The organism is Halogeometricum sp. S1BR25-6, from assembly GCF_031624495.1.
GTDB lineage: Archaea > Halobacteriota > Halobacteria > Halobacteriales > Haloferacaceae > Halogeometricum > Halogeometricum salsisoli.
On record NZ_JAMQOP010000001.1, the window covers coordinates 330,724 to 385,405 of the forward strand.

58 protein-coding genes and 1 tRNA gene (2 of these 59 running past the window's edge) are annotated in these 54,682 nt (G+C 68.6%); 28 read left to right on the forward strand and 31 right to left on the reverse strand.

What is annotated here, in order from left to right:
- Positions 1-385, reverse strand: the 5' portion of a protein-coding gene (locus NDI76_RS01705; protein ID WP_310922252.1) for a cupin domain-containing protein. 98 nt of this gene lie to the left of the window's left edge; the window shows 385 of its 483 coding nt (coding positions 1-385); it begins with the start codon at positions 383-385; its stop codon lies off the left edge, out of view.
- A 145-nt stretch (positions 386-530) separates the two neighbouring features.
- Here NDI76_RS01705 and NDI76_RS01710 point away from each other — a divergent pair, with 145 nt between their 5' ends.
- Positions 531-902, forward strand: coding sequence for a VOC family protein (locus NDI76_RS01710; protein WP_310922253.1), 372 nt, complete (start codon positions 531-533; stop codon positions 900-902).
- A 49-nt stretch (positions 903-951) separates the two neighbouring features.
- Positions 952-1,428, forward strand: coding sequence for a ferritin-like domain-containing protein (locus NDI76_RS01715; RefSeq protein WP_310922254.1), 477 nt, complete (start codon positions 952-954; stop codon positions 1,426-1,428).
- Between the two features lie 191 nt (positions 1,429-1,619).
- Here the strand turns inward: NDI76_RS01715 and NDI76_RS01720 are convergent, their stop codons facing one another.
- The 4 genes from NDI76_RS01720 to NDI76_RS01735 form a co-directional block, all read right to left on the reverse strand.
- Positions 1,620-3,749 carry a (Fe-S)-binding protein gene (locus NDI76_RS01720; RefSeq protein ID WP_310922255.1) on the reverse strand — a complete coding sequence of 710 codons (2,130 nt, stop codon included), beginning with the start codon at positions 3,747-3,749 and terminating at the stop codon, positions 1,620-1,622.
- Between the two features lie 78 nt (positions 3,750-3,827).
- On the reverse strand, positions 3,828-4,550 hold the full coding sequence (locus NDI76_RS01725) for an energy-coupling factor transporter transmembrane component T family protein (protein WP_310922256.1): 723 nt from the start codon (positions 4,548-4,550) through the stop codon (positions 3,828-3,830).
- Complete coding sequence (locus tag NDI76_RS01730) at positions 4,541-5,269, reverse strand: energy-coupling factor ABC transporter ATP-binding protein (RefSeq protein WP_310922257.1); 729 nt, start codon at positions 5,267-5,269, stop codon at positions 4,541-4,543. Before NDI76_RS01730 ends, NDI76_RS01725 begins: the two co-directional genes overlap by 10 nt.
- 19 nt (positions 5,270-5,288) lie before the next feature.
- Complete coding sequence (locus NDI76_RS01735) at positions 5,289-5,894, reverse strand: biotin transporter BioY (RefSeq protein ID WP_310922258.1); 606 nt, start codon at positions 5,892-5,894, stop codon at positions 5,289-5,291.
- Positions 5,895-6,044: 150 nt separating this feature from the next.
- Here NDI76_RS01735 and NDI76_RS01740 point away from each other — a divergent pair, with 150 nt between their 5' ends.
- Positions 6,045-6,656, forward strand: a complete 612-nt coding sequence (locus NDI76_RS01740; protein WP_310922259.1) for a conditioned medium-induced protein 4 — start codon at positions 6,045-6,047, stop codon at positions 6,654-6,656.
- A gap of 109 nt (positions 6,657-6,765) precedes the next feature.
- Positions 6,766-10,284, forward strand: a complete 3,519-nt coding sequence (locus tag NDI76_RS01745; protein ID WP_310922261.1) for an LAGLIDADG family homing endonuclease — start codon at positions 6,766-6,768, stop codon at positions 10,282-10,284.
- Positions 10,285-10,346: 62 nt separating this feature from the next.
- Here the strand turns inward: NDI76_RS01745 and NDI76_RS01750 are convergent, their stop codons facing one another.
- A complete protein-coding gene (locus NDI76_RS01750; RefSeq protein ID WP_310922262.1) occupies positions 10,347-11,585 on the reverse strand; it encodes a trans-sulfuration enzyme family protein in 1,239 nt (412 codons plus the stop codon).
- A 154-nt stretch (positions 11,586-11,739) separates the two neighbouring features.
- Between NDI76_RS01750 and NDI76_RS01755 the strand changes: the two genes are divergently transcribed.
- The 5 genes from NDI76_RS01755 to NDI76_RS01775 all read left to right on the forward strand — a co-directional run bounded on the left by NDI76_RS01755 (position 11,740) and on the right by NDI76_RS01775 (position 14,772).
- On the forward strand, positions 11,740-12,024 hold the full coding sequence (locus NDI76_RS01755; protein WP_310922263.1) for a DUF7854 family protein: 285 nt from the start codon (positions 11,740-11,742) through the stop codon (positions 12,022-12,024).
- Between the two features lie 66 nt (positions 12,025-12,090).
- The gene (locus tag NDI76_RS01760; protein ID WP_310922264.1) at positions 12,091-12,429 is read left to right on the forward strand and encodes a DUF7855 family protein; all 339 of its coding nucleotides are present in this window, start codon (positions 12,091-12,093) and stop codon (positions 12,427-12,429) included.
- A complete protein-coding gene (locus NDI76_RS01765) occupies positions 12,426-13,319 on the forward strand; it encodes a DUF7856 family protein (protein ID WP_310922265.1) in 894 nt (297 codons plus the stop codon). The genes NDI76_RS01760 and NDI76_RS01765 overlap by 4 nt, the downstream gene beginning before the upstream one ends.
- Before the next feature lie 47 nt (positions 13,320-13,366).
- Positions 13,367-14,104 (forward strand): DUF7857 domain-containing protein, encoded by a 738-nt coding sequence (locus NDI76_RS01770; protein WP_310922266.1) that lies wholly within the window; start codon positions 13,367-13,369, stop codon positions 14,102-14,104.
- Positions 14,101-14,772 carry a MinD/ParA family ATP-binding protein gene (locus NDI76_RS01775; protein WP_310922267.1) on the forward strand — a complete coding sequence of 224 codons (672 nt, stop codon included), beginning with the start codon at positions 14,101-14,103 and terminating at the stop codon, positions 14,770-14,772. The genes NDI76_RS01770 and NDI76_RS01775 overlap by 4 nt, the downstream gene beginning before the upstream one ends.
- Before the next feature lie 107 nt (positions 14,773-14,879).
- Here the strand turns inward: NDI76_RS01775 and NDI76_RS01780 are convergent, their stop codons facing one another.
- Positions 14,880-15,770, reverse strand: coding sequence for a transcription initiation factor IIB (locus tag NDI76_RS01780; RefSeq protein WP_310922269.1), 891 nt, complete (start codon positions 15,768-15,770; stop codon positions 14,880-14,882).
- Positions 15,771-15,931: 161 nt separating this feature from the next.
- On the opposite strand from NDI76_RS01780, the gene NDI76_RS01785 reads away from it, so the two are divergent.
- Positions 15,932-16,453 carry a DUF7858 family protein gene (locus NDI76_RS01785; protein ID WP_310922270.1) on the forward strand — a complete coding sequence of 174 codons (522 nt, stop codon included), beginning with the start codon at positions 15,932-15,934 and terminating at the stop codon, positions 16,451-16,453.
- 1 nt (position 16,454) lies between these two features.
- Here the strand turns inward: NDI76_RS01785 and NDI76_RS01790 are convergent, their stop codons facing one another.
- Positions 16,455-17,243, reverse strand: a complete 789-nt coding sequence (locus NDI76_RS01790) for a P-loop NTPase family protein (protein ID WP_310922271.1) — start codon at positions 17,241-17,243, stop codon at positions 16,455-16,457.
- Positions 17,244-17,383: 140 nt separating this feature from the next.
- On the opposite strand from NDI76_RS01790, the gene NDI76_RS01795 reads away from it, so the two are divergent.
- A complete protein-coding gene (locus tag NDI76_RS01795) occupies positions 17,384-19,630 on the forward strand; it encodes a PAS domain S-box protein (RefSeq protein WP_310922272.1) in 2,247 nt (748 codons plus the stop codon).
- Positions 19,631-19,655: 25 nt separating this feature from the next.
- Here NDI76_RS01795 and NDI76_RS01800 read toward each other — a convergent pair whose 3' ends face one another.
- The 4 genes from NDI76_RS01800 to NDI76_RS01815 all read right to left on the reverse strand — a co-directional run bounded on the left by NDI76_RS01800 (position 19,656) and on the right by NDI76_RS01815 (position 22,967).
- Positions 19,656-20,012 (reverse strand): DUF8064 family membrane protein, encoded by a 357-nt coding sequence (locus NDI76_RS01800; protein ID WP_310922273.1) that lies wholly within the window; start codon positions 20,010-20,012, stop codon positions 19,656-19,658.
- An 82-nt stretch (positions 20,013-20,094) separates the two neighbouring features.
- Complete coding sequence (locus NDI76_RS01805; protein ID WP_310922274.1) at positions 20,095-21,675, reverse strand: acetolactate synthase large subunit; 1,581 nt, start codon at positions 21,673-21,675, stop codon at positions 20,095-20,097.
- A 169-nt stretch (positions 21,676-21,844) separates the two neighbouring features.
- Complete coding sequence (locus NDI76_RS01810; protein ID WP_310922275.1) at positions 21,845-22,264, reverse strand: HIT family protein; 420 nt, start codon at positions 22,262-22,264, stop codon at positions 21,845-21,847.
- Positions 22,265-22,310: 46 nt separating this feature from the next.
- On the reverse strand, positions 22,311-22,967 hold the full coding sequence (locus tag NDI76_RS01815; RefSeq protein ID WP_310922276.1) for a uracil-DNA glycosylase: 657 nt from the start codon (positions 22,965-22,967) through the stop codon (positions 22,311-22,313).
- Between the two features lie 169 nt (positions 22,968-23,136).
- Between NDI76_RS01815 and NDI76_RS01820 the strand changes: the two genes are divergently transcribed.
- A complete protein-coding gene (locus NDI76_RS01820; RefSeq protein ID WP_310922277.1) occupies positions 23,137-23,451 on the forward strand; it encodes a HalOD1 output domain-containing protein in 315 nt (104 codons plus the stop codon).
- 35 nt (positions 23,452-23,486) lie between these two features.
- Here the strand turns inward: NDI76_RS01820 and NDI76_RS01825 are convergent, their stop codons facing one another.
- The 4 genes from NDI76_RS01825 to NDI76_RS01840 form a co-directional block, all read right to left on the reverse strand.
- On the reverse strand, positions 23,487-23,711 hold the full coding sequence (locus tag NDI76_RS01825) for a DUF7860 family protein (protein ID WP_310922278.1): 225 nt from the start codon (positions 23,709-23,711) through the stop codon (positions 23,487-23,489).
- A 60-nt stretch (positions 23,712-23,771) separates the two neighbouring features.
- Complete coding sequence (locus tag NDI76_RS01830; RefSeq protein ID WP_310922279.1) at positions 23,772-24,635, reverse strand: ribose-phosphate diphosphokinase; 864 nt, start codon at positions 24,633-24,635, stop codon at positions 23,772-23,774.
- Between the two features lie 101 nt (positions 24,636-24,736).
- Entirely contained in the window at positions 24,737-25,603 is an 867-nt protein-coding gene (locus NDI76_RS01835; protein WP_310922280.1) for an HVO_0234 family beta-propeller protein, read from the reverse strand.
- A gap of 68 nt (positions 25,604-25,671) precedes the next feature.
- A complete protein-coding gene (locus tag NDI76_RS01840; RefSeq protein ID WP_310923850.1) occupies positions 25,672-26,037 on the reverse strand; it encodes a hypothetical protein in 366 nt (121 codons plus the stop codon).
- Positions 26,038-26,363: 326 nt separating this feature from the next.
- Between NDI76_RS01840 and NDI76_RS01845 the strand changes: the two genes are divergently transcribed.
- The 3 genes from NDI76_RS01845 to NDI76_RS01855 all read left to right on the forward strand — a co-directional run bounded on the left by NDI76_RS01845 (position 26,364) and on the right by NDI76_RS01855 (position 29,819).
- The gene (locus NDI76_RS01845) at positions 26,364-27,488 is read left to right on the forward strand and encodes a tRNA (guanine(26)-N(2))-dimethyltransferase (protein WP_310922282.1); all 1,125 of its coding nucleotides are present in this window, start codon (positions 26,364-26,366) and stop codon (positions 27,486-27,488) included.
- A gap of 110 nt (positions 27,489-27,598) precedes the next feature.
- Positions 27,599-28,882, forward strand: coding sequence for a YihY/virulence factor BrkB family protein (locus tag NDI76_RS01850; RefSeq protein WP_425498312.1), 1,284 nt, complete (start codon positions 27,599-27,601; stop codon positions 28,880-28,882).
- 19 nt (positions 28,883-28,901) lie between these two features.
- A complete protein-coding gene (locus NDI76_RS01855; RefSeq protein ID WP_310922283.1) occupies positions 28,902-29,819 on the forward strand; it encodes a phosphatase PAP2 family protein in 918 nt (305 codons plus the stop codon).
- A gap of 88 nt (positions 29,820-29,907) precedes the next feature.
- On the opposite strand, the gene glnA is transcribed toward NDI76_RS01855, so the two are convergent.
- Positions 29,908-31,284 (reverse strand): type I glutamate--ammonia ligase, encoded by a 1,377-nt coding sequence (gene glnA / locus NDI76_RS01860; RefSeq protein ID WP_310922285.1) that lies wholly within the window; start codon positions 31,282-31,284, stop codon positions 29,908-29,910.
- A 126-nt stretch (positions 31,285-31,410) separates the two neighbouring features.
- On the opposite strand from glnA, the gene lrp reads away from it, so the two are divergent.
- Positions 31,411-31,869 carry an HTH-type transcriptional regulator Lrp gene (gene lrp, locus NDI76_RS01865; RefSeq protein WP_310922286.1) on the forward strand — a complete coding sequence of 153 codons (459 nt, stop codon included), beginning with the start codon at positions 31,411-31,413 and terminating at the stop codon, positions 31,867-31,869.
- A gap of 77 nt (positions 31,870-31,946) precedes the next feature.
- On the opposite strand, the gene NDI76_RS01870 is transcribed toward lrp, so the two are convergent.
- Positions 31,947-32,099, reverse strand: coding sequence for a hypothetical protein (locus NDI76_RS01870; protein WP_310922287.1), 153 nt, complete (start codon positions 32,097-32,099; stop codon positions 31,947-31,949).
- Positions 32,100-32,211: 112 nt separating this feature from the next.
- Positions 32,212-33,297, reverse strand: coding sequence for an aminopeptidase (locus NDI76_RS01875; protein ID WP_310922288.1), 1,086 nt, complete (start codon positions 33,295-33,297; stop codon positions 32,212-32,214).
- Between the two features lie 194 nt (positions 33,298-33,491).
- Between NDI76_RS01875 and NDI76_RS01880 the strand changes: the two genes are divergently transcribed.
- Together NDI76_RS01880 and NDI76_RS01885 are read left to right on the forward strand one after the other, a co-directional pair.
- Complete coding sequence (locus NDI76_RS01880; protein WP_310922290.1) at positions 33,492-34,025, forward strand: TQO small subunit DoxD; 534 nt, start codon at positions 33,492-33,494, stop codon at positions 34,023-34,025.
- 121 nt (positions 34,026-34,146) lie between these two features.
- Complete coding sequence (locus tag NDI76_RS01885; RefSeq protein WP_310922291.1) at positions 34,147-35,172, forward strand: threonine aldolase family protein; 1,026 nt, start codon at positions 34,147-34,149, stop codon at positions 35,170-35,172.
- A 19-nt stretch (positions 35,173-35,191) separates the two neighbouring features.
- Here NDI76_RS01885 and NDI76_RS01890 read toward each other — a convergent pair whose 3' ends face one another.
- Positions 35,192-36,133, reverse strand: coding sequence for a cation diffusion facilitator family transporter (locus NDI76_RS01890; RefSeq protein ID WP_310922292.1), 942 nt, complete (start codon positions 36,131-36,133; stop codon positions 35,192-35,194).
- A 112-nt stretch (positions 36,134-36,245) separates the two neighbouring features.
- Between NDI76_RS01890 and NDI76_RS01895 the strand changes: the two genes are divergently transcribed.
- Positions 36,246-36,767 (forward strand): metallophosphoesterase, encoded by a 522-nt coding sequence (locus NDI76_RS01895; RefSeq protein WP_310922293.1) that lies wholly within the window; start codon positions 36,246-36,248, stop codon positions 36,765-36,767.
- 19 nt (positions 36,768-36,786) lie between these two features.
- Here NDI76_RS01895 and NDI76_RS01900 read toward each other — a convergent pair whose 3' ends face one another.
- Positions 36,787-37,677 (reverse strand): ArsR/SmtB family transcription factor, encoded by an 891-nt coding sequence (locus NDI76_RS01900; RefSeq protein ID WP_310922294.1) that lies wholly within the window; start codon positions 37,675-37,677, stop codon positions 36,787-36,789.
- 70 nt (positions 37,678-37,747) lie between these two features.
- Here NDI76_RS01900 and NDI76_RS01905 point away from each other — a divergent pair, with 70 nt between their 5' ends.
- Together NDI76_RS01905 and NDI76_RS01910 are read left to right on the forward strand one after the other, a co-directional pair.
- On the forward strand, positions 37,748-37,927 hold the full coding sequence (locus NDI76_RS01905) for a DUF7859 family protein (RefSeq protein ID WP_310922295.1): 180 nt from the start codon (positions 37,748-37,750) through the stop codon (positions 37,925-37,927).
- Positions 37,928-37,934: 7 nt separating this feature from the next.
- Positions 37,935-39,134 (forward strand): inorganic phosphate transporter, encoded by a 1,200-nt coding sequence (locus NDI76_RS01910; protein WP_310922296.1) that lies wholly within the window; start codon positions 37,935-37,937, stop codon positions 39,132-39,134.
- A gap of 40 nt (positions 39,135-39,174) precedes the next feature.
- Here NDI76_RS01910 and NDI76_RS01915 read toward each other — a convergent pair whose 3' ends face one another.
- Entirely contained in the window at positions 39,175-40,545 is a 1,371-nt protein-coding gene (locus tag NDI76_RS01915) for a hemolysin family protein (RefSeq protein WP_310922297.1), read from the reverse strand.
- A gap of 231 nt (positions 40,546-40,776) precedes the next feature.
- Between NDI76_RS01915 and NDI76_RS01920 the strand changes: the two genes are divergently transcribed.
- From NDI76_RS01920 to NDI76_RS01930, 3 genes are read left to right on the forward strand one after another with little or no spacing between them, the layout of a single operon-like run.
- Positions 40,777-41,070, forward strand: a complete 294-nt coding sequence (locus NDI76_RS01920; protein WP_310922298.1) for a glutaredoxin family protein — start codon at positions 40,777-40,779, stop codon at positions 41,068-41,070.
- The gene (locus tag NDI76_RS01925) at positions 41,070-41,585 is read left to right on the forward strand and encodes a redoxin domain-containing protein (RefSeq protein ID WP_310922299.1); all 516 of its coding nucleotides are present in this window, start codon (positions 41,070-41,072) and stop codon (positions 41,583-41,585) included. The genes NDI76_RS01920 and NDI76_RS01925 overlap by 1 nt, the downstream gene beginning before the upstream one ends.
- 47 nt (positions 41,586-41,632) lie before the next feature.
- Positions 41,633-42,262 (forward strand): L-threonylcarbamoyladenylate synthase, encoded by a 630-nt coding sequence (locus tag NDI76_RS01930; protein ID WP_310922300.1) that lies wholly within the window; start codon positions 41,633-41,635, stop codon positions 42,260-42,262.
- 9 nt (positions 42,263-42,271) lie between these two features.
- On the opposite strand, the gene NDI76_RS01935 is transcribed toward NDI76_RS01930, so the two are convergent.
- Both NDI76_RS01935 and NDI76_RS01940 read right to left on the reverse strand, forming a co-directional pair.
- A complete protein-coding gene (locus NDI76_RS01935; protein WP_310922302.1) occupies positions 42,272-42,940 on the reverse strand; it encodes a CRISPR-associated protein Cas4 in 669 nt (222 codons plus the stop codon).
- Positions 42,941-43,026: 86 nt separating this feature from the next.
- Complete coding sequence (locus NDI76_RS01940) at positions 43,027-43,902, reverse strand: adaptin (protein ID WP_310922303.1); 876 nt, start codon at positions 43,900-43,902, stop codon at positions 43,027-43,029.
- 194 nt (positions 43,903-44,096) lie between these two features.
- Between NDI76_RS01940 and fer the strand changes: the two genes are divergently transcribed.
- Positions 44,097-44,792, forward strand: a complete 696-nt coding sequence (gene fer, locus NDI76_RS01945) for a ferredoxin Fer (RefSeq protein WP_310922304.1) — start codon at positions 44,097-44,099, stop codon at positions 44,790-44,792.
- 15 nt (positions 44,793-44,807) lie between these two features.
- Here fer and NDI76_RS01950 read toward each other — a convergent pair whose 3' ends face one another.
- Complete coding sequence (locus NDI76_RS01950) at positions 44,808-45,803, reverse strand: DUF7972 family membrane protein (RefSeq protein ID WP_310922305.1); 996 nt, start codon at positions 45,801-45,803, stop codon at positions 44,808-44,810.
- 212 nt (positions 45,804-46,015) lie between these two features.
- Here NDI76_RS01950 and NDI76_RS01955 point away from each other — a divergent pair, with 212 nt between their 5' ends.
- Together NDI76_RS01955 and NDI76_RS01960 are read left to right on the forward strand one after the other, a co-directional pair.
- A complete protein-coding gene (locus tag NDI76_RS01955; RefSeq protein WP_310922306.1) occupies positions 46,016-46,300 on the forward strand; it encodes a HalOD1 output domain-containing protein in 285 nt (94 codons plus the stop codon).
- A gap of 97 nt (positions 46,301-46,397) precedes the next feature.
- Positions 46,398-46,769: a hypothetical protein gene (locus tag NDI76_RS01960; protein WP_310922307.1), complete on the forward strand. Its 372-nt coding sequence runs from the start codon at positions 46,398-46,400 to the stop codon at positions 46,767-46,769.
- 130 nt (positions 46,770-46,899) lie between these two features.
- On the opposite strand, the gene NDI76_RS01965 is transcribed toward NDI76_RS01960, so the two are convergent.
- The 6 genes from NDI76_RS01965 to NDI76_RS01990 all read right to left on the reverse strand — a co-directional run bounded on the left by NDI76_RS01965 (position 46,900) and on the right by NDI76_RS01990 (position 54,292).
- Complete coding sequence (locus NDI76_RS01965; protein WP_310922308.1) at positions 46,900-47,073, reverse strand: hypothetical protein; 174 nt, start codon at positions 47,071-47,073, stop codon at positions 46,900-46,902.
- 189 nt (positions 47,074-47,262) lie between these two features.
- A complete protein-coding gene (locus tag NDI76_RS01970) occupies positions 47,263-49,164 on the reverse strand; it encodes a glycoside hydrolase family 127 protein (protein ID WP_310922310.1) in 1,902 nt (633 codons plus the stop codon).
- Positions 49,165-49,489: 325 nt separating this feature from the next.
- Positions 49,490-49,562, reverse strand: a tRNA-Pro gene (locus tag NDI76_RS01975).
- Between the two features lie 47 nt (positions 49,563-49,609).
- A complete protein-coding gene (locus NDI76_RS01980; protein WP_310922311.1) occupies positions 49,610-51,472 on the reverse strand; it encodes an SLC13 family permease in 1,863 nt (620 codons plus the stop codon).
- Positions 51,473-51,558: 86 nt separating this feature from the next.
- The gene (locus NDI76_RS01985; RefSeq protein ID WP_310922312.1) at positions 51,559-53,619 is read right to left on the reverse strand and encodes a DEAD/DEAH box helicase; all 2,061 of its coding nucleotides are present in this window, start codon (positions 53,617-53,619) and stop codon (positions 51,559-51,561) included.
- A 289-nt stretch (positions 53,620-53,908) separates the two neighbouring features.
- Positions 53,909-54,292 carry a cupin domain-containing protein gene (locus NDI76_RS01990; protein WP_310922313.1) on the reverse strand — a complete coding sequence of 128 codons (384 nt, stop codon included), beginning with the start codon at positions 54,290-54,292 and terminating at the stop codon, positions 53,909-53,911.
- Positions 54,293-54,447: 155 nt separating this feature from the next.
- Here NDI76_RS01990 and NDI76_RS01995 point away from each other — a divergent pair, with 155 nt between their 5' ends.
- Positions 54,448-54,682 carry the 5' portion of a M50 family metallopeptidase gene (locus NDI76_RS01995; RefSeq protein WP_310922314.1) on the forward strand. Its footprint extends 944 nt past the window's final position, so only the first 235 of its 1,179 coding nucleotides appear in the window; its start codon is at positions 54,448-54,450; the stop codon falls past the right edge of the window.

Consider the following 54,682-nt stretch of genomic DNA (forward strand, 5'->3'; position numbering starts at 1 on the left):
CGCCCACCTTCTCCGAATCCGGATAGACGGTCACGTCCGGGTCCCGCATCGTGGAGACGGCGAGGTAGCGGAGCGGTTCGTCGCCGTCGTTTCGGAGTCGGTGCGCGCCCGAGGGGTCCGCGGGGAACGCGAGGAAATCGCCCGCGCGGACCGCTTCCTCGCCGTCGGGCGTCCTGAGCGTCCCGGTCCCGGAGAGCACGTACGCCGCCTCCTCGTTACCCGTGTGGTAGTGGTACGGCCACGAGGCGGCCCCCGGCGGCAGTTCGTACAGGCTCGCGCCGAGACGCTCCGCGCCCGCCGCCGACCCGAGTTTCTTCCGTTTGAACGATGTCTCGCCGTGTGCCGTCTCCGACCACTCGAGGTCGGACTCGCTGATTCGCGGCATGGGACACGTGAGGACGGCGGCGAAGTTAACTCTCGTTCGCTGTCGACGCGCCGTTCGACCCGAATTTGGGTTCGTCGACCGTCGGACCGCGCCCGCCGAACGAGCATCCACGGTCTATTTTACCCGCGCGTCCGAGCGGACCGCTATGCGTCTGATACACACGGCGATAACCGTTTCGGACCTCGATGCGATGCTGGAGTTCTACGGCGAACTCGGCCTCTCGAAGACGGGCGAGTTCACGCTGAACGGCGTCGAGAACGTCTACGTCGGGAGCGGCGACGGACTGGAACTCCAGTTCAAACACGACCCCGACTCGGAGGAAGGGGTCGACCCCGCGGGCATCGACCACCTCGCCGTCGAAGTCGACGACGTCGACGAGGCGTTCGAGGAACTCGTCGACGCCACCGACTGCCCGGTCGTCCGCGACCCCTTCGACGTCGACCCCGCCGGCGCCCGCGCGGCGTTCGTTGAGGACCCCGACGGCTACGTCGTCGAACTGGTCGAGTACCTGGAGTAGCGTCCGCCGGCGGGTACCTATTTTTACCTTCGGGACGAACGTTCGGGCGATGCCAGAAACCGAGCAAGCGACGGACAACGACGAGGCCATCGAACTGCTGAAGAAGGCGTATCTCGACGAACTGGAGACGGTGATGAACTACCTGACGAACTCCATTGTCCTCGACGGCGTCCGCGCCGAGGAGATAAAGGGGTCGCTGCAGGAGGACATCCAGGAGGAACTCGGCCACGCCGAACAGATCGGTCAGCGCCTCAAGCAACTCGACGAGGTGCCGCCCGGGTCGGCCGACTTCCAGGCCGCTCAGACGAACCTCCAACCCCCCGAGGACAGCACCAGCGTCATCTCCGTCATCGAAGGCGTCATCGAGGCCGAGAACGACGCCATCGAGACCTACCGCGCGCTCATCGACGCCGCCGAAGAGGCCAACGACCCGGTGACCGAGGACCTCGCGGTCACCCTCCTCGCCGACGAGGAGGCCCACCGGGCCGAGTTCCGCGGCTTCCGCAAAGAGTACAAGAGCGACTGAACGACGGAACGCCGACCGGTCGCCTCGGTTCGTCGTCCCGGCTTGCCGCGCCCTCCTCTCGCCACTGCGTCGCTATAGTAGCGTCTGCAAGTCATCACACACTCGACCGCACGACTGCGGGCGGTCGGATGAGTACACAGTTGTAGACGCTACTATAGCTTCGGCGCCGAAGTTCGCGTTCGCGTTCACGTTCACGGCGCTCCGGTATCCGTTCTCTCGGCGCCGGCAGCGGTCCCGGACCCGCCGGCCCCACGCTTCGACTCCAGCGCTTCCACCAGCAACTCGGCCACGTCGATTATCTCGATGTCGTCCTCGTAGTCGCCCGTCTTTCGTCCGTCCTCGTACATCGTTGCACACATCGGACAGGCGACGACGAACTTCTCGACCGCTCCTCCGGCGGCGGTGTCTTCGAGGGCCTCCCGCAACCGCTCCTCGCTCGGTTTCGTCTCCTCTTCGTGCTCCATCCAGAGACCGCCGCCGCCCCCACCGCAACAGAAGGAGTCCGAGCGGTTGCGCGGCATCTCTGCGAGCGTCGCGCCCGTTGCGCGCACCAACTCCCTCGGGGCCTCGTACTCGTCGTTGAACCGTCCGAGGTGACAGGGGTCGTGGTAAGTGACGGCGTAGTCTATCTCGGACCCGTCGAGGCCGACGCGCCCCTCGCGGACGAGCGTCTCGACCACCTGCGTGTAGTGGTAGACCGGGTAGTCGAACTCCGGGTCCATCTCGGGGTACTCGTTCAGGAACGTGTTGTACGAGTGCGGGTCCGTGCAGACGATTTTGTCGAACTCGCAGTCGTGGACGGCCTCGCCGTTGTCCTCAACGAGCATCTCGTAGAGTCCCTCCTCGCCGACGCGGCGCACGTCGTTGCCGTCGTTCTGTTCGTCCTCGTAGAGGATGCCGTAGGAGACGCCCGCGAGTTCGAAGAGGCGAGCGAGCGACCGCGCGACGCGGCGGTTTCGCTCGTCGTAGGAGGGGTAGTCGCCGACGTACCAGAGAAACTCGACGTCCTCCTCGCGAGCGTCCGGCACCTCGAAGTCGAGGTCCTCCGTCCAGTCGGGGCGCTTTCTCGCCGGGTCGCCGAAGGCGTTGCCGTTCTGGAAGACGTTCATCATCGCCTCCTGGACGGGTTCCTGCATCTGTCCCGTCTCGGTCAGGCGGCGGTTCATCTCGGTGAAGTGGCTCAGGTGTTCGATGTCGACCGGACAGGAGTCCATGCAGGCCATGCAGGCCATGCAGGACTCCATCGTCTCCGCGTCGATGACGGAGGTTCCGCCGTCGGCGATAATGTCCACCTCTTCGGTCCGCCCCGCGTCCAACTCCTCGCGGTAGCGCTTCAGGTCGAGGATGACGTCCCGCGGGTCGAGGGGTCTCCCCGACGCTTTCGCGGGGCAGACCGCCGAACACCGGCCGCACTTCGTGCAGGCGTCGGTGTCGAGCAGTTGCTTCCACGAGAGGTCCTCGATGGACGTGTAGCCTATCTCCTCGGGGCTCTCGTCGGCGGGGACGCCCGGCAGTCGCACGCCCGCTTTCTCGTCGGCGGTGACGACGTTGGCGAACGAGGATATCATGTGGAACGGTTTCGCGGCGGGGACGAACGCGACGAACCCGAGGGCGATGATGGCGTGGGACCACCACGCGGGCCAGTAGAGCGTCTCGGCGAGGCCCGCCGACATCCCCGCGGCGTCGAAGCCGAGGGCGAGGAAGTAGCCGACGAACGACACCGTCTCCCACTCGGGGAACTCGGTGCCGACGATGCGGAGCGCTTCGAGGAGATAGCCGCCGACGCCGAGGACGAACAGCGTCCAGACGAACACGTCGTCCTCGCGGCCGGTGTGTCTGCCCCACAGACGCTCCTCGCGGACGGCGTAGCGCCGGTAGAGGGCCATGCCGACGCCGACGACGAACAGGAAGCCGAGGGCGTCCATCACGAACGAGTACGAGAGGTAGAAGTCGCCGACGAAGAACGACTCGCCCGTGATGCGGCGATAGAAGTCGATGTCGATGGCGAGGATGGTCGTCCCGATGAGCAGGGTGAGAAAGCCCCATAGGATGAACGCGTGCATGATTCCCCCGTACAGGTCGCGGTCGAACTGCTTCTCGTTCGAGAGGACGATTCGCGAGGCCCGACGGACGCGCCCCGAGAAGTCGTCGAGTCGGTCAAACGCATCGGCCTCGCCCTCCGCGTAGCGGGCGAACCGCTCGTAGACCCCGTACAGAAAGACAACCACGGCCATCGCGGCGAGGGCGTAGAATACCGCCTCACCCACCGGCGAGATGGTCCAGAACGTCTCCCGAGTCGGTTCCGACTGCAAGAGTATCATAGTTTATTAGCCGGAAACGGAGCGGTTAAATCTTGTCTCCGGACGTCCCGCGAACGCGGCGTCGTCCCCCGGAACCGGTCAGAGAACCGCCGACGCGGCGAGGGCGACGGCGAGACAGAGCGCCGGGTAGTCCCGGCGCGCGAACCGCAACTCGGGGAGCGTCGGGTTCCACGCGAAGCACCGGGCGCGGAGCGCCAGCGCCAGTCGGTCCGACCGGGCGAACGCGCGGCGGACGCCCGCGGCGGCGACGGCGCGCATCCGCGCTCGGAGGGGTCGCCGGTCGCCCAGACGCGCCGTCGACGCCTCGCGGACGCGTCGGAGGTCCGCGAGGAGGAGCGGGAAAAAGCGGAAGACGAGGCCGACGCCGACGCCGAGGAAGCGGCCGACGCGGCCCGGCACGACGCGCTCTATCGCGGCGCGGGAGTCGCGGACCGGCGTCGTCCGGAGGTACGTCGCCGAGACGAGGAGGACCAGGAGAACGCGATAGCTCGCCAGCGCGGGTTCGACGGCCGCGGACGGGTCGACGCCGACGGGGAGCGGTCCGGCCGAGGAGAGCGTCACCGTCCGCGCGAGGGGGGCGACGACGAGGAAGGGAAGCGCCGGCGCGAACCCGCGGAGGGCGTCGACAGGCGAGACGCGCCCCGCGAGGAGGATTCCGGCCGCGAGGGCGGTGCACGTGGCGAGTCCGGCCGGCTCGGTCCGCGCGAACACGGCGAGGGCGAAGGCGGCCTGCACGAACAGTTTCGTCCGCGGGTCGAGTCGGTGAGCGACGGAGTCGCCCGGGCAGTACGTCAGCGGCATCGGCCGGTGGAGCGGCGGCGCGGCGCGCGCACGTCGTACGCCTCCAACTCGTCGACGACCCGATCCGGCGTTCCGTCCGCGACGACCCGAGCGTCGGCCATCACGACGGCCCTGTCCGCGAGTCCGAGCACGTCGCGCACGTCGTGCGTGACGACGACGACGCTCGTCCCCGCGTCGTTCAGGGTTTCGAGTCTGTCGAGCACCGCCTCGCGCGCGGGCGCGTCGAGTCCGGTGAACGGTTCGTCGAGGACGAGGTGGCTCGGCCGCATCGCCAGCGCCCCCGCGATGGCGGCGCGTTCCTGCTCGCCGCCGGAAAGTTCGTCCACGCGGGCGTCCCTTCTCTCGCTCAGGTTCACGGCGTTGAGGGCGTCCGCGACGCGTTCGTCTATCTCGTCTCGGGGCAGGCCGAGGTTCTCCGGACCGAACGCCACGTCCCCGCCCACCGTCGCGGCGACGAACTGGTCGCGCGGTTCTTGAAACACCATCCCGACGGCGGTTCTGGCGGCGACGGGGTGCTCTGAGACCGAGCGACCGTCGACGAATACCTCCCCCGAATCGGGTTCGAGGAGGCCGTTGAAGTGGCGCACGAGCGTGGTCTTGCCGGACCCGTTCGCGCCGGCCAGCAGGACGAACTCGCCGTCGTCGATGTCCAGCGTCACGCCGTCGACGGCGACGCTGTCGCCGTAGTGGTGGACCAGCGACTCGGTGCGGACGGTCACCGTTCGACCCTCCGCCCCGTCATTCGGCCGTCGCGGCGTCGCTCCGGACGACGCCGACGGCGGCGGCCATCTTCACCGCCTCGAACGGGACGAACGCGAGGGCGCTGACGACGAACGCGCGGGTGAGGGCCTCCGGAGCGAACGCGCCGGCGAGACCGTTCTCGACGATGGCGTAGCCGACGGTGCCGAGGGCGTAGATGACGACGGTGCCGGCGACCATACCACCGACGAGGCGAATCAGCCCCACCTCGGATGGGTCGCGCAGGTCGCCGACTCCGTGGACGATAGCCCCGATGAGGGCCGCCGCGAGCGGGTACGACCAGAGAAAGCCGGCGGTGTAGCTCACGAACGACCCGAGACCGGCGGACCCGCCGGCGAAGACGGGGGCGCCGGCGGCGCCGGCGACGAGGTAGAGAACGAGGGACGCGCCGCCCCAGACCGGCCCCAGAAAGATGCCAGCGAGGAAGACACCGAGTACCTGCAGGCTCACCGGGACGGGCGAGACGGGGTTCGGGAACGAGACGTAGGCGAACGCGCCCGTGAGTGCCGCGAACAGCGCCGCGCGGGCGACGTTGCCAACCACGTCGTCGCCGACGAGTTCGACCGACTCCGCGTTAGTCGACATACTCCTCCGTGTCTCGTAAACCACTATCAGTCGTTCGGTTTACGAAGCTGCTGGCCCAGTCGAGCGGTCGGCGCTCGGGTCGGCGTTCGCCCCGCGGACCGGCGGCGCGCCGGCAAAGTTTTGTACGTTCGCAGCGCCTACCGGGCGGTCATGGACGAGAAGACGGCCGAACTCAGGGACATCTTCGTCGAGACGACGGGGTCGGAGTCGGTGACGGAGCGACAGGAGGAGTCGCCCGGGTCGTTGACGGACGCCCCCGACGACGAGGAGCGAAACCGCCGGGTTGCGGAACTCGTCGCGGCGATGCGGGAGCGCTACGAGTTCGAGTCGGACCTCTCGGGCGAGGACTTACGTCGGGTCGTCCGCGGGTTCTTCGACGGCGACGCCGACGCGGAACTCGCGGCGGTTCTGGAGGCGAACGCCGACAAGGCGGACGTGTTCGTCGCGCGGACGGACCTCCACCTCCTCCGGGAGTCGGACGCCGACGCGCCGTTCTCGCTCGACGCGTTGCGGTCGCTCCTCGACGACGGCGCGGACGACGAGGCGTGCGCGGCCGCACTCGACGCCGACGCCGAGACGGTGGCGCGCGCCCGCCGCGTCGTCGAGGCGCGGCGCGAGGCGACGCGCGCGAACGACCGCTTCCGCGGCGAGTTCGAGGAACTGTTGACCGACTCGGACCTCTCGGCGCGACTCGCGGAGGACGCCCGCCGCGACGGCCTGCGCGAGGCCACCGAGGACATCGAGACGGACGTTTCGTTGTAGGTCGGCGCTCCGCCGCGGCTTCTCTCCGCGGGACCCGACGGCGACCACCTCTCCACTACTTCCGCTCCGAACGAAGACTCTTACCCGATGGGGGACTTACTCCGGTTCGATGGCACAGGCCCCGCAGGACCCGGACGTGGACCTCACCGACCGGTTCGTCCAGTTCTACAGAAAGTACTACAGCGACGATATCGGCCGCCTCGCTCAGCGGTATCCGAACGAACAGCGCTCGTTGTACGTCGACTACGACGACCTGTTCCGCTTCGACGAGGACCTCGCGGAGGACTACCGCAAGAAACCCGACCAGATACGCGAGTACGCCGAGGAGGCCCTCCGCCTCTACGACCTCCCGGTCGACGTGAAACTCGGGCGCGCGCACGTCCGCCTCCACAACCTCCCGGACTCCGTCGACATCAGGAACATCCGCGTCCACGACGACCACATCGGACGGATGGTCTCGGTCAAAGGAATCGTCCGCAAGGCGACGGACGTCCGCCCGAAGATAACCGAGGCCGCCTTCGAGTGTCAGCGCTGCGGGACGATGACGTACATCCCGCAGACCGACAGCGGCTTTCAGGAACCCCACGAGTGTCAGGGCTGCGAGCGACAGGGACCGTTCCACGTCGACTTCGACCAATCGGAGTTCGTCGACTCCCAGAAACTGCGCGTCCAAGAGAGCCCCGAGGGCCTGCGGGGCGGCGAGACGCCGCAGAGCATCGACATCGACACGGAAGACGACATCACGGGTAGAGTGACCGCCGGCGACCACGTCACCGTCACGGGCGTCCTCCACATCGAACAGCAGACTTCCAACCAAGAGAAGACGCCCATCTTCGACCTCTACATGGACGGCGTCGCCATCGAGATAGAGGACGAGGAGTTCGAGGACATGGACATCTCCGAGGAGGACGTCGCGGAGATTATCGAACTCTCGAACGAGGAGAACATCTACGAGAAGATGGTCGGCTCCGTCGCTCCCTCCATCTACGGCTACGAACAGGAGAAACTCGCGATGATCCTCCAACTGTTCTCCGGCGTCACCAAACACCTCCCCGACGGGTCGCGGATTCGGGGGGACTTACACATGCTGCTGATAGGGGACCCGGGTACGGGGAAGTGCGTCGCCGGAGACACCCGGGTGACGATGGCCGACGGATCGGAGGTTCCCATCCGCGAACTCGTGGAGCGAAACCTCGACGACCCGAAACCAGTGGACGACGGCGTGTGGGACTCGGTCGACTTCGCGGTGCCGTCGATGGCGCACGACGGGTCGATATCGTCGCGGCGGGCGACGAAGGTCTGGAAGCGCGAGGCACCTGAGCGGATGTACGAGATTCGGACCGCCAGCGGGCGCGAACTCACCGTCACGCCGTCGCACCCGCTGTTCGTCGGTCGCGACGGCGGCACCGACGCCGTCGTCGCCGAGAACCTCGAACCGGGCGAGTTCGTCGCCGTCCCCCGGTCGCTCCCAGCCGAGGGCGACGACTCGCTCGACGTCTCGATACGCCGTTCGCAGTCGAACAACGCCGTGCGACTCGACGTCCCCGACCGACTGACGCCGTCGCTCGCGCGTCTCCTCGGGTACGTCGCCGCCGAAGGCTACGTCGAGCGACGCGACTCGGGAAGCGCGTTCGTCTCGCTGACGAACAACGACCGCGAGATACTCGACGACGTCGCCGACGCACTCGCCGAACTCGGCCTCTCGGCGACCGAACGCTCCCCGCACGACGGAAAGACCGCGAGGGAACTCACCTGCTCGTCGTCCGAACTGGTGAGCCTCCTCGAAGCACTCGAACCGGCGCTGCTGGAGGGGTCCGGTGAACAGCGCGTCCCCGGATCGATTCTCCGAGCGACGCGCCCCGTCAAGCGAGGGTTCCTCCGCGCCTTTGTCGACGCGGAAGGCACCGTCTCTCCGACGCAACGAGAGGCGACCATCTCTTCGACGAGCCGCGACGTTCTCGAAGGGGTTCGGAGTCTTCTCCTCGCGTTCGGCGTCGACTCACAGCTTCGACCGAAGGCGGGCGGCAGTTTCCGCCTCCGAATCAGCGGCGACGACTTCGCCCGCTACACCGAACGAGTCGGCTTCGTCGTCGAACGGAAGAGCGAGGCCGCCGCAGCGGTCGTCGACGCCGACGGAAACACGAATCGAGACGTCGTTCCCGGCGTCGGTGGAACGCTCCGCGACCTGCGCGAATCGCTCGGACTGGCGCAGGCTGACTGCGGACTCCCGCGCAGTACGTACCAACACTACGAGCGCGGCGACCGGAATCCGAGTCGGGACAGCCTCCGGACGGTCGTGCAGACGTTCGCGAAGGCCGCCGAGGACGGACTCGCCGCCGACGGCGACGGCGGCGCGAGCGTCGAACGCCGACTCGCCTCGCTCCGCGCCCTCGCGGACGGCGATATCGCGTGGGACCGAATCGAGGCCATTGAGCCGGTTGAATCCGACGAGGAGTGGGTGTACGACCTCGAAATCGAGGGGACGCACAACTTCCTCACGAACAACGTCGTCTCTCACAACTCCCAGATGCTCCAGTATATCCGGAACATCGCGCCCCGGTCGGTGTACACCTCCGGGAAGGGTTCCTCCTCAGCGGGTCTTACTGCAGCGGCTGTACGCGACGATTTCGGCGACGGGCAGCAGTGGACGCTCGAAGCAGGCGCCCTCGTCCTCGCCGACAAGGGTATCGCGGCCGTGGACGAACTGGACAAGATGCGGCCGGAAGACCGCTCTGCGATGCACGAGGGTCTCGAACAGCAGCAGATTTCGGTGTCGAAGGCCGGTATCAACGCCACGCTCAAAGCCAGATGTTCGCTGCTCGGCGCGGCGAACCCCAAGTACGGACGGTTCGACCAGTACGAACCCATCGGCGAGCAGATAGACCTCGAACCCGCGCTCATCTCGCGGTTCGACCTCATCTTCACGGTGACGGACGACCCCGACCCGGACACCGACGCCGAACTCGCGGACCACATCATCAACACGAACTACGCGGGCGAACTGCACACCCAGCGGACGAAGATAGCCAACTCCGAGTTCACCGAGGACGAGGTGAACGCGGTCACACAGGAGGTGGCCCCGGAGATAGACGCCGAACTCCTGCGGAAGTACATCGCCTACGCGAAGCGCAACTGTTACCCGACGATGACGCAGGAGGCCAAAGAGACCATCCGCGACTTCTACGTCAACTTCCGCGCGAAGGGCTCCGACGAGGACTCGCCCATCCCCGTCACCGCCCGGAAACTCGAAGCGCTCGTCCGCCTCGCGGAGGCGTCGGCGCGTGTTCGTCTCTCGGACACCGTCAGCGAGGAGGACGCCGTCCGCGTCACCAACATCGTCGAGTCCTGCCTGCGCGACATCGGGATGGACCCCGAGACGGGCGAGTTCGACGCCGACATCGTTGAGACGGGTACCTCGAAGAACCAGCGGGACCGGATCAAGAACCTGAAGGCGCTCATCAACGAACTCGAAGACGAGTACGAGGGCGGTGCGCCCGTGGACGAGGTGCTCGCCCGCGCGGAGGCGGAACTCAACCTCAGCGAGGGCAAGGCCGAACAGGAGATAGAGAGCCTGCGTCGGAAGGGCGAGGTGTACGAACCGCGGACCGACCACCTGCGGACGACGTAGTTACCGATTTCTCTTCGCGCGCCGTCGCTGTCGCCGCCGCCACCGAAGCCGACCTGACCGGCCTACAGCACCGCGTCCAACCCCCCCCGCACGTCAGCGACGAGGTCCGACTCGCGTTCGATGCCGACGCTCAGTCTGACGAGTCCGGGGTCGATGCCGGCGGCGCGGAGTTCCTCCGCCGTGAAGTCCTGATGCGTCATCGCCGCCGGCACCTCCACGAGGCTCTCGACGCCGCCGAGGCTCTCGGCGATGGTGACTGTTTCCAGCGCCGCGACGAACTCGGTGGCGTCGTCGACACCCCCCGAGAGTTCGAACGCGAGCATGCCGCCGAAGTCGGCCATCTGTCGGGCCGCAACCTCGTGGCCGGGGTGGGTGTCGAGGCCGGGGTAGTAGACGGTGTCGACGGCGGCGTGCGAGGCGAGGGCGTCCGCGACGGCCGCGGCGTTCCGGCAGTGGCGGTCCATCCGCGCCTGCAGCGTCTTCGCGCCGCGGCGGACGAGGAACGACTCGAACGGTCCGAGGACGGCGCCGCGGGTGTACTGGGTCTTCTCGAGTCGTCGCGCGAGATCCGCGTCGCGCGTGGCCACCGACCCGCCGATGGCGTCGGAGTGACCGTTGAGGTACTTCGTCAACGACTCCACGGAGAGGTCGGCGCCGAGTTCGAGCGGTCGCTGGAGGGCCGGGGAGGCGAACGTGTTGTCCACCGCCGCGACGGCGTCTACCTCGTGGGCGGCGTCCGCGACGGCGGCGATATCGACGACTCTGAGAAGCGGGTTCGTCGGCGTCTCGACGTAGACGAGGGCCGTCTCGTCGCGGACGGCCTCGCGAACGGCCGCTGAATCCGTCGCGTCGACGTGGGTGACCGAGACGCCGTAGCGCGGGTAGACGTCCGCCAACAGGTCGTACGTCTCCGCGTAGAGGCTGGACCCGGTGACGACGTGGTCGCCCGCGGAGAGCAGCGAGAAGACGGCGTCGATTGCGGCCATGCCGCTGGCGAACGCGTAGGCGTGCGTCGCGCCTTCGAGGTCCGCGACGACCGATTCGAGGTCGCCGCGCGTCGGCGCCGACATCCGGGAGTAGCGGTAGCGCCCGCCGAGCGCCGTCGACGACTCGTACTCGTACGTCGCGTTGGCGTAGATGGGCGTCACCAGGGCGTTGTCCGGTTTTTCCTCGCCGGCGTGGATGGCGCGGGTGTCGAGCGTTTCGGAGTTTCCCCCGTCAGTCCGTCCGTTCTCGACCCGTTCGTCGTTCGCCGGGTCGTTCGCGCGTCCGTCTTCCTCCGACGACTCTTCGCTGGGCATTACCCGTCGTATCTCGAAGGCGGTTGTCAATCTATCGTTGTCGGTGTATGTCCCGCTTCATCGAACGTGTGGGTCGTCCGGCGGTTCGCGGGCCTCGACGGCGAGGCGACCACGAGCCTTCTTGTACCGAGACGCGGAACGACTCGCAAGGTAGATGGACAGAATCTCCGCCCTGCGAAACGTCGAGGAGGCCCTCCGCGACTTCGAGTCCGGGGAGTCGGACCTCGCGGCGACCGAACGACGCGTCGTGGCCGTCCTGCGGACGTACGCGACCGACTTCGGGGGCGAGGCGGGCCTCGCCCCCTACCGGGCCGCCGGCGAGAACCGCGCGAACGGACTCGTCGTCGTCGCCGAGAGCGCCGACGAGGCCCGGGCCCGCGTGTACGACCTCCTGGACGAGACGCCCGGGTCGCTGACGTTCGACGTCGAACGCCTGTAACCGGGTCGGCGCCACACGAGTCAATTCGGGAGAGTTTTATCTCGGAGTGATAGTTCTCTCGTAACTGTGTTGCTCGTCGTGACCTACTCGCGCCCCGCCCGCGAGACGCTCCGGAACGTCTGTCGAACGCACGAGGAGACCGTCGTGCGGCGGTTCGGTCGCGCGGCCCTCCTCGCGGAGACGGAGTTCGGCGCCTTTCTCGCCTGCCGCCTCCGGGAGAAGCACGCCGCCGACGTGCAGGTCGAACGGACCGAACCGTTCAACGAGTTCGCCGACGCGCCCGCCTCGGTCCGGACGGCCGCCGCGGCCTACGAGGCCCGCGACTCCCCGAGCACGCCGTACGACAAGTTCGCCGCCGGCACCGACCACCCCTCGTCGGCGGCGATGCGCGACGGCGACCTGTGACCGCGGCCCTCCGCCGACCGATTCGCGTCCGCCTCCCTGACGGGAGCCTCCACGTCGGTCCGGTCGTCGACCTTCGGAGGGTCGAGGCGGCCCCCGACGCCGCGACGCTCCGCCGGGCGGTCGCGGGCGGACTCCCGGCCGAACCCGCCGCGCCGAGCGTCGTCCGCCCCCCGCCGACGCCGGTGCACCCGTTCGTCTCGCACCTCGCCGCGGGGATTGGACTCGACCGACGCGGCGCGCTGGCGGCCCTCGCGCGTCTCCGCGGTCACGACGCCGACGGGGCGCTGGCTGAACTCGACCGGGTTCGGAAGGCGATAGCCGATGCGGCGCCCGCGGAGACGGCCGACCTCGCCGCCGCGCGCCGTCGGGCGGCCGAGGCGGGCGTCGAAACCGACCGTCTCCGCGAACGCGCCGCGACGATTCGCGGTCGCGTCGAGGCTACTCGGGACACCGGCGGCGACGTCGCCGCCGCCGAAACCGACCTCGCGGAGACGATGCGGCGACTCTCGGAGGTGGCGACCGAACGCGTGGCCGCCAGACAGCGACTCGCCGCTCTGGAGGCGGAGGTGCGCCGGTCCCGTGACACCCGCGAGGCGCGTATGCGACTCGAAGACCGAGCGGCGAACCTCGAACGCGACGCGCGACGGGCACTCGCCGCCGCCGCCTACGACGCCTTCGCCGCCGCCGTGACTGCGCTCCCGCCGACGTTCGATGCCGACGCGGGGACTGGACCGGGCGAATTCGACGGCGACCCGCTCTCGGCCGCCCTCGCCGTGGCCCGGGCGGCCTCCCTCCGCGCTCCCGTCGTCGTTGACCCGACCGTCGTCGACCGGTTCGGCGGCCTCGCTCCCTCTGTCCGCTACCTCTCGGGGCCGGTCGTGGTCCGCTGACGCCGACTGATGTAGGTTAAAATACCAGCGCGCGGCCAGACCGGTCCATGGAGCACGACTGCACGACGGAATCGGTCGCCGGCGCGACGCTCGTAACGGTTCGCGTCCGCAACGAGGCGCCCGTTCCGCGCCGCGTCCGCGTCCGCAACGAACTCCCCGGTCCCGTCCTCCCGCCGCGGCGCGAAGGCGTCCCCGAACGGGGGTGGGACGAGAGCGGATTCGAGGGCGTCCTCGACGCCGGCGAGGAGCGAACGCTCGGATACGCCTGCCCGGTCGCCTCCGAGGGCGACCGCCCGGTCTCCGTGGCGTCGCTCGGCCGGGCGGAGGGGGAGAGAGAGGACGACCGGGAGAACGAAGCCATCCGCGCTCTGGGTCGGGCGCGACCGCCCGCCGACGCCGTTCCGGTTTCGGTTCCGGATTCGTCGCTCGCGTCCGAGTCGCCTTCCGACGGAGACGCTTTCGAACCTGCCGAGTCGGACGTCTCCGCGGAAAACAGCTCAGAACCGGACGTCAACGGCTCGAATCCGAAGCCCCGTCCGCCCGCGGTCGCCTCGTGGTTCGACGCGGTCGAGACGCGGGTGCGCCTCGCGGAGCGACTGACCGACGCCACGGCGGCGGATGCTGCGTCGGCGCTCGAAACCGCGGGCGACGTGTCCGGCCTGGCCTCGGCCGTCGCCGCCGACGAGGCGGCGCTCCGGGCCGTCGCGGCCCGCGCCGACGAACTCGCCGACCGGGCGGCCGAGACGGAGGCCGGTCCGGTCGTCGCCGCGTTGGAGGCGCCGTGATACTCGCCGTGACGGGCGGGAAGGGCGGCGTCGGCAAGTCGACGCTGGCCTTCGAACTCGGTGCCGCGACGAGCGCCGTCGTCGTCGACGCGGACGTCGGCATGGCCGACCTGCCCGCGGCCGCCGGCCCCGGTCCGGACCTCCACGACGTGCTCGCCGGTCGGGCGTCGGCCGTCGAGGCCGTCCGAGAGGGCGGAGCGGTGACGCTGCTCCCGTGCGGGCGGTCGCTCGCCGGTGCGCGGGCCGCCGACGTGGGCCGACTGGGCGAGGCGCTCCGCGATGTCGAACGGGCCTACGGCGACGTGGTGGTCGACTGCCCGGCGGGGATGAAGGCCGACGCGGGCGTTCCCCTCGCCGTCGTCGACGCCTGCGTCGTCGTCGCGTCGCCCCAACCGTACGCGCTGGCCGACGCCGTCCGAACGCGAGAGTTGGCGCGCGAACTCGACGCCGGACTCGTCGCCGTCGCGGTCAACCGCGCCGTCGACGACCCGCCCGAGGCCGTCTTCGAGGAGGTGCTCGGCGCCCCCGCGGTCACGGTTCCGTCGGATCCCCGCGTCGCCCGCGCCGTCGAGACCGGTCGCCCCGTCTGTCGCGTCGCCCCGTCGAGTCGCGCCGGGCGGGCGGTTCTGTCGCTCGCGCGGGCGGTCGACCGCTGTTCGAACGACTGAGCGGCCGCTTGGTTCTCCGGTCGCTCCGGTCCGCCGACTCCATCGCTCGGGAAAAATAGCCCTCGTCGCGCTCGGACCCTCGTAGTCGACCGCTTCGCCCGGTCCGTTCAGTTCTCCCGTTCCCGGAGCGCAGCGTACGTCTTCCGCAGGGTGACGGGCGTCACGTCGGCAACGGCGGCCGCCTCGGCCTGCGTCACGTCCGCGCCGACGTCGCGCGCGGCGGTGTACAGACACCCCGCGGCGACGCCGCCGGGGTTTCGTCCCGTCGAGAGGCCCGCCTCGGCCGCCTCCGCGACGTACTCGCGGGCGCGGCGTTCCGCCTCGCGCGAGAGGTCGAGGCGGGTGGCGAACCGCGGGACGTACTCCGCGGGGTCGACGGGACCCACGGGGAGTCCGAGTTCGCGGTTCAAGGCGTCGTAGGCGGCCGTCTGCTCGGCTCTCGTCGCCTTCGCCTCCGCGACGACTTCGCCGACGGTGCGCGAGACGTTCGCTGCGCGGCAGGCGGCGTAGACGCACGCGGCCGCGAACCCCTCCAGCGACCGCCCGCGAAGCAGGTCCTCCTTCTGCGCCGACCGGAACAACGAGCAGGCGTGGTCGCGGATGCGCTCGGGAAGCGACAACGCGCTCGTGAGACGGCGTATCTCGGTGAACGCGTACACCTGATTCCGCTCGCGTTTCGTGGAGATGCGAGCGCGGTTATGCTGGCGGCGGAGACGAGCCATCTGGCGGCGCTTCCGTCCCTTGAGACGCGTTGAACGACCGATTTCGGTCGAGAGGCCGCGGTCGTGGCGCGACCGGGTGAGCGGCGCGCCCGTGCGCTTGGGGTCGCCGGCGTCGTCGGCGAACGACCGCCACTCGGGACCGTGGTCGATGGCGTACTCGGAGACGACCAACCCGCAGTCGCCGCAGACCGTCTCGCGCCCGTCGGCGTGGAGTCGGCCGTCGCACTCGGGGCAGGCGTTCGTCGTCGTCGCGTCGTCGGCGCGTGCTTCAGTCATCACAATTGATTCTTGGCTCCGAATGGGTATTTAAACACTGGAATATATGCGCTTTCAGGCCTCGAAATAGCGCTCTAACCTACCGGTCACTGGTACGTACCGATATCAAATTTGAAAACAAATCGAAATCGATTACTACCGCTTCGTCGTAGACACTGCCGATGGGACTGGCGGATATCGCGGCGGAAACGGCGGTGACGACGAGCAAACAGGAGGTGCGCGGCGTCGCGACGGTGGACGACACCGACGTGGACCTCGCCGCCCGACTGCGCGACTGCGCGGACGCGCTTCCCTGCGCGCCGGCGGCCGCGGCCACGGTCGTCGAGCACTACGTCGACGGCGACGGCGTCGGCGACGCGGGACGGGCGGCCGGCGTCGCCCCCGTGACGGCAGCGAAGGTGCTCCACCGCGTCGGCGTCGAGGGCGTCACTCCGCTCGCGCCGACGGCGCGAAGGGTTCTCCGCGACTGGCTATCGGGGATGCTCTCCCGCGCAGACGCGCTCGAACTCACGGGCGCGGACGAGGCCGAGTTCGCCCTCGCGGCCTACGTCGAGACGCACGACCCGGTGCCGGAACTCGCCGAGGCGACGCGGCGGGACGCGGCGCGACCGCTCGGCGGCGACGCCCTCGTCCGCAAACGCGACGTGCTCGGGGAGACGATGAGCGCGTCGACGGATTTCTAACTCACTTCACGTACCGTTCGACGCCCGCGAGGAGGCCGCCGCTTCCCACGGCCTCGCTCACGTCGCGGCCCGTCGCGCCCGCCGCGAGGCGCGCGACGCCCTCGGCGAACGCCCCGCCCTCGTCGAGACACGAGGGCACCGACGCGGGGTCGGTCACCTCCGAGGCGGGCACCTCGCAGTCGGCCGCCTCGAACGTCCCGCGCGTCGCGACGACGAAGTCGGCTCCGCTCCCCACATGTTCGAGCCGCGTCCGCATCCGCTGGACGGCGTCCGCCCCGCGCGTCGTCCCCGGCGCGACGAGGACCACTCGGTCGGCCGCGTTCACCGCCGCGATGGCCTGATTGGCGGCGACCGGCGGCACGTCGACCAGCACGTGGTCGAACCGCTCGCTCGCCCGGTCCAACCGCGCCTCGAACCGCCGCGCGGCGTCCGGCGCCTTCGCCCGCGCGAACCGTTCGAGGGGGGCGAACGCCGGGCAGACGGAGACGCGGCCGGGAGTGTCGCAGTCGAGCGCCGTCAGCGCGTCCGACAGGGGCGCGTCGGCCGCGTCGGTCACGAGCGCCGTCAGGTCGGGTTCGATGCGGCCGTTGAGGTGGTCCGCGAGCCCCTGCGTCGCGTACGCGGCGTCGAACACGCCCACGTCCGCGCCGTCCGCGGCGAGGGCCGCGGCGGCCTCCAGCGTGCACCGCGTCGTCCCCGCGCCGCCGACGGCGCCGACGAGCGCTCCGACGTTCGCGTCGCCCGTCCGGTCACCGTCACCCGCTCCGCCCGCACTCTCTACATCGTGCATGCGTTCGATGGTCGCCTCCCCCTCCTAAAACGTCCGGTTGTGGAGAATGTATCCACCACGGTTATGTTCCGCGGCTCCCGCGACGTCGGGAATCCGACGGCTCAAAACACTTAACAGCGCTGACCCTCTCCTAAAACAACATGACTCGCGGTGCGGATGGTATCTCGATTCTCTGCGTCGACGACGACCCCCACTCCGCCGAGCGCACCGCTTCCTCGCTCGAACGCGCCGACGACCGCTTCTCCGTCACCGTCGCGACCGACGTCCCGGAGGGACTGGACGCCCTGACCGGCGGCGCGTTCGACTGCGTCGTCAGCGCCCACGACGAGTCGGGCACGGACGGACTGGCGTTCCTCGAAGCGGTCCGGGACGACCGTCCCTCACTCCCGTTCGTTCTCTTCACCGCCGACGGGGACGAGGACGTGGCGAGCGAGGCCATCTCGGCCGGCGTCACCGATTACGTGCGCATGGACGGCGCGGACTCGTACCGGACGCTCGCCGACGGTATCCGCGACGCCGTCGACTCCCACCGGGAGAACGGCGGGGAGGCGATACCCCACGCGCAGGCGGAAGCGATTCTCGACAGTTCGCCGGACGCCATCCTCGTAACCGTCGACGGACGTATCGTCTTCGCCAACTCCGCCGCGGTCGAACTGCACGAGGCCGACGACGCGACCGACCTGCTGGGACGGTCCGCCGAGGAACTAGTTCCCCCGGACAGTAGAGCGACGGCCGAGAGAGACATCTCGCGGATTCGGAGCGGCGACGAACGGATGACCCGGGCCCGCCGAACCCGACAGACGCTCGACGGGGAGACGCTCGCCGTCGAGGTGACCGCGCGGGCCATCACGTGGGACGGTGCGGACGGCATCGTCTCCGTCGTCCGCGACGTCTCCGAACGGGAGACGCGAGAGGACGAACGGACGCGCTACGCTGCCGCCTTCGCCGGGGCGATGGACGCCATCGTCGTCGCCGACAATGACGGCACGTACGTCGACGCCAACCGGAGCGCCTGCGACCTGTTCGGCGTCCCCCGGGAGGAACTGCTCGGCATGCGCATCGACGACTTCGCGGACGAGAGCTACGAGACGGACGACGCGTGGTCGGAGTTCCTGTCGGCGGGCGAAGAGAGGGGGATCTTCTCGCTCCGCAGACCCGACGGCGAGCGGCGAATCGTCGAGTACGCGGCGACGCGAGACGTCGTCCCCGGCGAGCATCTCTCGGTGCTGCGGGACGTGACCGACCGCGTCCGACTGATGCAGCGGCGACAGGCCGAGCACGACGCCTTAGAGCGGATGTATCGCGTCACCGCCGACCGGGAGGCCGCCTTCGAGGAGAAGGTGCGGCGCCTGCTCGAACTGGGGACGGAGTATCTGGACGTACCCTACGGCTTTCTGACGCGCATCGAAGACGGGACGCAGACCATCGTCCACGCCGTCGGCGACCACGAGTCGCTCAGTCCCGGCGAGTCGGCCCCGCTCTCGCGGGCGTACTGCCGGAAGGTCGTCGGCGACGAGGGACTCGTCGCGGTGCGGGACGCGGAGGCGGAGGGCTGGGGGGAGGACCCGGCCTACGAGGCGTTCGACCTCGGCTGTTACATCGGCGCGCGGGTCGTCACCGCCGACGACCTGTACGGGACGTTCTGTTTCGCGGGGACCGACCCGCGTTCCGAACCGTTCTCCGACGGCGAGCAGGCCATCGTGGAACTGATGGCGCGGTGGGTCGCCTACGAACTGGAGCGCCGAGAGCACACGCGCGAACTGCGGAGCCAGACCGACCGCTTGGACGAGTTCGCCTCGATGGTGAGCCACGACCTCAGGAACCCCCTCTCGGTCGCCAACGGCTATCTCGAACTCGTCCGGGAGGACGGCGACCCCGAGAAGTTCGACCGCATCGAGACGGCACTGGACCGGATGGACCGCATCGTCGGTGACCTGCTGTACCTCGCGCGGGAGAACGAGCAGATACGGGAACTCGAACCCGTCGACCTCGCGGGGGCGGTCCGACGGGCCTGGGAGACGGTCGACGGCGCCGACGGGGAGGCGACGCTCGCCGTCGATGGCGACCTCGGCGTGGTCACCGCCGACCCGAACCGACTGGCCCAACTGCTGGAGAACGTCTTCCGGAACAGCCTCGAACACGTCGGCCCCGCCGTCGGCGTTCGCGTCGTTCCCACGGACGACGGCTTCGCAATCGAGGACGACGGCCCCGGCATCCCGCCGGAGCGACGCGAGCAGGTGTTCGAGCAGGGGTTCACCACGCACCGCGAGGGCACCGGGTTCGGCCTCGCAATCGTCAAGCAGATAGCCGACGGCCACGGCTGGACCGTCTCCGTCGCCGAGAGCGAGGCGGGCGGCGCGCGCTTCGAGTTGGGCGACGTCAGGTGAGGCGACGGCCGCCCCTTCGCGGCGCTCACGCCTCGAACCGGAGGTACGACGTCCTGTTCCGGTAGTTGTACAGTTCGACGGCGACGCCGACGAGCGCCAGACAGGCGAGCGCGAGGAAGAACGGACCGCCGACGCCGACGTACAGCAGTCCGAACAGGAGCGCCGTCTCGACGGTCGACGCGAGGGCGTAGAGCGGGTGCGACCGCACGGCGTCGAAGGCGCTCGCGAGCGCGAACCCGAGGATGAGCGCCGCCAGCGCGACGAACTCGACTGTCAGCGGCCGGTCGAAGACGAGCACCAGCGTCGCGAGTAGCGCCGCGGCGAGGAAGAACGCACCGACCCGATACGGGCTGACCCGCTCTGGGAGAGACGCAGAAGGCACGGTACTGGCGCGATTCGCGGTGTCGAAAAAAATGTCTTCTGCCGGACCGGTGTCGGCTCCGCGTCCGGCGTTCGGCGGACGACTACCGCGGAATCGGCACCGCGACCAGCGCCATCTCGTCGCTCTCGACGGCCTCCGTCAGCGCCGCGTCGACCTCCTCCCAGGACTCGGGCCGGTGGCTCTCGATGCCGAAACTCTCCGCGAACGTCTCGAAGTCGGGGTTGGTCAACTCGGTGCCGAAGTGCTCGCCGGTGTGTTCGGCCTGCTTCTCCGAGATGAGGCCGTAGTCGTCGTCGGTGAAGACGACGACGGTGAACCCGAGGTCGAGACGGGTGGCCGTCTCCAACTCCGCGGCGTTCATCATGAACCCGCCGTCGCCGGTGGCGACGACGACGTTTCCGTCCACCGCGAGGTCCGCGGCGACGCCGCCGGGGACGCCGATGCCCATCGACGCGAGACCGTTCGAGATGATGCAGGTGTTCGGCTCGTACGTCGGATAGTTCTGCGCGATGGCCATCTTGTGGCTCCCCACGTCGGAGATGAGCACGTCCTCGTCGGCGAGGATGTCGCGGAGAAACGGCAGTGCCCCCTTCACCGACAGGGGGTCGCCCGCGTCGGGTTTCTCCGTGACGTGGTCGAGTATCGTCTCGCGGTACTCCTCGCACCAGTCGGTGTTAGGAACGTCCTCCAACCGCTCGGCCAACCCTTCGAGCGTTGCGGAGATGTCGGCGACGATTTCGACGTCGGGGTTGTAGTGTTCGTACACCTCGGCGGGTTCGTGGTCGACGTGGACGATGTCGGTGTCGAGGTGGGGGTTCCACGACTTCGGGTCGTGTTCGGCGATGTCGTAGCCGACGGCGACGACGCAGTCGGCGCGTTCGATGGCGTCGCCCGCCTCCTCGTTCGGCCCCGAGTCCAGCGTCAGAAGCGAGTTGTCGAGGCGGTCCGACACCGCGCCCTTACCCATGTAGGTGGCGACGACGGGCATCCCGGCGCGTTCGACGAGTTCGCGGAGGCCCTCCGCCGTGCGGGTGCGGACCGCGCCGTTGCCCGCGAGGACCAGGGGATTCTCCGCCTCGTCGATGCGGTCGGCCGCGCGTTCGAGCGACTGTTCGTCGGGGTCGGCGCGGCGGACGGGTTCGCGCGTCGGCAGGGGTTCGCCCTCGACGGAACCGGCGGCCACGTCCTCGGGGAACTCGACGTGCGTCGCGCCGGGCTTCTCGTACTCGGCGAGTTTGAACGCCTTCCGAACCGACTCGGCGACCGTCTCGCCCTCGGCTATCTGCGTGTTCCACTTCACCACCGGTTCGAACATGTCGACGACGTCCAGCGCCTGGTGGCTCTCCTTGTGGAGTCGCTCGCGGCCGCCCTGCCCCGTGATGGCGACGAGGGGGGACTTGTCGAGGTGGGCGTCGGCGACGCCCGTGAGGAGGTTCGTCGCGCCCGGCCCGAGCGTGGACAGGCAGACGCCCGCCTCGCCCGTGAGACGGCCGTGCACGTCGGCCATGAACGCCGCTCCCTGCTCGTGTCTGACGGGAATAAAGCGGATGTCGGAGTCCCGGAGGGCGAACAGCAGGTCCTGGAGTTCCTCGCCGGGGACGCCGAACACGTCCTCGACGCCCTCGGCCTCCAGACACTCGACGAGGAGGTCGGCGGCGCTCATCGCGACCGCGCCCCCTCGGGTTCGAGAGTCAGTAGGAGGGCGCTCGCGGCGTCGTCGCTGCGGCTACGTCGGTTCATACCTCACACCTCGCGCGGCGGCGACAAGAACGTGTTCGCCGTTCGAGCGTCGGTCCCCGCCGCCGGTCCGTTCCCCCGTCGACCCGCCCCGCTCAGCCCTCGATTCGCCCGGCGATGTCGTCCAGTTCCTCCTCCGAGAGGTCCGGCCGGGACCCGACGACCCCGTGGATGGGACCGCCGCCGTCGCCGTCGAACCGCGGCACGAGGTGGACGTGGACGTGCGGCACCTCCTGTCCGGCCGCCTCGCCGTCGTTGACGCCGACGGTGAGGGCGTCCGCGTCGACGGCGTCCTCCACGCGCGGCCCGAGTTCGTCGACGGCGGCCCACAGTTCGGTCGCCACGTCGTCGGGCAGGTCACGAAGTCGCTCGTGCGCCTCCTTCGGGACGACGAGCGTGTGGCCCGGCGCGAGGGGGTTCGCGTCGAGGAACGCGAGCACCGAGTCCGTCTCGTAGACGATTCGCGCGGGGATGTCGCCCGCGGCTATCTGCTCGAAGATGGTGGGTTCGCTCATGTGGAAGCCGTCGACCGGATTCGGCAAAGAGGTTCGGGTGGACGGGTCAGGGCAGGTGCGCTCGAATCTCGTCGACGTACTCCGACTCCGAGTAGCCGAGGCGCGAGAGCCACACCTCCTGATAGGAGGGATGTAAGAGCGGCAAAAGCGTCGCGTCGAACGCGTCGAGGTCAACCGGGTCCAAGACCGAATCGAGGAACCCGTCCACGTCGCGCCCCTCGAAGGCGAGCATCGTCGCCGTCGCGTGCTTTCCGGTCGAGACGACCACCTCGGGCGCTATCGCGTCCAGTTCGGTTTCGAGGTGCGGCCGGCAGTTCGCCCGCTCTTCGTCCGTCGGTTCGCGGTTCGACCCCTCACCGTCGCACGGAAAGCACTTCACCGCGTTCGTGTAGTAGGCGTCGGGGTGGCCGGCGTCGGCCAGTAGTCGGCGGACGCGGCCGCCCGAGTGGCGCGTCGTGTACGCCATCCCGGTGTAGTTGCCCCCGCGCCACGTCTCGGCGTCGGGGTTCCCCGCGCCGGGCGCCTCGCCGACCACCACTACCGAGGCGTCCCGCGGGCCGTTCCCCCACGAGATTCGGTTCCGGCAGGCGACGAGGTCCGGACACCGCGAACAGCCCTCCTCGACGACGAACGCCGACGCGGAGTTCGGGAGGGACGGCTCTCCGGACGCGCGCGGTCCGTCGGGTCGGTCCGAGTCGGTCATCGACCGTATCGAGGACGCCCGAGCGTCATAGGCATCCCGGCACGGTCGGACGCGGGTCGTCGGGGCGGCCGTCCGCCGAGCGGACCGGCGCGCCGAACTGCCCGTATGTAGTTTTTGGCCCACTTTCTTTACCGTCTCCGCCGGCAGTACAGACGACCCAGCCCCTCCGATGTACCGCTACCAGTTCGGTCCCCTCCTCCACACGGAACGCATCGCGGCCGACGACAGTCCGGCCACGGCGCTCCTCCGCGCGTTCGAGGCCGCGGACGTGGACGTCGAACCCGACTCGACCGACGCCCTCTACAACTACGTCGACCCCGGCGCGCTTGACCGCCTGTTCTGCGGGCCGCACTCCGCGCGGGACTCGGGGTTCGTCGTCCTCGAACTCTGGGACGTGGCGGTGCAGGTGTCGCGGCACGAAGTCGCCGTCTACGACTCTCTGGCCGTCGAGTCGCCGGCGGCGTCGGACACGACGACCGACTGACGTCGGCCCTTCGCTCTCTCCGTCCCCAACCCGCTCTACTCGATGAGCGGGAGCAATATGCCGAAGACGAACGGCGACAGCAGCGTGAGGACGACGCCGAGGGCCTCCGCGTCGAGGAGCAGCGTCCGCTCCCAGGCCGGGAGCGGTCCGACGACGGCGGGGGCGACGAGCAGTCCCACGGCGCCGATGGTGAACAGTGTGAGGCCGGAGCCGATTCCGAGTTTGGTGAGTCGCGAGTAGTCCAGATTTCCGTGTGCCATACCTCGACGAAACCTTGTCGAAGACAAGAACGTTTCTCTCCGACGAGACGGTGCGCCGTGCTACTGTGTGACTGCGTCCACCGCGGCGGCGACGTTCGGCGCGACGCTGACGGCGCTCACGTCGCGTTCGACGGTGTCGGTGCCGACGATGCGTTCGATACCGGCGCGTTCGAGTTTCGTGCGGGCGTTTCTGACCAGCAGCGGGTGGACGCAGGCGGCGAACACGCGGGCGGCGCCGTCCGACTGGAGGTGCGAGACGGCCTCGCTCATCGTCGACCCGGTGGCGACGATGTCGTCGACGATGACCACGTCGCGGCCGGCGGCGTCGGCGTCGCTCGGCGTCACCTCCACCTCCGTCCCCGAATGTCTGACCTTCTCGAAGTAGTCCGTCTCGCCGCGACCGTACGCCTCGTGGACGCTCCGGGCGAGTTCGACGGCGCCGGCGTCCGGCGAGAGAAAGAGGGGGTCCTCCAGGTCGTCCGGGAGCGGTGCGGCGAGGCGGGCGGCGGCGTCGACGACGGTGACGTGTGCGTCGAAGAACGAGGTGAGAGCCTGCTCGTGGGGGTTGACGAGCACCACACGGTCGGCGCCCGTCGAGACGGCCTTCGCCATCGCGCGGGCGGAGACGGGGTGGCCGTCCTCGAACGCGGCGTCCTGTCTGGCGTACCCCATGTACGGGAGGACCGTCACGACTTCGTCGGCGCCGGCCTCGCGGACGGCGTCCTGCAGTTGGAGCAGTTCGACCCACGCGTCGTTCGAGTCCGTCGCCGCCACGACGACGGCGCGGTCGCCGTCGAACTCTGGGACGGCCGCGAGCGTCTCGCCGTCGGGAAAGCGGTCGTACTCGACGGCCGCCAGCGGTTCGTCCATCGCCGTCGCCACCGCGGCGGCCAGCGCCTGCGAGGATGCGCCGGGTACAATCATACTCGCAACTCTCCGTCGCGCGTTAAACCCGTTTTCGTCTCGCGCGGACGGGTCAGCGGCCGGCCTCGCGGCGTCCGCCCCGTGGCCGGGGCTCCCTCGACTCAGACCGCCACCGCGGCGGCGACGTCGCGCAACCCGAGGATCTGGTGGCGCCACTCCTCGCCGGGCAGGCGGACGAGGAACGTCCCGGCGTCGGTGACGGCGTACGTCGCGTCCCTCCCGTGGGTCACGGCGGCCACGTCACCCGCCACCGGAAGGGGGACGCGCGACCACTCGCCGCCGTCGCCGCGGGCGTACAGGTCGCCGTCGCCCGCGGCGTGCGCCCGTCCGCCGTCGACGCTCACGGCGTCGAACTCGCCGGACAGCACGTCCATCCAGCCGTTTCCGAGTTTGTACAGCCCGGCCCCCGTCGCCGCGAGCGGTTCGCTCCCGGCCACGTCGCGCGCGTCGTCCAATCCGACGTGCGAGAGGCCGTCCCCGATTCGGTACACGCCGTCCGCGGCCGCGACGAGGGGGCCGTCGGCGGCCCGGACGCCCCCGACGCGTCCGAGGTCGGTCCACTCGCCGTTCTCTCCGCTCTCTCCGCCGTCGAACCGGGCCACGCGGCCCTCGTCGTCGCCCGCGAGGAGCGACCCGTCGCCGAAGCCGACGGCGGCCGCGGGACCGAAGCCGGCGGCCTCGAACGCGAGGGCCTCGGCCGCCTCCGTTCCGCCTCCGTCCGCGTCCGCGTTGACCCCGTCGTCCCCGGCGGCCGTCAGGTCCGCCCGGAACACGTCCTCGTCGGTGGCGACGGCGAGGGTTCCGCCGCCGGCGGCCACGTCACGGGCCGTACAGCGGTGGGCGATGCCGAACCCGCCCACGAGGTCGTCCGAGACGGAGACGGCGACGACGCCCGCGCCGGTGGCGACGAACACCGTCTCCGTCCCGGTGTTGTCGGTGTAGACCCGTTTCTCGTCGATAGTGGGCATCTCGTCCGAAGTTCGGCGAGGGGTCGTGAAAACGTTGCGGAGACGGCGGTCGTGGGTCGGGGGACCGGTCAGATGAACTCGCGCACGTCGGAGTACCACATGTCGTGGTGGTCGACCTCGCCGATTCGCTCGGCGACGGCGGCCGCGAGGACGTGCCAGCAGCGCTCGTCGTCCTCTGTGGGGTCGAGGTTGTACGAACTGTCCTTGCAGGTACAACCGCCGTCCTCGATGACGTACTCCTCGGCGTAGCCGACGACGACGGTGAAGTCGCGGTAGCGCTTCACCCGACCCTCGGAGACGGCCTCGACGGCCCGCACGCCGCGACCCCCGTGGAGGCCGACCAGCGCGTCGACCACCTCGGCGGTGAGTTCGCCGGTCCGAGCGAGGGTCCGCCGCCACGCCGTCCCCCGGTCGCTGTCCGTCTCGGTGGGCACGACGAACGCGGCTGATTCGCCGTCCGTCGGGGTCGAGTCCGCGTCCGGATCCGCTTCCGACGCGGCCTCCTCGGCGTCGGCGCAGTCACCGACGGCTTCTCCGTCTCTGTCTCCGTCGCCGGCGTCGGCGCCGTCGTCGTCGCTGTCGGCGGCGTCCTCTCCCCGTCCGTCGGCGTCGTCACCCACCTCTCGCACGCCCGGACGTTGGGCCGTGGCGGACAAAACGCCACCGATGGCCGGACCACCGACCGCCGTCCACGGTCATCGGCCGCCGCCCCGGCGCTCGCATCGCATCGCTTTTCGCCGCGGGGGTCGCTCCTCGGGACATGGACGTACGCGAGGGAGGCCTCACGGTCGAGGTGCCTGGCGCCCGCGACGGCGCCTCCGAGGGGGCCGGCGACGACGTGTTCTACAACCCGACGCAGGAACTCAACCGCGACGTGACGGTGGCGACGCTCCGCGCCTACCGCGAACGCGACGACCGGGCGTCGTCGTACCTCGACGCGATGGCCGCGAGCGGGATTCGGGGGGTTCGCGCCGCCGCCGAGGGGTTCGAGGTGACCTGCGCCGACTTGGACGAGGACGCGGTCGAACTCGCAAGCGAGAACCTCGCGCGCAACGGCCTCGACGGCGAGGCCGTTCACAGAAACGCCAACGCGCTCATGCACGAGTCGGTGTTCGACGTCGTCGACCTGGACCCATTCGGCACGCCCGTTCCCTTCGCGGACGCGGCGTTCGCCAACACGCGCGACCTGGTCTGCGTCACCGCCACGGACACCGCGCCGCTCTGCGGCGCGCACCAGAACTCCGGCATCCGCAAGTACTCGACGCTCCCGCAGAACACCGACTACCACCCCGAGATGGGGCTTCGCGTCCTCCTCTCGGCGATGGTCCGCACCGCCGCGCGCTACGACAAGGCGGCGGTGCCGATTCTCTCGCACGTGACGCGCCACTACGCGCGGGCGTACCTCGAACTCGACGCGCGGGCGACGAAGGCGGACGAACTCCTCGAAGACCTGGGCCACGTCTACCACTGCGAGGACTGCCTCGAACGCGACCACGAGTTCGGACTCGTCGCCCACCCGCCCGAGACCTGTCCCGCCTGCGGGAGTTCGCGCACGCTCGTCGCCGGACCGCTCTACCTCGGCCCCATCTGCGACCCGGCGTTCGCCGAGTCGGTCCGCGAGCGCGTGACTGAGGAGATGGGCGAGAAGAAGCGCGCTCGGTCGATGCTCGACACCGTCGCCGGCGAACTCGACACGCCGACGCACTACGACCAACACCGCCTGTGCAAACTGTGGAACCGCTCGGCGACGGGGATGGACGAGTTCCTCGGCGAACTCCGCGACGCCGGCTACGAGGCGACGCGGGCGCACTACTCCGGGACGGCGTTTAAGACGGACGCGACCATCGCGGAGGCGCGCGAGGCGACGACCGACGGCGACGGTTGAGGAGGGCGAGTCGCCGTCCGCTCACGAAACCGGACGACGACGGCCGAGAGCGCCGTCCGAGCGCTCTCGGAGGCAAGTAGCTTCTTGTGCGTCTCCTCCGAATGGGGAGCGTGAGCGTTCGGACCCGGAACCCTATTCCCGTGATTCGCTCGGTGGCCACGACCGTCCAAGAGCGGGAGGTGACGTTCCTGGCGGCGAGCATCTCCTACTACACGCTCGTCTCCCTCGTTCCTCTCCTCACGCTCGGCCTCCTCGTCGCGTCGTTCGTCGGCGGCGAGGCGCTCCGACAGCAGGTGATGATGCTGGCCCAGCAGTACCTCCTCCCCTCGGGTTCGGACATCGTCGGGAACGCCCTCGGCGACCCGACCGGACAGGGGGCGCTCTCGGTCGTGAGCCTCGGCGTCACCCTGTGGGGGGCGTTGAAGCTCTTCAGAGGCTTGGACATCGCCTTCTCGCGCATCTACGGCTCCGAGGCCGGCGGCATCGTCGACCAACTCAGAGACGGCATCGTCGCGCTCGGATCGCTCGGCGCGGGCACCCTCGGCGTCGGACTCCTCACCGTCGTCATCGCGATTCTCGACGTCCCGTTCGTCGACTTCCTGAGCCCGTTTCTGCTTCTCGGACTGCTCGCCGCGGCGTTCTTCCCGCTCTACTACGTCTTCCCTGACTCCGGCCTCTCGCCGCGCGAGGCGCTCCCCGGAACCGTCTTCGCGGCCGTCGGCTGGGTCGTCCTCGGCGTCGTCTTCGGCACCTACGCCGCCACCGCGAGTGGGTCCGTCGCGGGGGCTCTCGGGGCCATCCTTCTGCTCGTGACGTGGTTCTACTTCTCGGGCATTCTCGTCCTCACGGGCGCGGTGGTGAACGCCGTCCTCGCCGACCGGGTGTCCTCCGGACCGAGCGACGGCGGCGCACCGGACCGGCAGGTACAACACGGCCCCGCCCGACAGACAGACCGGACGATGAGCGTGGACGACGCAACCGTAGACGAGTCGGGCGAGGCGGACGTCGACCCCCGCGGGGCGCCCGACATCGAACAACTCGAGGACCGCGTCGAGGAACTTCGCGCGGACCTCGATTCGTTCGAGTCGGACGTACAGGAGCGGACGGTCGAACGCCCCGACGTGGAGTCCGAACTCAAGCGCTACGTGCGCAACCAGATGCGCCAGGGCAAGGCGCGCGGATGGGGGCCGTACCTCGTACTGCTGTACGGCACCGCCGTGACCATCGCGGCGTTCTTCCTCATCCAAGACGACCTGCTCGCCGTCGTCGCCATGCTCGTCACGTATCTCTCGACACTCGGTCTCTACGTCATCTTCGTCGTGTTCGGCGCCGGACTCGGGGCGCTCGGTGTCCCCGGCCGCCTCGTCGACTGGATTCGCGACCGTCGGTCCTGACTCCGACCCGCCGCGACCGATGACCGGACCACCGACCGTCGCCGCGGCCGCCGCTCTCCTTCCCCTCCCACTTACCGCCCGCGGTCTGGGCGAACTCGACGCCGCGGCGTCGCTGCCGGACGCCGTCGTGACGCTGTTCTCCGTGCTCACCCACCTCGGAAACCCGTGGGTCTGTCTGTTCGCCGTCTGCCTCGCCTACGTCGTCGGTGACCGAGCGGGCATCGCGCGCCCCTCCGCGGCGTTCCTCCTCGCCCTCGGACTCGGCGCCGTCGGACTCACTCTCGGTCTCAAGACGGCCTTCGCGCTCCCCCGTCCGCCGGGCGCGGCCGAAACGGGGTACGGCTTTCCCAGCGGCCACGCCCTCGGGACGACGGTGTTCTGGGGCGGCGCGGCGCTCCTCGCGGACGCGGGGCGCCGCCGCGTTCGCCTCGGCGTCGCCGTCGCCGTCGTCGCCGTCGTCGCCGTCTCGCGCGTCGTCCTCGGCGTCCACTACCTTGCGGACGTGGTCGCGGGCGTCGCCGTCGGCGCCCTCTTCGTCGCCGCCGCCGTCGGCGTCGGCCCCGGCCTCCGCCGCCCGTCGGTCCCCTCGAACCGCGCCGTCGTCGCCTGCTTTCTCGTCGGCGGCGTCCTCGCTGCGGCCGCCGCCGCCGCGGACCCCGTCGAACGGGAGGTGCTCCTCGCCGTCGGGACGGCGGTCGGCGGCACGGCGACGTGGGCCTGGCTCGGCGACACCCTCTCCGGACGGTCGGCGGGTGACGCCCTCTCGCTGTCTCCCCGGTCGCTCGTCGTCGGCGTTCTCGCCGTTCCGGTGCCGCTGGTCGCGATGGCCGCCGTCGCCGAACTGCCGGTCCGGTCGCTCGCCCTCGCGGGGGCGGGCGCCGTCGGCGGGGCGGCGCTGCTGTCGCTCCCCGTCGCGGCGGCGGCGCTGTTCGAGTGAGCGACGAGTGAAAAACGGAGACAGCCGGGTCGCATCCGAGGTGATTCGGTCGGCGTCGGGACCGAGGTCGCCCCGCGGTCGTCCGGCCTCAGAACGTCTCGAGGTACTGGTCGAGTTCCCACTGCGAGACGTCGACGCGGAACTCGTCGTACTCGTAGGACTTCGCCTCGTGGAACTTCTCGTAGATGTGCTCGCCGAGGGCGTCCTGGATGACCTCGTCCTCTTCGAGGGCGGTGAGCGCCTCGCCGAGGTTCGAGGGGAGCGTGTCGATGCCGTACTCCTCGCGCTTCTCCTCGTCGAACTCGTAGATGTTCTCGCGGACCGGGTCCGGCGCCTCCAGGTCCTGTTCGACGCCCTCGAGACCGGCGTGGATGAGCGCGGCGAACGCGAGGTATGGGTTGCACGACGGGTCGGGGAAGCGGGCCTCGATACGGCTGGCGACCGGGACGCGCGCGGCCGGCTTCCGGATGAGCGCCGAGCGGTTGCGGTCGGACCACGCGACGTAGACGGGCGCTTCGTAGCCGGGGACAAGGCGCTTGTAGGAGTTCACCGTCGGGTTGGTGACCGCCGAGAGGGCGGGGGCGTGTTCGAGGATGCCCGCGAGGAACGAGTGGGCCGTCTCCGAGAGGTCGAACTCGTCCTCCTCGTCGTGGAACACGTTCTCGCCGTCCTCGTCGAACAGCGAGATGTGCGTGTGCATGCCGGAGCCGTTGACGCGGGAGATGGGCTTGGGCATGAACGTCGCGTGCAGGTCGTGCTGGGCCGCGATGGCGCGGACGACCGTCCGGAACGTCCCCACGTTGTCCGCCGTCGTGAGCGCGTCGTCGTACTCGAAGTTGATCTCGTGTTGGCCCTCGGCGACCTCGTGGTGGCTGGCCTCTATCTCGAAGTCCATCTGTTCGAGGCCGTAGATGATGTCGCGCCGGACGTCGGACGCGAGGTCCTTCGGCGCGAGGTCGAAGTAGCCGCCGGCGTCGTTCGTGTTCGTCGTCGCGCGACCCTCCTCGTCCTCCTCGAAGAGGAAGAACTCGGGTTCGGGGGCGACGTTGACTGTATAGCCCATCTCCTCGGCGCGGTCGAGCGCGTCTTTCAGCACGTAGCGCGGGTCACCGACGAACGGTTCGCCCGTGCTGGTGTCGATCACGTCGCAGATGAGACGCGCGGAGCGACCGTCACGCCACGGGAGAATCGCGAACGTGTCCGGGTCGGGCTTGAGGCGCATGTCGGATTCCTGGATGCGCACGAAGCCCTCGATAGAAGAACCGTCGAAGTAGATTCCCTCGGTAAATGCCTTCTCGGCCTGCGTGGCGGGGATAGCCACGTTCTTGACCGTGCCGAGAATATCAGTAAACTGGAGGCGGAGGAAGTCCACGTCGCTGGACTCGATCTCGTCGACGACTGCCTGCGCTTTCGTCGAAAGTCCGCCGTCCGTTGCCACATTCGTGTTCGCGTTATCGTCCGTCATCTTACTGGACACGGGTTCCGTCAACGTCCATCTTTATGACGTTATCGCTTAGCGCAACTCGCGAGTGACTCCCCTAGAACTGGATATTCGTAAAATTCTAATGCCCCGAGCGAGTGGGTCGCTGTGATGACGTACGAAAACCTCGACGCAAAACTCATCAACGCTCTGCTGGGAGACGGACGCGCGAGCCTCCGAAGCCTCGCTGAGGAGCTCGACGTGTCGGTTACGACCGTCTCCAACCATCTCCGCGATTTGGAAGACGAAGGCGTCATTGAGGGATATACCCCCCGGGTGAACTACGACGCACTCGGCTACGACGTCACCGCCATCATTCAACTGAAAGTGGAGGGAAGCGCGCTCCCGCAGATAACCGACCGACTGCGCGAGCAGAAGCAGATGGTCTCGGTTTACGAAGTCACCGGCGACTACGACATCATCGCCGTCGGTAAGTTCACCGACACCGACGGCATGAACAGCCAGATTAAGGCGCTCCTGACCGACGAGGACATCCGCGAGTCCAACACGAGCGTCGTCCTCAACGCCGTCGTCGAGAACCAGCAGTTCGAACTCGACGTCGACGAGTAAGCGCGGCGTCGCCGTTCGACCGCCCGACCATTCTCCGAGACGCCCCTCCCCGAGCAACTGCGCTCCCGAGCGACTGCTCAGACGAACCGACTCGCCACCTCCTCCATGTCAGTTTGGCAGTACGGACAGCGATACCGCGTGTCGAAACCGTCTCGTCGCGTGGTCGTCTTCGCCTCCAGTTCGTGCATCCCCACGTCCCGGCCGCACTCGGTACAGAGTACCTTCGGCATAGCTAACAGTTCACGAACCAACGCCAATAAATCACCCGGTGTCTGTGAACGTTTCGCACGATATCGGAGTTCGTCCTCGCTCGCAAAAGCTGGACCAAAATGGGGAACGAAGCTACTCGAAGTCGTCCTCGAAAACGAACGTGCCGTCTCGCTGGACGACGTCCCCGTCCACCTCGATGACGGACTTTTCGGACATGTCCAGAATCATGTCGACGTGTTCGGCGCTCTGGTTCACCTCGTTCTCCTCACCCACCGTGTCCGGGTACGCGGACCCGACGGCCATGTGAACGGTGTCGCCCATCTTCTCGTCGAACAGCATGTTGTACGTGAACGTGTCGATGGCGCGGTTCATTCCGATGCCGAGTTCGCCGAGGTAGCGGGCGCCCTCGTCGGTGTCGAACACGCCGTCGAGCACTTCCTCGTTGCGTCCGGCGCTGTAGGACTCGACGCGGCCGTCCTCGAAGCGCACGCGGACGTCCTCGATTTCGCGGCCCTGCCGGTAGAGAGGCATGTCGAAGTGCACCTCGCCCTCGACGCTGTCGCGGACGGGTGCGGTGAACACCTCGCCGCCGGGGAGGTTCTTCTCGCCCTTGTCGTTGATTGCGGCGTTGCCCGCGACGCTCATCGTCACGTCCGTCTCCTCGCCGGCGGCGATGCGCACCTCGTCGGCGTCGTCCAGAATCTCGACCATCTGCTGTTGATGTTCGTACTGTTCGTCCCAGTCGAGGCTGACGGCGTCCCAGACGAAGTTCTGGTAGGCGTCGGTGCTCATGCCGGCGAGTTGGGCGTTGCCGGAGGTGGGGAACTGCGTGAGACACCACGTCTTCGAGAGGCGTTCCTGCAGAACGGGTTGCATCGCGCGGCGGTAGGCGGCGTTCGTCTCGGGGTCCACGTCCGCCGTCTCGGAGGCGTTCGCGTCGCCGCGAACCGCGATGTAGACGTCCATCTCCTCGTACATCGCGAGGAGGTGCTCCGGCGTCTCGAAGTCGCCCTCGCGGTTCCGGAGGAACGCGCGGGAGGCGCGGGAACTGCTGTTCGTGTAGACGGGGTTGGCGCCGCGTTCGGCGCACTCCTCGTGGAGGGCGACGACCAACTCCTCGGCGGCGGCGGGCGCCGCGATGACGACGTTGTCGCCGGACTCGATGCCCGTCGAGTGCTCGGCGATGGTCTGGGCGTGTTCCCGGATGCGTGGGTCCATACCACGAGGTGTCGCGTCGGGGTGAAACCGCTTTCGCACCGGTGTCGCCGTTCGTCGCTCGCAATCCGTGAGACACAGTAACCGCTGCAAATAGTTCACAGCGAGCGTGACACTCTCGTTCTGAAGAACCGAGAATCACGCTCTCTTTATATAATATCTCCGGGCGAGTTTACAACTGTAAGAGGTAATAAATTATGAACACTCCTACCACCACCACCCGAACCGCCGTCGAGGACGTCCTCGAGTTCGACCTGCAGGGGACCATCGCCGGTTACTGGCTGGTCGCCCTTCGTCTCATCACGGGCTACTGGTTCCTCCACGCCGGGTGGACCAAGTTCGCCTTCGTCTCGGGCGAGGCGTTCGACGCCAGCGGCTACCTTGCGAACAACTCGGGGCCCATCCAGGGCTTCTTCGCGTGGGTCGCGGCGACGCCTTGGCTGATGGACGTCACGAACGTCATGATTCCCGCCGGGGAGTTCCTCATCGGCCTCGGACTCATCGTCGGCGCTCTCGTCCGACTGGCCTCGTTCTTCGGGGCCCTGCTGATGGCGTTCTTCTATCTGGGGAACGCCGACTGGGCGCACGGCCTGGTCAACGGTGACCTGTTCGGCCTCGTGCTGTTCGTCACCCTCGCGACGTTCGGCGCGGGCCGCATCCTCGGCCTCGACGCCTACCTCGAAAAACTCGACCTGGCCGACAACCGCGTCGCGAAGTTCATCCTCGGGTGAACCGCGAGCGAGCGCCCTCTTTCTGCCGTCGTCCGTCGCTTCGAGACGCGCGTCTCCATACCGACGACGCACGGACCGCCGCGACCACCGCCTATAACCCCGACGCCCGATACCGTCTGGCATGGCCATCGACCTTCGCAGCGATACGGTGACGCGCCCCTCGGCGGCGATGCGGGAGGCGGCGCGGGACGCCCCCGTCGGCGACGACGTGTACGGCGACGACCCGACGGTGAACGAACTCGAAGCCGCGGCGGCCGAGCGCGTGGGGATGGAGGACGCCCTCTACGTTCCGACGGGGACGATGGGCAACCAGATAGCCGCCCGCGTCCACGCCGACCGGGGGGAGGAGATTCTGCTCGACGAACAGGCGCACATCTACAAGTGGGAGGTCGGCGGCCTCGCACAACTCTCGGGTCTGCAGGTTCGCACGTTCGACGCGGGTCCCTCGGCCGTCCCGACGCCCGAACAGGTCCGCGAGCGATACGTGGAGGAGGACCTCCACAGGGCCGGGACGGGCCTCCTCGCACTCGAAAACACGCACAACGCGCGCGGCGGCGTCGCCGTCCCGCCCGAGGCTATCGACGCCGTGGCCGAGGCGGCGCACGACCTCGGCGTGCCGGTCCATCTCGACGGCGCCCGCCTGTTCAACGCCTGCGTCGCCCTCGACGTCGACCCGACGCGGATGACGCGGAACGCCGACTCGGTGATGTTCTGCCTCTCGAAGGGTCTCGGCGCGCCCGTCGGGTCGATGCTCGCCGGCAGCGAGGACTACGTCGAACGCGCCCGCCGCGTCCGCAAACTGTTCGGCGGCGGGATGCGGCAGGCGGGAATCATCGCCGCGCCGGGCCTCCGCGCCCTCGATAACGTCGAGCGACTGGCCGAGGACCACGAGAACGCGGCGCGACTCGCCGCCGGACTTGACGACATCGACGGCCTCAGCGCGCCCGACCCCGACACGAACATCGTGCAGGTGTTCTCCGAGGAGGCGGGCCTGACCGCCGAGGAGTTCGAAAGCCGCTGCGGGGACGCGGGCGTCCTCGCGGGTGCGCACGGCGAGTACCTGACGCGCTTCTGTACCCACCTCGACGTCTCCGCCGACGACGTGGAGGAGGCTATCGACCGAATCGACGCGGCGATGCCGGCGTAGGAGGGAGCGACGAGTCCGCTCAGAGTTCGGGTTCGATGTAGACGAACTTCACCCGAGCGTCCTCGCGCTTGAGTTTCTCCTCGATTCGCGTGATATCGGTGTCGATATCGTCGGTGTCGAGGTCGGATTCGAAGCTGACGTCCGCGTTGACGAGCACCTTCTCCGGGCCGACGTGGACGGTCCGGAAGTTGTCGACGTGGACGACGCCGGGGTGGTTCCGGACGACGTCCCGTAGTCGGTCTTCTACGTCCTTCGGGAGGCTCTCGCCGAGGAGGAGGCGCTTGTTCTCCCACGCGAGGGCGAGGGCGAACCCCATGAGGAGGACGCCGATGAGTGCGGCGGAGACGGCGTCGTAGATGTAGTTGCCCGTCACCTGCGTGAGGACGACGCCGACGAGGGCGATGGCCGCGCCCGCGAGGGCGATGCCGTCCTCGGTGAACGCCGTCAGTGTCGTCACGTCGCTCGTCTTCCTGAACGCCTCCCTGACGCCGCTCCACCCGTACTCGCGTATCTGCCGCTGGAGTTCGGCGTTGGCCTTCTTCATCGCGTACGTCTCGAAGGCGATGGCCCCGAGGAGGACGACGACGTTGACGTACCAGGCGGGGAACTGATAGCCCGCGAACGACACCAGTCCGGCGGCGGCGTGACTGCCGTGCAGGATGGCGTCGTAGCCGTGTTTCAGCGACTCCCAGCCGGCGATGCCGAACAGCAGCACCGAGACGAGGAACGCGTAGAAGAACTGCGCCTTCCCGTAGCCGAACGGGTGCGCTCTGTTCGCCTCCCTGTCGCTGTAGCGGATGCCGATGAGGAGGAACACCTGATTGCCCGTATCGGAGAGGGAGTGGTACGTCTCCGACAGCATCGAGGGACTCTGCGTCAGGAGATATCCGAGGAACTTCAGGACGGCGATGGCGCCGTTCGCGACGAGGGCCGCGATGACGACGCCTCTGCTTCCTGCCATGCTTTCACCTCAAGAGTCTCCCGTAAGAGCGTTTCCACGCGAGTCTCTCGCGTCTCGCCGCCGCGGCGACCGAGCGGAACGTTCCTATCCCCCCGATTCGTAGCCCGACCCGATGCTGACCGTCGTCTCCGACACCCACAGCACGGACTCGCACCGACTCACCGGTCGGACGCTGGACGCCGTCCGCGAGGCGGAACTCGTCGTCCACCTCGGCGACTTCATGCGCGAACTCGTCCTCGACGCCTTCGAGTCGGAGTCCTCGCGGCTCCTCGGTGTGTACGGCAATAACGACGACGCGGAGATACGGGACCGACTGCCGGAGGCTCGCAACTTCACCTTCGCGGGATTGACGTTCGCGGCGACGCACACGCGCCGCGGCGGGTCGACGGCGCTCTCGATGTTCGGCCGCGAACGTGACGCCGACGTGGTTCTGTTCGGCCACAGCCACCGGCCGACGTTCGAGGCGACGGGCGAGGCGACGCTCCTGAATCCGGGGAGCCACGCGCAACCGCGCGGACACCGCGCCGCGCACGCCGAACTCGAAGCCATGACGGACGGCGGCGTCTCCGGACGACTCGTCACCGTCGAGGGCGACGCCTTCGAGACGTTCACTATCCCGCCGTCCGAGGGGTGAGGAGTGACCCGTCGCTCCGTCAGCGGGTGACCCACCAGTAGGCCGTCGCGCAGACCAACGTCGCGACGCCGCCGAGGAAGAACAGTTCCGCGGGCGCGAGCGTCGACAGCGCGCCGACGACGGAGGAGCTGCCGGCGCCGGCGCCGGTGTCGGCCCCGGATCCGACGGCCGTCTCTATCGCCGTCCGGGTCGCCTCCGCGGCCCGAGTCGCGGTTTCCGTGCTCGTTGCCTCGCCAGCGGTCGTCGAGGGCGCCTCCGCGATACCGACTCCGCCCCCCCTGGCGTCCGTCGGCGTCGCGGTCGGGGCGGGAGCGGGTGTCGACGTCGACTCCGCCCCCGTCGCCCCCGTGGCGTTCGCGCCGTCCGAGGCGCCCGGTGCGGCCCCGCCTTCGCCTCCGCCTCCGCCACCGTCTCCGGCGAGCGAGACGGTCGGCCCCGCGGCCGTCCGCGTCAGTCGGTCGACGACGACGCTGCCGAGGGCGACGACGCCGAGGCCGCCGAGCAGTCGCGAGAGCACCGACCGGAGGCCGCTCGTGTCCTCTTCTCTCCCGGCGACGACGACCAGCGCCCGGTCGGCGGGCGCGTAGACGGTCATCTCCCGCCCCTTCTCGGAGTAGACCGTCCCGCCGGGTTCGATGAGGCCGGCGTCTTCGAGGCGGCCGAGGTGGTACTGGGCGTTCTGAATCGAGGTGTCGGCCCGGTCGGCGACTTCGGAGGGTGTCGCGGGTTCCTCGTGGAGCGACGAGAGGATGCTCCGGGCCGTCTCCGAGGAGATGGCCGAGAGCAGGTCCGACACCTCTTCGCCGTCGAGTCCGACGACGCGGGGTTCCTTGTCGTCGTCGTCGCCTGCGTCGGAGCGGAACGGGAGGATGTCGGCCACGTCGTGGCCCGGTTTCCGGTGCGTCGTCATGAGTGTTCTCCTCCCTCTCGGTCGGCGGAACGGCGAAACGGCTTTACCTCCGCCCATGAAAGCCTCGCCCATGTTCTCCCGCCCCTTGCAGAGTTTCCTCGACGACGCCGTCGAGTTCGTCCTCTCGGAGCCGATTTTCGTCGGATTCGTCGTTCTCATCCTCCTGTTCGTCTTCTTCGGGTATCTCTTCGTCCGGCGGACGGTACTGGGGATGCGCGAGGGGTTCGACGAGGGATACCGGGGGAAGTAGCGGGTCGATGGCCGCTTTTGGAACGCTCGCGACGCTCGTCGTCGCGGCGCTGGCCAGTCTGTTCATGGCGTGGGCCATCGGTGCGGGTTCTTCGGGCTCCACGCCGTTCGCCCCCGCCGTCGGCGCGAACGCCATCTCGGTCATGCGCGCGGGGTTCGTCGTCGGACTTCTCGGATTCGCCGGCGCCTTCCTGCAGGGCGCGAACGTCACGCAGGCCGTCGGCAACGACCTCGTCGTCGGCGACGTGCTGACTGCGAGCGCCGCCACCGTCGCGCTCATCGTCGCCGCCGGCCTCGTCGCCCTCGGCGTGTTCGCGGGCTACCCCATCGCCACCGCGTTCACCGTCACCGGCGCCGTCGTCGGCGTCGGCCTCGCCAACGGCGGCGCGCCCGCGTGGGACAAATACCAACAGATCGTCTCGCTGTGGGTTCTCACGCCGTTCCTCGGCGGCGGCGCGGCGTACGGTACCGCGCGCCTGCTCCGCAACGAATCCGTGCCCGAACGGGTCGCCGTCCCAGTGCTCGGGGGCGTCGTCGGCGCCATCGTCGCGAACATCGACTTCGCCCTCCTCGCGGGCGACGGCGCCGACGCCGGGTCGATTGCAGGGTACGTAGCCCGCGCCCTGCCGGGCATCGACGCGGGCGGAGTGCTCGGCGTCGCCGCCGTGACACTCGGCGTCGCTCTCCTCTCCGGCGGCGCCGTCGCCCGCGAGATGCACCGCGACGAGGCGGCCGGCCAGCGTCGGTTCCTGCTCGTGCTCGGCGGTCTCGTCGCCTTCTCGGCGGGCGGGAGCCAGGTCGGCCTCGCCATCGGCCCGCTCGTCCCCCTGCTCGACGCGGTGACCATCCCGCTCCCGGCGTTGCTCGCCGGCGGCGGTATCGGCCTCCTCGTCGGGTCGTGGACCGGCGCGCCGCGGATGATAAAGGCGCTCGCGCAGGACTACTCCTCGCTCGGGCCGCGGCGCTCCATCGCGGCGATGATTCCCTCGTTCGCCATCGCGCAGGTGGCCGTCGCGCTCGGCATCCCCGTGTCGTTCAACGAGATAATCGTCAGCGCCATCGTCGGCAGCGGGTTCGCCGCCGGCGGCGCGGGCGTCAGTCGCGAGAAGATGGTGAAGACCGTGCTCGCGTGGGTCGGGTCGCTCGCCCTCGCGTTCGGACTCTCCTACGGCGTGTTCACGGCGCTGGCCGTCGCGTTCGGGCTGTGAGTTCGGAAAAAGAAGCTCCTCTCCTCGCTCCGCCGCGCTTCTACTCCGTCTCGATTTCCTCGGCCTCGGACTCCTCTTCGCCCTGCGGGTCGTAGGACTCGTCGACGGTGATGCGCGCCTTCATGATGCGCGTGTTGTCCACCTGCTCGATGCGGATGGTGATGCCCTCGAACGCGATCTCCTCGCCCTCCTCGACCAGGCGGCCGGCGCGGTTGAAGATGAAGCCGGCGAGCGTCTCGAACTCCTCTCCTTCCGGTAAGTCGAGTTCCAAGACCTCGTTCACCTCGTCGATGTTCACCTCGCCGCGGACGAGCGTTTCGCGGTCGTTGACGAACTCGAAGGCCTCCTCCTCGTCGTCTTCGAGGATGTCTCCGACGATTTCCTCGACCATGTCCTCCAGCGTGAGGAGGCCCTCGGTCGTCCCGAACTCGTCGATGACGATGACCATCTGCAGGCGGCTGTCCTGTATCTCCGCCAGCAGTTCGTCGACGTTCTTCGACTCGGGGACGTGCAGCGTCGGTTGGACGATGTCGGCGAGTTTGCCGCCGCCCTCGCCGTAGAACTGCTCGCGGACCAGGTCCCGGATGTTGACGATGCCGATGACGTTGTCGAGGTTGCCGTCGTAGACGGGGACGCGTTCGTGGTCCGACTGGATACAGGTCTCGATGGCCTCGTCGAGCGTCGCGTCCTTCGAGACGGCGGTCATGTCGAGACGCGGCGTCATCACCTCCTTGGCGATGGTGTTGTTGAAGCGGAAGATGCGGTCGAGCATCTCCCGTTCCTCCTCCTCGATGACGCCCTCGCGCTCGCCGGTCTGGATGAGGTCCTGAATCTCGTCGCGCGTGATGTAGGACGTCTCGATGGACGACCGGCCGCCGGTCACCTTGTTGATGACGCGCGTCAGGTAGTCGAAGAAGACGACCAAGGGGAACAGCACGTACTCGGAGTACTTCAGCGGGCGCGCGATGCGGAGCGACCACGACTCGGTGTTCTCGACGGCGTAGGACTTCGGCGCGCTCTCGCCGAACAGCAACACGAGCGTCGTGATGCCGAACGTCGAGATGAGGACCGCGAGGCCGGCGTCGTAGTAGATACCGACGATGGCCGTCGAGATTGACGACATCGCGATGTTGACGATGTTGTTCCCGACGAGAATGGTGATGAGCAGCCGGTGCGGGTCGGATTTGAGGTCGCTCACCGCCTTCGCCCCCGGTACGCCTCGCTCGACCAGCGAGTCGACGCGGTGCTTGGCCAGCGAGAACATGGCTATCTCCGAGGAGGAGAAGAACGCCGACAGGCCGATGAGAATCACGATGGCGACGGCGCCGCCGACGGTGATAGTGGTGTTGTCCACCGGGACCGTCGGCATCTGCAGGACGCCGGCCGCGACCGAGGAGGCCGCGTTACTCATCGAACTGGCGGGCTGAACGGAGGCTGCCGAACCCGCCGAAGGGCGGTGCTGAGCAGCGAGAGATGGTACGAGCGACGACAAACCCATGCAAATACGTCCACTTGTCCGGCCCCGGAATTAAGAGTTGCCCTCGGCCGCCGGTCCGAACGCCCGTCTCACCGGGTTTCGCCGCTCGCGGCGGGGGATTCCGGGGGCGAAGCGCTTAGGGACCGGACGGCCGTAGCGGCGAGCATGACGGGCGACGAACCGGCGATTACGCTGTATCGACTGCAGGCGTGCCCCTTCTGCGAGCGGGTCGTCCGCGTGCTGGACGACCTCGACCTCGCCTACGAGTCGCGCTTCGTCGAACCGATGCACTCCGACCGGAACGTCGTCAAGCGCATCTCGGGCAAGCGGACCGTCCCGGCCATCGTCGACGACGAAACCGGCGTGACGATGTCCGAATCCGCCAACATCGTCGACTACCTCGAAAACACCTACGGCGACGGCTCCGGGGCCGACGCCGCCGAGGGGGGTGCGGCTTGATGGTCGACTTCGAAGTCGTCGACCTGCCCGACTCGGACCACCCCGACGTCGGCGACACCGCGCCCGACTTCACCCGGCCGCTCGTCGGCCCGGAGTACTGGGAGGACGTCGCCCTCTCGGACCTCGCCGCCGAGGGGCCGGTGCTGCTCGTCTTCCACCCGATGGACGGCGCGTTCCCCTCGACGTACGTTTGGAACAACCTCCGCGACGAGGGCGTCGTCGACCGGGTGACCACCGTCGGCGTCTCCGTCTCCTCGCCGTACGAGCACAAGACGCTCCTCGACGAACGCGACATCGAGGACTCGGTCCGCCTCTACTCGGACCCCGCCGCGGGCGTCGCCGAGGGGTACGGCATCGAGAACCCCCTCGACGGCATGACCGGCATCACCGAGCACCGCCCGGCCGTCTTCCTCCTCGACGAAGAGCGCACCGTGCAGTACGCCTGGGTCGCGAGCGAGTGGCCCGACTTCCCCGACTACGAGGACGTCGCGGCCGCCGTCGAAGAGCACGCGTAACGCTCCGGCACCCTCTTACTCCCGCGCCGTCTCCCACCCGACGAGCGATGTCGAACCTCGATGACTCGATAGACGCGGCCGCGGCGGCCGTCCGCGCGGGCGAGGCCGTCGTCTATCCGACGGAGACGGTGTACGGCCTCGGCGCGGACGCGACGGACGCCAGCGCCGTCGAACGCGTGTTCGAACTGAAGGGGCGCGACCGTTCGAAGCCGCTCTCGGTCGGCGTCCCCGACGCGGCCGCCGCCCGCGAGTACGCCCGCCCGACGCCGTTCGAGACCCGGTTCATGGAGCGGTTCCTCCCCGGCCCCGTCACCGTCGTCGTCGAACGCGGCCCGGACCTCTCGGACGTACTCACCGCCGGCGGCGACCGCGTCGGCGTCCGCGTCCCCGACTACGACGTGACGCTCGACTTCTACCGGCGCGCCGACCGGCCCGTGACGGCGACCAGCGCGAACCGGAGCGGCGCTCCGAGCGTCCGGACGCCCGCCGAACTGGACCCGGAACTCCGCGACCGCGTCGGCGCCGTCGTCGACGCCGGCGAGACGCCCGGCGGCACCGAGAGCACCGTCGTCGACCCCGGACGGAACGTGATTCACCGCCGCGGCGCGATGGCCGACGAGGTGGCGTCGTGGCTCGCCGAGGAGACGGGCGACCCGCCGAGCGTCGACTCCGAGTGAGGTGCGAGATTACAACCCGAGTAGCGTCTTCAGCGACCGCGTCTTCGTTCCGCAGGTCGTCCGATACTCGCAGGCGGCGCACTTCGTCGAGTCGCGCACGCGGGGCGGGACGCCCTCCGTTCGGCGAACCGTCCACAGCGTCCGCCGGTAGGCCCCCGCGTTCCGCGTCGTGACCCGGACCGTTCGAACGACGCCGTGCGCCGGATACTCCACCAGCGCGCGCGGAATCTCCCGCTCGCGCTCCCACGCCAACGCCTTGGCGACGGCGACGGCGCGGACGCGCTGGGGTTTCCAGACGCCGCGTTCGGGCGGGTCGCCGGGGGAGACGAGCGTCGGCGTCGGCGGGTCGCCGTCGAGCACCTTGTGCGCGATTCCGTGGCAGTCGCGCCCCCGAAGAAACACCTCGCGACCCGTGGGGTCGGCCAACGCCGCCCAGTCGTCGCGTTCGGTCAGGCGTTCGAGGTTCGCGCGGTACGTCTCGGGGTCGACCGCGAGGGGAAGTCCGGCGAGTTCGGCGTCGTCGGCCGCCAGCGACTCGTCGTACCTGAACGCGAGTTCCCGAACCGCTTCGACCTCGGGCGGCGGCGCGTGGTCGTCGTACTTCTCGGCGTAGTACAGTTGCCGGGGGCAGTAGGCCGCCCGCGCGAGGTGCGAGAACGGCGTCGAGGGTCGTGACACGGGGATGTTGGCGTCGCTCCCGTACTTGAACGTTCGTCGAACGGGGAAGCGCGGGGAGCGGCGGAGAAGCGGGGACGGGGGGACCCTCAGAGGTCGAATCCGGGTTCGTACGCGAGCAGTCCCGTCAGCGCCTCCTTCGTCGACCCCTCGCGCACGCCCAGTTCCGCGTCGGAGACGGCGGCCAGTCGCTCGACGGCGCGGCGTCGCTCGGGCACCTGCGAGGGGTGTTCGCGGGCGAAGTGGACGAGCGAGACGTACGCGTACGTCCGCACGTCCCCGTCGTCGTCAGACAGCGTCTCGGGAAGCGCCGTCACCGTCCGCGGGAACCGCCGGGGGTCGGCGCCCAGCAATTTCCCGGCCGCCATCACGCCCGCGAGTCGCACCGTCGCGTCGCCGTCGCGCATCGCCGCCGTCACCTGCCTGTCGGTCCGGGCGACCGATTCGGGAAACGCCTCGCCGACTTCGCCCACGACGGCCAGGGCGGCCCGACGGGTCGGGACGTGCGGCGTCTCCAGTCGCCGAACGGCGGCGTCGAGACCCTTTTTCGCTGCTACGGGGCGGACGGCGGCGAGTTGCGCGAGGGCGCGCATGCCGACGAACGAGAGCGATTCAGCGTCGGCGGCGGCAAACGCGGCGACGTCGTCGGCCCACACCTCGAACTCGACGGGACGGAGGAGGCCGATGAGGTCCAACGCCTCTTCGGCGGCCCGTCGGGCGTCGTCCCCGCAGTCGCGGACGATGGCCAGCAGGTCCCCGACGGCGTCGCCCGCGGTTACCGGGTCGGATAGCGCCGTGTCGACGACTCGGTCGACGTACGCCGTCGGGTCGACGGTCCCGCCCGGACCGCCGTCCGCTCCGTTCGCTCGCTCTTCGCCCGCCGTTCGGTCCGGGGGCCGGTTCTCCGCGCTGTCGTCGACGGCTTCGAGTCCGGCGTCGTCGCCGTCTGGAGGGTTTCGTGACACGGTGTATCCTCGGTTGTTGCTCGCCACTGCACGGCGGGGGTGGTTATAGCTATTCCAGTAATTCCCCGTTTTGAGAATTTGAGACGCCTCGTCGCCGACCCGCCGGCCGTTCGATGCCCGCCGGCCGCCCGCCGCGCGGGCGACGAGTTTCCGGGAGGGGAGACGATTTACGTTCCCGTTCCTTAGCGCCGAGCGTGGATTCTCCGTTCGACGTTCTCGGAGTCGGGCCGGACGCGGACGACGCGGAGGTCGACCGGGCCTACCGGCGTCGGGTCATCGAAGTTCATCCGGACCAGGGAGGGTCGGCCAGCGAGTTCCATCGGGTCCGGACCGCCTACGAGCAGATCATGTCCGGCGACGTCCCGGACCCTCTCCCGGACGAAACCGCGACCGACTCCTCCGGTTCCGGCCCCGCCGCCGCGGGCGACGTCGGCGACGGAGACGAAGACGAGGAGGCCGAACAGGAGGGGGCGCGAGTCGAGTATCTCAACTACGAGGTGCTCGACGACCATGGCTGGGACCTCGGCGACGACGACCTCTTCGAGAAGGCGGCCGACGCGGGTCTCGCCCACGAGGACTACGGCCAGTTCTTGGCTCACCCGCACGAGACGCTGCTCGAAGCGGCCGAGAACCGCGGGTTCGCGTGGCCGTACGCCTGCCGCGGCGGCGCGTGCGCGAACTGCGCCGTCGCCGTCTTCGAAGGCGAGATGGACACGCCCGGCGACCACATCCTCCCCTCGACCATGCTCGACAGCGACATCCGCCTCTCCTGCATGGGCGGCCCCGTCTCCGACGAGATGAAGGTCGTCTACAACGTCAAACACCTCCCCGGTCTCGACGAACTCCGACTCCCGCCCTACCCGTTCGACAAGGCGCGCATGAACGACTGACACCGGAAGTAGAGACTACTTCTCCTGTTCCGGCGCGGTGAACGGTATCGTCGCCGCGGTGCGGCGATTGACCGTCGCCGTCCGAACGATGAACGACGCGAGGACGGCCAGCGGCGTCAGCGCGAGCGTTATCGACACCGGAACCAACAGCCTGAGGTGGTTCACCGCGGCCGGATTTCCCGACTCGACGGTCATGAACAGCAGCGACGTGATGGCGACTCCCTCCGCGGGGAGGCCGGTGACGAGGAGGACGCGCGAGAACGACGAGAGCTCCTGTTTGAAGTACACCGTCTTGAAGTACTGGCGGGCGACGTCGATGCTCTGGAGGCCGTCGATGAGGCGGTCGACGGACGCCTCGACGGAGTCGGGGAGGTCCCCCTCGTGGTCGTGTTTCGTCCGCCGGAGGTCGTTTATCTGCCGCGCGTAGTTCGTCGTCAGCATCGCCGAAAGCACGTCGATAGTGCCCGAAGAACCGCCGACGAGCAGTTCGTCGGTGCGATCCAACTCCTCCGTGAGCGTCGCTACCACGTCCAGTATCTCGTCGGCGACGGCCGTCTCCGACTCGCGGACCAACCCGCCCAGCGCCTGCGACTCCTGTCTCGTCGCTTCGAGCAGCAGGCGGAGGAACTCCAGCGGTTCCACCGGGGCGATTCGCCCCGCGGCGTCCTCGACGTCGCGCCGGTAGTCTATCACGTCCGATATCTGTCGTCGGAGTTCGCCGGGCGTGCTGAACTCGCGGGACAGGAGTAACTGGTTGACGGACACGACGACGGTGATGAGCGTGAGGTTTCCGCTTATCACGCCGCCGTACACGTAGTACACCGCCTGCAGGTCCGAGAGCGGGAACTCTCCCGAGAGCGACAGTCCGATCAAGGCGACGAGGACGGCGCCGACGATGCCGGCGCTAACGACGGTCCTGTCGCCTCGGAGGAGGACCCACTCTCGCATCGCGCGGAGGCTGTTCGCGGGCCGGGCGGACGTCGTCTCGGTGTGTTGGGTGTCGTCGGTCACGCGTCGTCACCCTCGACGGGGACGCCCGGTAGTCACGCGAGCCGTAAAAATCCGGCTCGACACCGCCGAACCGACCGACGGTCCTGTCGGAGAACTGGCGATTCAGTGGCTCTACCCTCATCTATTTGCTACTGCGTGTCATTACACAAATCACAACTGCAGTGCGGTGACGCCGACGCGGACGCCGCAGACGCTGTCGGAGAGGGGAAACAATGACTAACGATACCACGACTGCCGATTCTGACACGCTTTCGACTGACAAACCGCCTCGCGAACCGCTGCTGCACGACATCGTCTCGCGGGTCGCGGCGGCGAACGACTGCGACCCACTCGACCTCCGCCCGGTGTCGGAGGTGGTCGACCCGGAGGCCCTCGAAACGCTCCTCGTCGAGTCGGACGCGGCCGTCACGGTCAGGTTCCCTTACGAGGGCGGACTCGTCCGAGTGAGCGAGGCGAGCGTGACGTTCGAGTTCGGAGACGAGACAGCGGTCGACTGACCGCACGACTCACGTCGCGTCCGCTCTCGGAACGCGAGGCGTTTCCTCGCCGACCGAGTTCCAACAAATATTTGACAACTCCTCCCCGATTCACGGCGTGTTCGACCGCACGTCCCTCCTCGCCGGTGCCGTCGTCGGCGTCGTCCCCGTCGGAGTGCTCTCCGTCGACGGCTTCTGGGACCCGTGGCTCGCGTTCTTCGTCTGGGTATCCTGGACGGTCGTCGGACTCCTGTTCTTCCGAAGCGACCTGCGCGCCTCCCGCTCTCGGTGGAGACTCCTCCACATCCTCCTCGTCGTCGGCGGCGCGCAGTTCGGCGTCCACATGAACCTCCCCATCCCGTCGAGTCTCACCATCGCCATCTGGTTCCTCGTGCTCGGCGTCGGAACGGCGTCGCTGCTCGTCGGCGTTCAGATGGGCCGCGAAAACGCGTCGTCCGCGTCCGGTCCGACGGCTCCGACAACGGACTGAATCGCCCCCCGGCGACGTCTGCTTGCGGCCCTCCCGATACCGCCCGCCGACTCCCCCGCACGTTCCATCCTCCGCGTTTCCTCGCATTTCCCCACGTCCCCCCACATTCCCTGCAGAGAGACGAAGCGACTCAGTAGTGCGAGCAGTGCCCGTCGAGGTGGTGCCGGACGGTGGCCTCGTCGAACTCGAAGTGCGTCGCGAGCGCTTCCACCGTGTACCCCACTTCGGCGGCCAGTCGCATCTCGGTGCATTCGTCGGCGTCTACGGGTTCGAATTCGTCGTTGAGTTCTGCTTCTGTGTGCATACTTCCCCATTAGGCGGTGTGAGGATTGGGGTTGTGCGTATATACATAGCCACTCGAAAAACGGGTTACTATAGTAGCGGCATACGGCTATATAGCTGAAATTCAGCTCTGTAGGACATAAACGTGCCGATGGGTGTACGGCCCCGCGTCGCGAAGCCGCCGCGACGACCCCGTCGGTTTCGACGGCGGCTACCTCGTCGGAAGCCAGACCGCCATCCGCCCCTCCTCGCGGTTGTCCCACCCGTAGTACGGAACCGCGGTGACTCGTTTCTCCTCTCGGTGCTCCTCCCACTCCCGGTACAGACGACCGTCCCAGCCCTCGGTGCCGGCGACGCGGGTTTCACCTTCGAGCGCGACCACCCCGTCCAGCAGGTCCTCGTCCCAGCGGGCGTCGAGGGAGTTCTCGGAGTCCATCCGCAGACGCGACGGCGGGACATCGACGTCCGTCTCCTCGACGCAGTACACGAGCGGGCCGCGTTGGAGGGCGAGGCGCCCGGCGTCGTCGGGGAGGTCCGGATGGGCCATCATCCGTCGGACGGGGAGGTCGAGGGCGAGTTCGACGCTGTCGCCGTCGCGCCACGTCCGGTCGAGGGTGCGGTAGCCGTCGTCGGCCTCGCCCTCGACTCGCTCGCCGTTCACGCTGAGTCGGGCGTCGGCGCACCATTCGGGGACGCGGAGGTGTAGCGCCGCCTCGACGGGCGAATCCACTCCGACTTCGAGGTCGACGGAGCCCTCCCACGGGTAGTCGGTCCGCTGAGTCACCGACACGGTTTCACCCGCCACCGTGACCTCGGTTTCGCTGCCGACGTAGAGGTTCACGTAGACCCCGCCGTCGGTCGTCGCGTAGACGTACTCGCCGAGCGACGCCAGCAGGCGGGTCAGGTTCGGTGGACAGCACGCGCAGGCGAACCAGCCCTTCCGGTGGTGGTGGCCCAGGCTCTCGAGCGGGTTCTCGTAGAAGAACGCGGTGCCGTCGAGCGAGGTTCCGGCGAGCGCGCCGTTGTACAGCGCCCGTTCGAGGACGTCGTAGAAGCGCCCCTCGCCGGTCAGACGGAACAGCCGGCGGTTCCAGAAGACGCTGCCGACGGCCGCGCAGGTCTCGGCGTACGCCGTCCGGTTCGGGAGGTCGTAGTCCTCGGTGAAGCGCTCGCCGTCCGCCGTCGACCCGATGCCGCCGGTGACGTACATCCGCCGCTCGGTCATGTTGCGCCAGAGTCCCACCAGGGCGTCGAGCAGACCCTCGTCGTCCGTCTCGCCGGCCACGTCGGCGGCGCCGCAGAAGAGGTACATCGCGCGGACCGCGTGACCGTCGACGGTCTCCTGGTCGCGCACCGGCGCGTGCGTCTGGTAGTAGGTCGGGTCGTACTCCGACCCGGTGTGCCACTCCTCGCCGCCCGGGAGTTCCCCGGCGTGGTCGGTCTCCCACTCGAAGCGCCCGGTCGTGCCCCGCGCGTCGACGAAGTACCTCGCCAACTCGAGATAGCGCTCCTCGTCGGTCGCGCGGTGGAGTTTCACCAGCGCGAGTTCGATCTCTTCGTGCCCCGGCGCCGCGTCGAGTTCGCCCTCGCCGGTCCCGAAGACCCGGTCGACGTGGTCGGCGAACTCCGTGGCGACCGTCAGCAGCGAGCGCTCGCCGGTCGCGCGGTAGTGCGCGACGGCCGCCTCGATGAGATGCCCCGCACAGTAGAGTTCGTGGAGGTTCCGAACGTTGGTCCAGCGCTCGTCGTCGAACTCGAGTTGGTGGTACGTGTTCAGATAGCCGTTCTCGTCCTGAGCGGCCGCTATCAGGTCGACGAGTTCGTCTACCCGTTCTCTCAGGTCCGGGTCGTCGCGGTTCGCGAGGACGTAGCTCGCGGCTTCGAGCCACTTGTAGGCGTCCGAGTCCTCGAAGCACATCCCCCGGAAGCCGCCGGTCTCTCCGTCGCGGACGCGCCGGAAGTTCGGGAGGCAGCGCTCTCCGAGTCGGTCGTACTGATGTTCGATGGTCGTCTCGCGATTCGTCGCCAACCGCCCGTTCCAGAACTCGTCGTCGATGGACACGTCCGCGAGGGGGACCGGGGTCGGTCGGTCTTCCGAGGGAAGGAGTGACACGGAGCAGATTCCGGACCGGCGCACATAAAGCCCAACGCCCCGACAGTTCGGGGTCGTGGAAACGCTCGGACGGGCGAACCTCCCGCTCGGCCCCTTTTTGCTCCCGCTTTTGGCGAGGTTCGCGAGACGCGAGGCGTCTCGCGAGAGCGGTCGCGCGGGGTGCGACCCGACGAAGTAAAACGGTGGAATGGGACCGCCCGGATTCGAACGTCACTCGCTCACTGCGTTCGCTCGCTAGTTCGAATCCGCGTTCGTCCACACACCGCGGATTTCGGGCGTCGCTCGCACACGCTCCGCGGTGCTCGCTGTGAAATCCGCGTAGAAATGGGACCGCCCGGATTCGAACCGGGGTCACGGGCACCCAAGGCCCGAAGTATACCAGGCTAACCCACGGTCCCGCATCTACCGGTGGGGTCGTGCGGGGGTAAAGCGTTTCGTTCGGGGGTCACGCGGGCGGCGTGAGACCCCACCACGCGGCGATTCCGACCGTCGTCACCACCGCGAACAGCAGTTGCAGGGGGGCACCGACTCGCAGGTAGTCCGTGAAGCGGTAGCCGCCGGGGCCGTAGACGAAGAGGTTCGTCTGGTAGCCGACGGGCGTCATGAACGCCGTCGACGCCGCGAACGTCACCGCGAGGATGAACGCGAACGCGTTCGCGCCGAGCGTCTCCGCCGCCTCGACGGCGACGGGAACCATGAGGACGACGCTCGCGTTGTTCGAGACGACGTTCGTCAGCAGGGCGGTGACGAGGTAGAACACTCCGAGGACGCCGACGAGGGGGAGAAAATCACCCGTCAGCACGACGAACTCAGCGAGCAGCGCCGCCGCCCCGGAGTTCTCCATGGCGATGCCGAGGGGGATGACGCCCGCGAGGAGGAAGATGACGTCCCACTGGACGGCGTCGTACAGTTCCGGCGGGCGGAGACAGCGCGTCGCGACCATCGCCAGCGCGCCGGCGAGGGCGGAGACGACGATGGGGACGACGTTCAGCGCCGCGAGGGCGACGACCGCGGCGACGATGCCGATGGCGACGGGTATCTTCTCCTCGCGATAGTCGTGCCGGTGGACCTCCTGGGCGACGATGAAATCGCGGTTGGTGTCGAGGCGTTCGACGCTCTCGGTCGTCGCCTGCACGAGGAGCGTGTCGCCGACCCGGAGCGAGATGTTGTCCATCCGCCGACGGACGAGTTCCCCGCCGCGGCGCAGGGCGAGGACGGTGGCGTCGTATCGCTGGCGGAAACTCGCCGAGGCCAGCGACTCGCCGACGAGCGACGAACCCGGCGCGACGACGACTTCCACGAGGTTCTGTCCGGACTCGCCCGCCTCCAGTTCGGCCTCGCCGACGGTGACCGGAACGGGGTCTAACCCCTCCACGTCGAGCAGTTCGACGAGCGTGTCGCGGTCGGTTCGAAGTGCGAACACGTCGCCGGACTGGATCTCCTTCGGGCCGAGCGGTTCGAGGAACACCTCGCCGCCGCGGATGAGTTGGATGAGGTCCACGTCGAACTCCGTCTCCACGAGCGCTCGCTGGACCTGCTGGCCCACCAGCGGCGAGTCCTCGCGAACGACGACTTCGGTGAGGTAGTCGCTCATCTCGAACTCCTCGGTCAGGTCGCGTTCGGGCTTGATGCGCTCGGGCGTGAGCCACTTCCCCACGGTGAGCAGATAGACGGTACCGACGACGCTCACGGTCAACCCCAACTGCGTGAACTCGAACATCGTGAACGTTCGGCCGATGAGACGGCCCGAGAGGTCCGAGGCGAGGATGTTCGTCGAGGTGCCGATGAGCGTGAGCATCCCGCCGAACATCGAGGCGTACGAGAGCGGCAGGAGGAGTTTCGACGGCGAGGTACCGCCGCGTTCGGCGAGGTCGGTCACCATCGGCAGGAGGATGGCGACGGCGGCGGTGTTGTTGATGAACCCCGAGATGGGGCCGACGACACCGATGGTCGCGCCCAACTGTCGGGACTCGCTGTCGCCGGTGAACGACGCTATCTTCGCGCCGAGCATCTGGACGATGCCGGTTCGCTGGACTCCCTCGCTCAGGATGAACATCGCCAGCACCGTCAGCGTCGCCGTGCTGGCGAACCCGGAGAGCGCCTGCTGGGGATAGGGGTCGAAGAGGAGAACCGGTTCGGAGAGGAGGCCCCACGTCACCAGCCACTCGGAGGCCGGTTGCGCGAGCATCAGCGTCACCATCACCCCCAGCGCGGTGACGTCCACCGGGACCGGTTCGGTGGCGAAGAACACCAGCGCGAGAAGGATGACCGCGGAGACGACGACGATGCTCGGCGTTATCGTTACCACACGGTCATCGAAGCGTCCCCGTCGGAAAAGGATACAGGTTCGCGCGGCTGCCGTTTGCCGGTTTCCTGGGGGTAGACCCGCTACAACTACAACTCCTCGTCGGCCAGTTCCATCTCGGCGACGACGTCGTACGGACTCAGACCGCCGCGGATGCCGTCGAGGATGCGGAAGGCGTCCCGCGGCGCGAGGAAGTGCCGGCAGACGGCGCGGCCGAGGGGGGTCGGTTCGAAGCCGTCGATGAACTTCCACTCTAAGAGTTTCCCGACGGCGTGCTTCGTCGGCACATCGCCGAGCATCCGGTCGTTCAGGCGCTTGGCCTTCTTGCCCGCCACGGTGATGTTCGCCAGCGTCTCCTCGGCGGCGGCGGACTCGTCGTAGACGGTGATGACGTCCTCCATCTCCCCTTTCAGGAGTTTGAACGCCACCTCGTCTTCGGTCATCTCCATCGAGTTGTGGTAGGAGGCGTCGGGTTCGACGAGGAGGTACACCGTCCCCTTGTCGTGGTAGTCGGGTCGCCCCGCCCGGCCGAGCATCTGCTCGAACTCCTGAACCGAGAGCCACTCGATACCCATCGCCAGCGTGTCGAACACCACCTGCGAGGCGGGGAAGTCGACGCCGGCGGCCAGCGCTGCGGTGGTGACAACTGCAGCCAAATCCTGATTGCCGAACTGCCGTTCGACCTGCTTGCGGCGGCGGTAGTCGAGGCCGGCGTGGTACGGCGCGGCGTCGTACTCCAGCTTTCTCGAAATTTCGTGGCATCGCCGGCGGGAGTTCGTGAACACGATGGTCTGCCCCCGATACCCCTTCGAGGACTTCGTGTCGAACTCCCGTCTGACGAGTTTGTTGATGATGTCGGGCTTCTCCCGGCCGTCGGCAAACGTGACGTGGCGTTCGATGGGGACGGGTCGCTCCTCGAACTCGATGAGCGTCGACCGAAGCTTCCGCGCCAGCGTCTCGGGGTTTCCGACCGTCGCGGAGAGATAGACGTACTGCGCACCCCCGTAGTTGCTCCGTCGCTCCCGTCGCTCCTCGCAGTAGTGCTTCAGTCGGGAGATCATCCCGTCGAGACGGTGGCCGCGTTCGTCCTCTTTGAGCGTGTGCACCTCGTCGATGACGACGGTGGCGATGTCGCCGAGGTCCTTGCCCGTCCGCAGGGCGTGGTCGATGCCCTCGTAGGTACCGACGATGATGTCGGCGTTCGGGTCGAATCGGTTGCCGTCGTCGTTGATGCGGGAGGCGCCGACGCGGATGGTGACGTTCAGGTCGTCGCCGTAGCGCTCCTCGAAGTCCTCGTGCTTCTGGTTGGCGAGAGCGACGAGGGGAACCAAGAAGAGCATCTTCCCCTGTCCCTCCAGCGCGCGGTTCACGCCCGCGAGTTCGCCGACGAGCGTCTTCCCCGTCGCCGTCGCCGACACGACGAGTTGGTCGCGGCCGTCGAACAGGCCGTTGTCGACGGCGAGCGACTGCACGGGGAGCAGGGTGTCGAAGCGGCCCTCCACCATCGACTGCAGTTTCGGGTTCAGGTCGAGCGTCGAGGTGGAGACCAAGTCCACGTCGTCCGTCGTCGCGGAGACGGTGTCGAACTTCGTGAGGTCGGGGTCCAAGCCCCCTTTCAGGAGGTTCGAGATGCGGCCGAGGTCCTGCGTCTCCAGGAGCAGGGATTCGAGTCGCTCCTGCGCCGCCTGCGTCATCGTGCCCGTCCCGGAGAAGTCGAGTTCCCGTTCCAGTTCACGCTTCGCGCAGTCCGGACAGATCTGTTCGTTGTCCGCCTGGATGGCCGTCTCCTCGGTGATGGGCGAGTAGCGCCCGTTCGAGGCGCAGAACCGACAGGTGCGCACGACGAGGGCCTCCAACTGGTAGCCCTCCAGCATCTCGCGAAACTCGTCGCGACGGCGCTTGGTCGTTTGCTGTGAGATGCGGATTCGCTCGGCTCTCCGGGCCAGTTCGACGAACTGGCTCGGGTCTCGGGGTTCGTCCGACGACCCGCGCTTGACGCGGAACTTCGCGGGGCGGGGGCCGGCGCTCGTCTCCTTCAGTTCGAGCACGGCGCGGAAGACGCGCTCTCCGTCCCGTTGGACGACGACGAGGAAGTCGTCGTTCGTCTCGTGGACGAATAGCGTGTCGACGCGGCCGACCTGTTTAGACACGTTCTCGGATAGGAGGACGGGGTATTTCAGCGGTTCGTCTATCGGTCGGCTTCGCCTCCCGCGTCGAAACAGAAACCACGGGTGTCGTCACGAACGCCTCGAAAGCCCCCGGTCGCTCGGCTCAGGCGACTCGCTGTGCTCCTCGCTCCCTACGGTCGCTGCGGTGCTTGCTTCGTCGTCCTTCGCCGAGCGACCGGCCTCTTTCAGTCCCGCCCGCGGCGGTTCTCGGTTCGTCCTCGCGCGTCCGAACTCGGCCGCCGTCGCTCGCCGCGTCCCGTTTTCCGTCGCCCTACTCCTCGTCCAGCACCTGAATCGCGTCGTCGCCGTTCGGGACGGCGCAGAGGAAGCTTCCCTCCTCGTCGCCCTCGTTTCGGTACCAGTGGACGACGCCCGCCGGGATGAGAAGGGAGTCGCCTTCCGACACCTCGTACTCCTCATCGTCGATGCCGACGGTGTACGTCCCCGAGAGGACGTACTGCTCGTGTTCGACCTCGTTCGTGTGCTTCGGGACGGACGCGCCCGCGTCGAGGGCGAACCGTCGAATCGCGAAGTTCGGCGCGCCGTCGGAGGCGTCGAGGAGGACGCCCTTGGACATCCCGTCGGCGGCCCCGACGGCCTCGTACTCCACGTCTTCGGCGCGCTTGACGACCGGTTTCGGTTGGGATTCGCTCATGGGGAAGGGAAAGACGACCGATGGCCTAAACGTTCGCCCCGGAGACGCGCTTCGGTGCCCCCACCGTCCGGTCGGGTCGTCCCACCTCACCCATCATCGGCGTCCGATTCCCGCTATCGGATTGGACTTAATACCCGTCGCCGGTTAGGGCCCCCATGCGCGGAATCCGCATCGGACGCGTCTTCGGCATCCCGATTCAGCTGAATCTCACGTTCTTGCTCGTTCTCCCGCTGTTCGCGTGGCTCATCGGCTCCGACGTGGGCCAACTCGTCGAGGTTCTGAACCAGTTCGCGCGCGCGCCAATCGACGCCGCACCGCTCACCGAGGGGTCGATGCAGTGGATTCTCGGCACCGCCGCGGCGCTCGGACTGTTCGTCTGCGTTCTCCTCC

Excerpts from the sequence above, each read along its gene's own strand:
- NDI76_RS01710 (WP_310922253.1), top strand. The coding sequence starts at position 531 with ATGCGTCTGATACACACGGCGATAACCGTTTCGGACCTCGATGCGATG.
- NDI76_RS01715 (WP_310922254.1), top strand. The coding sequence starts at position 952 with ATGCCAGAAACCGAGCAAGCGACGGACAACGACGAGGCCATCGAACTG.
- NDI76_RS01720 (WP_310922255.1), bottom strand. The coding sequence starts at position 3,749 with ATGATACTCTTGCAGTCGGAACCGACTCGGGAGACGTTCTGGACCATC.
- NDI76_RS01725 (WP_310922256.1), bottom strand. The coding sequence starts at position 4,550 with ATGCCGCTGACGTACTGCCCGGGCGACTCCGTCGCTCACCGACTCGAC.
- NDI76_RS01735 (WP_310922258.1), bottom strand. The coding sequence starts at position 5,894 with ATGTCGACTAACGCGGAGTCGGTCGAACTCGTCGGCGACGACGTGGTT.
- NDI76_RS01740 (WP_310922259.1), top strand. The coding sequence starts at position 6,045 with ATGGACGAGAAGACGGCCGAACTCAGGGACATCTTCGTCGAGACGACG.
- NDI76_RS01745 (WP_310922261.1), top strand. The coding sequence starts at position 6,766 with ATGGCACAGGCCCCGCAGGACCCGGACGTGGACCTCACCGACCGGTTC.
- NDI76_RS01750 (WP_310922262.1), bottom strand. The coding sequence starts at position 11,585 with ATGCCCAGCGAAGAGTCGTCGGAGGAAGACGGACGCGCGAACGACCCG.
- NDI76_RS01755 (WP_310922263.1), top strand. The coding sequence starts at position 11,740 with ATGGACAGAATCTCCGCCCTGCGAAACGTCGAGGAGGCCCTCCGCGAC.
- NDI76_RS01770 (WP_310922266.1), top strand. The coding sequence starts at position 13,367 with ATGGAGCACGACTGCACGACGGAATCGGTCGCCGGCGCGACGCTCGTA.
- NDI76_RS01780 (WP_310922269.1), bottom strand. The coding sequence starts at position 15,770 with ATGACTGAAGCACGCGCCGACGACGCGACGACGACGAACGCCTGCCCC.
- NDI76_RS01785 (WP_310922270.1), top strand. The coding sequence starts at position 15,932 with ATGGGACTGGCGGATATCGCGGCGGAAACGGCGGTGACGACGAGCAAA.
- NDI76_RS01790 (WP_310922271.1), bottom strand. The coding sequence starts at position 17,243 with ATGCACGATGTAGAGAGTGCGGGCGGAGCGGGTGACGGTGACCGGACG.
- NDI76_RS01795 (WP_310922272.1), top strand. The coding sequence starts at position 17,384 with ATGACTCGCGGTGCGGATGGTATCTCGATTCTCTGCGTCGACGACGAC.
- NDI76_RS01805 (WP_310922274.1), bottom strand. The coding sequence starts at position 21,675 with ATGAGCGCCGCCGACCTCCTCGTCGAGTGTCTGGAGGCCGAGGGCGTC.
- NDI76_RS01810 (WP_310922275.1), bottom strand. The coding sequence starts at position 22,264 with ATGAGCGAACCCACCATCTTCGAGCAGATAGCCGCGGGCGACATCCCC.
- NDI76_RS01815 (WP_310922276.1), bottom strand. The coding sequence starts at position 22,967 with ATGACCGACTCGGACCGACCCGACGGACCGCGCGCGTCCGGAGAGCCG.
- NDI76_RS01820 (WP_310922277.1), top strand. The coding sequence starts at position 23,137 with ATGTACCGCTACCAGTTCGGTCCCCTCCTCCACACGGAACGCATCGCG.
- NDI76_RS01825 (WP_310922278.1), bottom strand. The coding sequence starts at position 23,711 with ATGGCACACGGAAATCTGGACTACTCGCGACTCACCAAACTCGGAATC.
- NDI76_RS01830 (WP_310922279.1), bottom strand. The coding sequence starts at position 24,635 with ATGATTGTACCCGGCGCATCCTCGCAGGCGCTGGCCGCCGCGGTGGCG.
- NDI76_RS01835 (WP_310922280.1), bottom strand. The coding sequence starts at position 25,603 with ATGCCCACTATCGACGAGAAACGGGTCTACACCGACAACACCGGGACG.
- NDI76_RS01845 (WP_310922282.1), top strand. The coding sequence starts at position 26,364 with ATGGACGTACGCGAGGGAGGCCTCACGGTCGAGGTGCCTGGCGCCCGC.
- NDI76_RS01855 (WP_310922283.1), top strand. The coding sequence starts at position 28,902 with ATGACCGGACCACCGACCGTCGCCGCGGCCGCCGCTCTCCTTCCCCTC.
- glnA (WP_310922285.1), bottom strand. The coding sequence starts at position 31,284 with ATGACGGACGATAACGCGAACACGAATGTGGCAACGGACGGCGGACTT.
- lrp (WP_310922286.1), top strand. The coding sequence starts at position 31,411 with ATGACGTACGAAAACCTCGACGCAAAACTCATCAACGCTCTGCTGGGA.
- NDI76_RS01870 (WP_310922287.1), bottom strand. The coding sequence starts at position 32,099 with ATGCCGAAGGTACTCTGTACCGAGTGCGGCCGGGACGTGGGGATGCAC.
- NDI76_RS01875 (WP_310922288.1), bottom strand. The coding sequence starts at position 33,297 with ATGGACCCACGCATCCGGGAACACGCCCAGACCATCGCCGAGCACTCG.
- NDI76_RS01880 (WP_310922290.1), top strand. The coding sequence starts at position 33,492 with ATGAACACTCCTACCACCACCACCCGAACCGCCGTCGAGGACGTCCTC.
- NDI76_RS01885 (WP_310922291.1), top strand. The coding sequence starts at position 34,147 with ATGGCCATCGACCTTCGCAGCGATACGGTGACGCGCCCCTCGGCGGCG.
- NDI76_RS01890 (WP_310922292.1), bottom strand. The coding sequence starts at position 36,133 with ATGGCAGGAAGCAGAGGCGTCGTCATCGCGGCCCTCGTCGCGAACGGC.
- NDI76_RS01895 (WP_310922293.1), top strand. The coding sequence starts at position 36,246 with ATGCTGACCGTCGTCTCCGACACCCACAGCACGGACTCGCACCGACTC.
- NDI76_RS01900 (WP_310922294.1), bottom strand. The coding sequence starts at position 37,677 with ATGACGACGCACCGGAAACCGGGCCACGACGTGGCCGACATCCTCCCG.
- NDI76_RS01905 (WP_310922295.1), top strand. The coding sequence starts at position 37,748 with ATGTTCTCCCGCCCCTTGCAGAGTTTCCTCGACGACGCCGTCGAGTTC.
- NDI76_RS01910 (WP_310922296.1), top strand. The coding sequence starts at position 37,935 with ATGGCCGCTTTTGGAACGCTCGCGACGCTCGTCGTCGCGGCGCTGGCC.
- NDI76_RS01915 (WP_310922297.1), bottom strand. The coding sequence starts at position 40,545 with ATGAGTAACGCGGCCTCCTCGGTCGCGGCCGGCGTCCTGCAGATGCCG.
- NDI76_RS01920 (WP_310922298.1), top strand. The coding sequence starts at position 40,777 with ATGACGGGCGACGAACCGGCGATTACGCTGTATCGACTGCAGGCGTGC.
- NDI76_RS01925 (WP_310922299.1), top strand. The coding sequence starts at position 41,070 with ATGGTCGACTTCGAAGTCGTCGACCTGCCCGACTCGGACCACCCCGAC.
- NDI76_RS01930 (WP_310922300.1), top strand. The coding sequence starts at position 41,633 with ATGTCGAACCTCGATGACTCGATAGACGCGGCCGCGGCGGCCGTCCGC.
- NDI76_RS01955 (WP_310922306.1), top strand. The coding sequence starts at position 46,016 with ATGACTAACGATACCACGACTGCCGATTCTGACACGCTTTCGACTGAC.
- NDI76_RS01965 (WP_310922308.1), bottom strand. The coding sequence starts at position 47,073 with ATGCACACAGAAGCAGAACTCAACGACGAATTCGAACCCGTAGACGCC.
- NDI76_RS01990 (WP_310922313.1), bottom strand. The coding sequence starts at position 54,292 with ATGAGCGAATCCCAACCGAAACCGGTCGTCAAGCGCGCCGAAGACGTG.